Origin of the sequence: Marivita lacus (genome assembly GCF_014637725.1) — a bacterium.
Taxonomy (GTDB): domain Bacteria; phylum Pseudomonadota; class Alphaproteobacteria; order Rhodobacterales; family Rhodobacteraceae; genus Marivita; species Marivita lacus.
Genome location: NZ_BMFC01000001.1, coordinates 55,464 through 111,668, shown reverse-complemented (window position 1 = coordinate 111,668; position 56,205 = coordinate 55,464). Strand labels below are relative to the sequence as shown.

Below are 56,205 nucleotides of genomic sequence, written 5' to 3'. Positions count from 1 at the left end.
TGACATCATCCGGGACCTCGTACTGCGCCCCGCAACTTGGACATTTCAGCCGCATTTGCCCGTTGCCCCCAACTCAGCTGGCCGCGATTTTGCGCCCAACCCCCGTGTACCTTGTTGAAAAGGCACAATAGGCGCGCCTAACCGCATGTAAATGCCTATTGTGGCCACACCGGCGCATTGAAACCCGCACGATGCTCAGGCACAACAACGCCTAACAAGGGGCAGGGACAAGACCGCCGTGATCGAGTTGGAAAATGTGGCCTACAGTTACGGCGGCGGAGAACTGTTGACGGACATGACCCTGAACGTCGCGCCGGGGTCGTTTCACTTCCTCACCGGACCGTCCGGGTCGGGCAAGACCACCTTTCTCAAACTGTGCTACGGCGCGCTTCAGGCCACTGCCGGCCACGTCCGCCTGTTCGACCGTGACGTGCGCGGGCTGAGCCGGGATGACGTCGCGATCCTGCGCCGCAAGATCGGTGTCGTGCATCAGGACTGCCAGTTTCTCGACCATCTGCCGGTGACCGAAAACGTGGCCCTGCCGCTGGCGGTGTCGGGGCAGGAGCCGGATGCGGCGGATGCCAATCTCAGGGAATTGCTGGCCTGGGTCGGGCTGTCCGCGCGCGCCAATGCGCTGCCTCCCGAGTTGTCGGGCGGGGAACGCCAGCGCGCCGCGCTGGCCCGTGCGGTGATCATGTCGCCGGATGTGATCCTCGCCGATGAGCCCACGGGCAATATCGACTGGGAGATGTCGCAACGCCTTCTGACGCTGCTCGTGGAACTGAACCGCATGGGCAAGACCATCCTGATCGCCACCCATGATCTGGGCCTGATCCGCGCCGCCAAGGCGCAGGTTCAGACGCGCGTGCTGCGGATCTCGAACCGGCGGCTTCAGATGGCGGGGGCGGACCTGTGAAGTTCGATCTGCGGGCCGCAGCACGGATGCTGCAATTCGACGAACGCGCGGATCGCGTCGTTCCTCCCACCGGCTTTACCGCGCGTCTGACGCTGTTCAGCGCCTTCGCGATGTCCTTCCTCGCGGTCTTTGCGCTGGCGCTGTCGCTGGCTGCGGGACGCGTGGCGGATCGCTGGGGCAACGAGCTGGCGCAAGCCTCGACCCTGCGCATCTCGGCCCCGGCAGGAGAGGTCGCCACCCAGACCGAAGCGGCGCTGCGCGTGCTGCGCACCACGCCCGGGATTGTCGATGCCCGCGCGCTCACGCCCGAAGAACAGCGTGACCTGCTGATCCCGTGGCTGGGCGCGGACCTGCCCATCGACGATCTGCCGCTGCCGCAACTCATCGACATCCTGGAGACCGACACGGGCTATGATGCCGCCGGGCTGCGCCTGCGGCTTGCCGCCGAGGCGCCTGCCGCCGTGCTGGACGATCATGCCCGCTGGCGGCGTCCGCTGATCGACGCGGCATCGCGCCTGCGTTTGTTGGGCTGGGCGTCGATCCTGCTCATCGCGACGGCCACAGCCGCTATGGTCACGCTGGCCGCCAATGCCGCCCTTGCCGCCAATGCGCAGGTGATCGCCGTGCTGCGGCTGGTCGGGGCCAAGGACACCTATATCGCCAGCGCCTTTGTCCGGCGCTTTGCCCTGCGCGCCCTGACCGGGGCGGCCTTTGGCACGCTGACCGGCATCATCGCGCTGGTTCTTGTGCCCTCGGGCAATGACACCGCAGGGGTGCTGACCGATCTGAGCATCCAGGGCATCGGCTGGGTCTGGGTCATCCTGATCCCGCCGCTGTCAGGGCTGGTCGCGTTTGTCGCCACGCGCTATGCGGCGCGGCGCGTTTTGGAGGAACTGGCCTGATGGCATATGCAATCCAGTGGGTGCGGTCGCTGCTGTTCATCATCGCGGTCTACCTGTCCATCGCGGTGATCGGCCTCGGGTTGTTTCCATGGGCCCTGGTGTCGCGCCGGGGGGCGCGGGCGGGCTGCATGAACGTGTCGCGCTTCGTGCGTTGGGCCGCGCCGTGGATGATCGGTCTCAAGACCGAGATCCGGGGCACGCCGCCCGATTACGAATGTATCGTCGCCGCAAAGCACCAGAGCTTTCTGGACGTGTTCATGGTGTTCTCGGCGCTGCCGGCGGGCAAGTTCATCATGAAACGCCTTCTGATGTACGCGCCCATCGTCGGGCAATACGGGCTGAGGATCGGATGCATTCCGGTCGACCGGGGCAAGCGCGGTGCCGCGATCAAGCAGATGGTCGAAGCGGTGCATGAGGGCAAAGCCACGGCGGGGCAGTTGATCATCTATCCGCAGGGCACGCGGATCGCGCCGGGCGTCAAGGTGCCCTACAAGGTTGGCACTGCGGTTCTGTACGAACAGCTTGGCCAGCCCTGCGTGCCGGTGGCGGCCAATGTCGGGCTGTTCTGGCCCAAGCGCGGCATCTACCGCAAACCGGGCACGGCGGTTGTCGAATTCCTCGAACCGATCCCGCCGGGACTGCCGCGACACGAGTTCCTGAAACTGCTGGAAACGCGGATCGAAACCGCGTCTGACCGGCTGAACGCGGAGGCGGGATTCCATGCGCCGAATTGAGACCATCACGGATCTGGAGGCGCTCTATGGCGCACCGGTGCCCGCATCGCTGACCAAGGTCGCGGACCATCTGACCCCCAGCTATCGCCGCTGGGTCGAGGCGGCGCGGTTCTGCGTGATCTCGACGGCCGGACCCCACGGCACCCATGGCACGCCGCGCGGGGACATCGAGCCGGTGGTTCGGGTGTCGGACCCGCGCACGATCCTGATGCCGGACTGGCAGGGCAACAACCGGCTCGATGCGCTGCGTGACCTGATCGAGGACCCGCGCATCGCGTTCCTGTTCATGATCCCCGGCACAAAGACCACCGTGCGGGTCAATGGCCGGGCGTGGATCACCGACGATGCCGATCTGCGTGAGACGTTCCGCAAAAAGACCATGCTGCCCGCGACCGTGATCGTGACCGAGGTGGCCGAGGTCTATACCCAATGCGCCAAGGCGCTGATGCGGTCGGGGCTATGGGACGGCGCGCCTCTGCCCGAAGGATTGCCGACTGTGGGCGAGATCATGGCCGATGTAAGTGACGGGGCGCTGGGCGGTCCGGAGTATGACGCGAATTACGAGGCGAACGCGATCCCGCGCATGTGGTGAGGTGACCGCACGGTTGATTGGCAAAACCTTAACGCGTGGACGGCAATTTGCGCCCACGTTGCGCAACGAGCGGAGAGGGTCACTCCCACACCGCGATCTGAAGATGGTTTTTTCGTTCAGGTGGTGACACACCGACCTTGAGAAACCGGTTTCACAGGCCCCGAACGGGGTACAGGTCCGGGGAGACTTCCCCGATAAAGAAAAAACCGTCGGCCCAAGGGGGCGGCGCCGCTTCTTTCAGAGATCATAGGGTTCTTCGAAGAGCCGGGATACCGCGGTTTGCAGACCGCAGGGACAGGCGCGTTGAACCGCGCTTGGGGGAAGCCTTATGAAAAAGGCGTCCCCCGTGCCATGCGTTTACATGTGGATGGCACCGTCGCCACAGGCAAGTGCCGCCTCGCGCACCGCCTCGGAATAGGTCGGGTGCGCGTGGCAGGTGAGAGCCAGATCCTCGGCCGACGCACCGAACTCCATCGCGACACAAATCTCATGGATCAGATCGCCCGCCATCGGGCCGATGATATGCGCGCCCAGGATGCGGTCGGTGTCCTTGTCGGCGAGGATCTTCACGAACCCGTCGGCGGCAAAGTTGGCCTTGGCCCGGCCATTGCCCATGAAGCTGAACTTGCCGACCTTGTAATTGCGGCCCGCTTCCTTGAGCTGTTCCTCGGTCATGCCGACATTGGCGACCTCGGGGTGGGTATAGATCACGCCGGGAATGACGCCGTAATTCACATGACCCGCCTTGCCCGCGATCACCTCGGCGCAGGCCATGCCTTCGTCCTCGGCCTTGTGGGCCAGCATCGGGCCGTCGATGCAATCGCCGATGGCGTAGATGCCTTTGACATTGGTCTGCCAATGCGCGTCGGTCTTGATCTGGCCGCGCGGCGACATCTCGATCCCCAGCGCATCGAGGCCCAGACCGTCGGTGAAGGGGCGACGCCCTGTGGAGACGAGCACCACATCTGCGTCCATCTCGTGCTCGCTGTCATCCTTGCGCAGTTTGTAGGTGACCTTGGCCTTGCTCTTGCCAGCGTCGACCGATTGCACGGCGGCACCCATCGTGAAGGTCAGACCCTGTTTCTGCAGCAGTTTCTGGAAGGCCTTTTGCACCTCGGCATCCATGCCGGGCGTAATGGCGTCGAGATATTCGATCACATGCACCTCTGTGCCAAGGCGGCAATAGACCGACCCCAGTTCGAGCCCGATCACCCCCGCGCCGATGACGATCATCTTTTTCGGGATCTTCGGCAATTCGAGCGCGCCGGTCGATGTGACAACCACCTTCTCGTCGATCTCGACACCCGGCAGGCTGCTGGCCTCGGAGCCGGAGGCCACGATGATGTTCTTGGCTTCGTGCACGTCGTCACCGACCTTGACCTTGCCCGCCTCGGGGATGGAGCCCCAGCCCTTGAGCCAGTCGATCTTGTTCTTCTTGAACAGGAATTCGATGCCCTTGGTGTTCTGGCCGATCACGTCATCCTTGTAGGCCATCATCTGTTTCCAGTCGACGGATGGCGATTTGCCCTTGAGGCCCATCTTGGCAAAGTTGTGCTCGGCCTCGTGCAGCTGGTGGGTGGCGTGCAGCAGCGCCTTGGAGGGAATGCAGCCCACGTTGAGGCAGGTGCCGCCCAATGTCTCGCGGCCCTCGACGCAGGCGGTCTTCAGGCCGAGCTGAGCGCAGCGGATCGCGGCCACGTAGCCGCCGGGGCCGGAGCCGATGATGATGACGTCGTATTGTGCCATGAGCGTGGTCCTTTGTGGTTTCTGGGGAGGGGGGCGCTGCCCCCCGGCCTGCGGCCTCCCCCCGGAGGTATTTTCGACAAGAAGAAGTTACATCAGTGCCGCCAATAACAGGTAGAGCGTGGCGGCGAAACCAATCGCCCAGATGAGGGAGCGCCAGGGCACCCAGCCGAAGACATAGGCGGGCACGTAAAGCACCCGCGCCACGAGGTAGATCCCGCAGGCAAGGGCCGTCTCTTCGGTGTTCTGCCCGGAATAGGTGATCACCATGACGGCGATGCCGAACAGGATCAACCCTTCGAAATGGTTGTTCATCGCACGCTGAAGCCGGCCTGCCTTGCCGGTGAGTTGCACAGGCGTGTCGCGCGGGCCAAGCGCCTTCTTGGTGCCGACCTGCATCTGCGCCACGACGGAATAGGCTGCGAATTGCAAGACTTGCAGCAGGGCGGCGAGGGTGAGGGCGGTAAGTTCGGGGGTCATGATCACTCCGAATGGTGCGTGAGATCACGCACCCTACAACGCGGTAGGGTGCGTGCTGGCGCGCACCAGGCTTACAGATCCATCAGCAACCGGCGCGGGTCTTCGAGCGCGTCCTTGACGCGGACGAGGAAGGTCACGGCGCCTTTGCCGTCGACGATGCGGTGGTCGTAGCTGAGGGCGAGATACATCATCGGGCGGATCACGATCTCGCCGCCCACGACCATCGGGCGGTCCTGGATCTTGTGCATGCCGAGGATGCCCGATTGCGGCGGGTTCAGGATCGGCGAGGACATGAGCGAGCCGTAGACACCGCCGTTCGAGATGGTGAAGGTGCCGCCCTGCATTTCCGCCATCGACAGCTTGCCGTCACGGGCGCGGCGGCCCTTTTCGGCGATGGCTTTCTCGATCTCCGCAAAGCTCATCTGGTCGGCATCGCGGATGACCGGCACCACGAGGCCTTGCGGCGTGCCTGCGGCGACGCCCATGTGGACGAAGTTCTTGTAGACGATGTCGGTGCCGTCGATCTCGGCATTGACCTCGGGCACTTCGCGCAGCGCGTGGCAGCAGGCCTTGGTGAAGAAGGACATGAAGCCGAGGCGGACGCCGTGTTTCTTCTCAAAGAGGTCCTTGTACTCGTTGCGCAGCGCCATGACCTCGGTCATGTCGACCTCGTTGTAGGTGGTCAGGATCGCAGCGGCGTTCTGCGCGTCCTTGAGGCGGCGGGCGATGGTCTGGCGCAGGCGGGTCATCTTGACCCGTTCCTCGCGCGCGGCATCATCGGCGCTGACGGGTGCGCGCGGCGTGGAGACCGGGGCCGATGTCTGTGCGGCGGGAGCGCTGGCTGCGGCGGCGACGGCCTTGGCCACGTCTTCCTTCATCACGCGGCCATCGCGGCCCGAGCCCTGGACCTGATCGCGGCTGACGCCCGCTTCGGCCATCGCCTTCTTCGCCGAGGGCGCGTCTTCGACATCCCCGGCGCCGGTCGAGGCAGGCTGGACTGCCGGGGCGGGGGCGGTTTCCTGCGCGCTGGCGGAGGCTGATGCACCCGCCTTGCCACCGATCACACCCAGCTTGCCACCGGCCGAAACGGTCGTGCCTTCGGCGGCGGTGATCTCGGACAGGACACCTGCGGCAGGAGCGGGCACTTCGACTGACACCTTGTCGGTTTCCAGCTCGCAGAGCATTTCGTCCTGCGCAACAGTGTCACCGACCTTCTTGAACCAGGTCGAAACGGTCGCTTCTGAGACCGACTCGCCCAGCGTGGGGACCATGACATCGACGGTCTTGGCATCGTCCGACACGGCTTCGGCAGCAGCGGCGGCCTTGGCCGAGGGGCGTTCCTCGGGGGTGGCCGATCCGGCTTCGCCCGCTTCGGCGATATTGGCCAGCAGCGCATCGACGCCGACCGTGTCGCCTTCATTGGCGACGATGTCGGCAAGAACACCCGCGGTGGGCGAGGGCACTTCGACCGTCACCTTGTCGGTTTCCAGTTCGCACAGCATTTCGTCCACGGCAACGCTGTCGCCCGGCTTCTTGAACCATGTGGCGACCGTGGCTTCTGTCACGGATTCACCCAGCGTGGGCACACGCACTTCGGTTGTCATGTCTTAGTTCCCTTCGATCGTCAGCGCTTCGTCAACGAGTGCTGCTTGCTGTGCTTTGTGTTGGCTGGCCAGACCCGTCGCGGGCGAGGCCGATGTGGCGCGGCCCACGTAGCGGGGGCGCGGATGCGTGGCATTGATGCGGCCCAGAACCCATTCGAGGTTCGGTTCCATGAAGGTCCAGGCGCCCTGGTTCTTGGGTTCTTCCTGGCACCAGATCATCTCGGCCTTGGGGAAGCGTTCAAGCTCCTTGACCGCAGAGATCGCCGGGAACGGGTAGAACTGCTCAAAACGCAGGATGTAGATGTCGTCGATGCCACGGGCGTCGCGTTCCTCGAGCAGGTCGTAATAGACCTTGCCCGAGCACATCACGACGCGTTCGATCTTGTCGTCGCTGACCAGTTTGGTCTCCGAGTTGCCATATTGCGCATCGTCCCAGAGCACGCGGTGGAAGCTGGACCCGGTGGTGAATTCCTCGGTCTTGGACACGGCCAGCTTGTGACGCAGCAGCGATTTCGGCGTCATCAGGATGAGCGGCTTGCGGAAGGACCGGTGCAGCTGGCGGCGCAGGATGTGGAAGTAGTTGGCCGGGGTCGAGCAATTGGCGACGATCCAGTTGTCCTGACCGCATTGCTGCAGGAACCGTTCGAGGCGGGCGGACGAGTGTTCAGGCCCCTGTCCCTCATAGCCATGCGGCAAGAGGCACACGAGACCCGACATGCGCAGCCACTTGCTTTCGCCGGAGCTGATGAACTGGTCGAACATGATCTGCGCACCGTTGGCGAAATCGCCGAACTGGGCTTCCCAGAGGGTCAGCGCGTTGGGTTCGGCCAGCGAGTAGCCATATTCGAAACCCAGCACCGCGTATTCCGACAGGGCCGAGTCGATCACTTCGAAACGCGACTGTCCTTCACGGATATGGTTGAGCGGGTAGTACCGTTCCTCGGTTTCCTGGTTCACCAACGCCGAGTGACGCTGGCTGAACGTGCCGCGTGTGCTGTCCTGACCGGCCAGACGGACCGGGTAGCCTTCGGTCAGGAGCGATCCGAAGGCCAGTGCTTCGGCGGTGGCCCAATCGAAGTTCACGCCGGTCTCGAGCATCTCCTTGCGGGACTCGAGCAGGCGCGCGACGGTCTTGTGCACCGGGAAGCCATCGGGCAAGCGGGTGATCGCCTCACCGACCTGCTGCATCGTGTCGGGGCTGATCGCGGTCTGGCCGCGCTGGTAATCGTCCTTGTCCTGACGGTCGAGATGGCTCCAGCGCCCGTCGAGCCAGTCGGCCTTGTTGGGCTTGTAGTTCTTGCCGGCCTCGAATTCCTCGTTGAGGTGCGACTGGAACGCCGCCTTCATGTCCTCGATTTCGCCCTCGGGGATCAGGCCGTCCTTGACCAGACGTTCGGTATAAAGCGACAGCGTGGTCTTCTGCTGCTTGATCTTCTTGTACATCAACGGGTTGGTGAACATCGGCTCATCCCCCTCGTTGTGACCGAAGCGGCGGTAGCAGAAGATGTCGATGACCACGTCCTTGCCGAATTTCTGACGGAACTCGGTCGCGACCTTGGCGGCGTGCACAACCGCTTCGGGGTCGTCGCCGTTGACGTGGAAAATCGGCGCCTCGACCACCAGCGCGTTGTCGGTCGGGTAGGGCGAGGAGCGCGAGAAATGCGGGGCGGTGGTGAAACCGATCTGGTTGTTCACCACGATATGCATGGTGCCGCCGGTGCGGTGCCCGCGCAGACCGGACAGGGCGAAACATTCCGCCACGACGCCCTGACCGGCAAAGGCCGCATCGCCGTGCAGCAGGATGGGCATGACCTGACGGCGTTCGCTGTCGCTGATCTGGTCCTGCTTGGCGCGCACCTTGCCCAGAACGACCGGGTTGACCGCTTCGAGGTGCGAGGGGTTCGCGGTCAGCGACAGGTGGACGGTGTTGCCGTCGAACTCGCGGTCGGAACTGGCGCCGAGGTGGTATTTCACGTCGCCTGAGCCGTCGACCTCTTCGGGCTTGAAGCTGCCGCCCTGGAATTCGTTGAAGATCGCGCGGTAGGGCTTTTGCATCACGTTGGCCAGAACCGACAGGCGGCCCCGGTGCGGCATGCCGATGACGATGTCCCTGACGCCGAGGTTGCCGCCGCGCTTGATGATCTGCTCCATCGCGGGGATCAGGCTTTCGCCGCCATCGAGGCCAAAGCGCTTGGTGCCCATGTACTTGACATGGAGGAACTTTTCGAAGCCTTCGGCCTCGACCATCTTGTTCAGGATCGCCTTGCGGCCTTCGCGGGTGAACGCGACTTCCTTGCCGTAGCCTTCGATCCGTTCCTTCAGCCATGCGGATTGTTCGGGATCGGAGATGTGCATGTATTGCAGCGCAAAGGTGCCGCAATAGGTGCGACGCACGATGTCGAGGATCTCGCGCATCGAGGCGATCTGGAGGCCCAGAACGTTGTCGATGAAGATCGGGCGGTCCATGTCCGCCTCGGTAAAGCCGTAGGATTTCGGCTCAAGTTCCGGGTGCGCGGTCTGTTCGCGCATGCCCAGCGGATCGAGATCGGCGGCAAGGTGGCCCCGGATGCGGTAGGCGCGGATGATCATGAGCGCGCGGATGCTGTCCAGAACGGCGCGCTGGATGGCGTCATCGGTGACCTGAACGCCCTTTTCCTCGGCCTTGGCCTTGATCTTGTCACCGGCGCTTTTCGCCTCGGCGGGGGCGACGGGCCATTGACCGTCCAGCGCCGCCGTCAGGTCGTCATTGGGCAGCGGCGGCCAGTCGGTGCGCGCCCAGCTTGGGCCTGTCGCCTCTTTCTTGACGCTGACTTCGTCATCGCCCAGCTGCCGGAAGAACGCCTGCCACGCCTCGTCGACCGCGCTGGGATCGCTCGCGTAGCGCGCGTACATCTGTTCAAGATAGGCCGCGTTGTGCCCCTGCATGAAGCTGGAAGCGTGGAAGAGGTCGTTGGGGCTTTGGTCTGTCATGACGGTACCTTGGGGTTCTGGGGGCGGGCAGGATCAGGAATGTTGAGCGGGCGGAGGCCCGTAGGCATTGATTTCTGGTTGCGACGGGCGCGTCAGCCACCACAGGAACAGCAGGCTGACGATCAGTTGCACGAAGCCAAGCGCCGAGAAGAGCGCCATGTTTCCCATGTTGGGCATCTGTCCGGCCGCCATTGCATCGGGGTCGGGCATGTCTGGCGCGAGCAGCGTGGTCACAAGGCCAAGGCCGAAGGGAATGACGATGTACCAGCCCGGACGGCCGGTGTCCTGCAAGCGCCGGTAGCCTGCGCCCAGCAGCGGGCTGAGCAGGGCGAGGGCATAGACGATGTAGAGCCCCCACCAGATCATCTGGGTGATGACGGCGCCGATCAGGAAGGCCAGAAAGAACCACCAATATTCAGAGCGCGACGCGCGGCCCTGGAAGCTGGCGTATTTTTCGACAAGGCAGGTGCGGATGGCAGTCTGAAAGTTCATCGTCATCTCTGGTCTCCTTGTGGAGTGAGGCAAGCCGGGCAAATGCCCGGCCTACCCGATTTGCGTCGGCCGGGGCCTCTGACCCGGCACCCGTGTCAGCCCTTGATCGCGGCAAGCACCGCTTCGCCAAGCTGTGCGGGGCTTTCGGCCACGACGATGCCTGCGGCTTTCATCGCTTCGATCTTGTCCTCGGCACCACCTTTGCCGCCCGCGACGATCGCGCCGGCATGGCCCATGCGGCGTCCCGGAGGGGCGGTGCGGCCCGCGATGAAACCGGCGGTGGGCTTCCAGCGACCGCGCTTCTTTTCATCGGCCAGGAACTGCGCCGCTTCTTCCTCGGCAGAGCCGCCGATCTCACCGATCATGATGATGCTCTCGGTCTCGTCATCTGCGAGGAACCATTCCAGCACGTCGATATGCTCGGTGCCCTTGATGGGGTCGCCGCCGATGCCGACGCAGGTGGACTGGCCCAGGCCCACATCGGTGGTCTGCTTGACCGCCTCGTAGGTGAGCGTGCCGGAGCGCGACACAACGCCGACGCTGCCGCGACGGTGGATGTGGCCGGGCATGATGCCGATCTTGCAGGCATTGGGCGTGATGACACCGGGGCAGTTCGGGCCGATCAGACGCGACTTGGAGGTCTCCAGCGCGCGCTTGACGCGCATCATGTCCATGACCGGGATGCCTTCGGTGATGCAGACGATCACTTCCATCTCGGCGTCGATCGCCTCGAGGATCGAGTCGGCGGCAAAGGGCGGCGGCACGTAGATCACGGTCGCGTTCGCGTGGGTCGCGTGCTTGGCCTCGTGGACCGAGTTGAACACGGGCAGGTCGAGATGGGTCATCCCGCCTTTGCCCGGTGTCACGCCGCCGACCATCTTGGTGCCATAGGCGATGGCCTGTTCGGTGTGGAATGTCCCCTGCGAGCCGGTGAGGCCCTGGCAGATGACTTTGGTGTTTTCGTCGATAAGTACGGCCATCTGCTTAGCCCTTTACTGCTTTTACGATTTTCTGGGCGCCGTCCTTGAGGTCGTCGGCGGCGATCACGTCGAGGCCGGAGTTCTGGATGATCTCCTTGCCCTTTTCGACGTTCGTGCCTTCGAGACGCACAACCAGCGGCACCTTGAGGCCCACCTCTTTCACCGCGGCGATCACGCCTTCCGCGATGACGTCGCAGCGCATGATGCCGCCGAAGATGTTGACCAGAATGCCCTTGACCTGCGGGTCCGAGGTGATGATCTTGAACGCCTCGGTGACCTTTTCACGTGTCGCACCGCCGCCCACATCGAGGAAGTTGGCCGGTTCGGCACCGTAGAGTTTGATGATGTCCATCGTCGCCATGGCAAGGCCCGCACCGTTCACCATGCAGCCGATCTCACCGTCCAGAGCGATGTAGTTGAGGTCGTACTTGGAGGCCTCAAGCTCTTTGGGGTCTTCTTCGGTGGTGTCGCGCAGTTCTGCGATATCCGGGTGGCGGTACATGGCGTTGCCGTCAAAGCTCATCTTGGCGTCGAGGCATTTCAGATCGCCTTCGTCGGTGACGATAAGCGGGTTGATTTCCAGCATCTCCATGTCTTTTTCGACGAAGAGCTTGTAGAGAATGCCCATCAGCTGGACGCACTGCTTGATCTGCTTGCCTTCGAGACCGAGGTTGAAGGCGATGCGACGGCCGTGGAACGGCTGGTAGCCAGTGGCGGGATCGACCGAGAAGCTGAGGATTTTCTCGGGCGTATGTTCCGCGACTTCCTCGATATCCATGCCGCCTTCGGTGGAGGCCACGAAGGACACGCGGGAGGTCTGGCGGTCGACCAGCAGGGCGAGATACATCTCTGTCTGAATGCCCGAGCCATCTTCGATATAGATGCGGTTGACCTGTTTGCCGGCGTCGCCGGTCTGCTTGGTCACAAGGGTGCGGCCCAGCATCTTCTTTGCTTCTTCGGCGGCTTCTTCCACCGATTTGGTCAGGCGCACACCACCGGCTTCGCCAGCGCTGTCTTCCTTGAACTTGCCCTTGCCGCGGCCACCCGCGTGGATCTGGGCCTTGACCACCCAGAGTGGGCCGTCCATCTCGCCTGCCTTGGTCTTGGCCTCTTCGGCCTTGAGGACCACGCGGCCATCCGACACCGGAGCGCCGTAGCTGCGTAGCAGGGCTTTCGCCTGATACTCGTGGATGTTCATCGGTCAACTGTCCCGTTTATTGCTTCGATTTTCGCCGATATAAGAGACAGACGAGGAAACATTTAACGTCTTTTTTGCCGCAGGCCGGGCAAATCGGCAAAAAACCGACATTTGTGATCACAGCTAAAAATCGTGTGATCACAAAAATAATGTTTCGGTTAAGAATCACATCTCCGTCTCGGCTAGGCTGCAGTTCTCGCGAGCGACGGCATGGCAGCCAAAGTTGCTTTCACCGATGCTTCATGCGCTCGTTTTATGTTGGAAACGCTGAGGATGCGCGCGTGTTCATCGACCAGCAAATCGTGATATCGCAGGATGTCATGGGATTGGGCGACGTTCTGATTGAAGCGGTCGAAGAACGTGTCCGAATAGCGGGCGAGATGAGCGCCATTGCCACCAAAGAAACCCAATCCTCGGGCTTGTTTCAGTGCATAAAGCATGCGCGTGCGGACACAGTAGTGATTGATGCGTCCGAAACGAGAGAACCCGTTTCGGGGAGCGACCCCACCTTTCGGTGATCCGTCGCGGAAGCGTTCGGTAAAATACTCGTGTCCGAGTTTCGCCCCGCATCCGTCAAGCATCGTCACGCTGTCTTCTGCTCCCTGTATCCAGATCGGACGGTGCAGATGGAGTTGTTCGACGGCGTCGCTGTAGCGGAACAGGGTTTTGACCGGGGACGATAGCCGGAAAAACCTCTTCGAGGTTCCTGTGAATTTGTCGAGGACAAAACCGTTCGGCAAGCCGGCAAAGCCACTGTCACCCATGATGCGCCAGTTGATCGAGATCGACGTTCCGCCCCTGGCATGCAAGGCGCGGACAAGGTCGCTTACAGATGGCATGCGCTCTGGGGGCACGAGGAACTCGTCAAGATCCAGCCACATGACGTAGTCGCCGTTTCGGAACACGCCATCGCGCCGCGCCTTTGCCTCGGCTTGCATTTGCGGTGAGAGTTTGCCGTACAGGATATTCGGTCGGTGTTCGATTAGTCCTTCCCGGTCCAGAGCGGCAAGAACACCGTCCGAGCGGTCTTGGCAATCGTTGGACGCGATCACGATGCGATCAAAGCCGATCACGCGATGATATGCGACCCATTCCACAATGAATGGACCCTCGTTCTTAAGGCTCGAAAACAGGGTAAAGGACATAATGCTGCTCTTTTTTGAGAGCAGGCTACATCATGTCGGCCATATTGCTACCGCGAAGAACGAGGCGCATGCAGTGTTTGCGTTGAACAGTGATACTGGGCCCACAAAAGAAGGCCGCCCGATGCCGGGCGGCCCGTGAACGCGAAATCGAAAGGGCGCGTTACGCGAGGCTCTCGTCGATTCCTTTGCACGCTTCGACAAGGCCTTTGACGGCGTTGACGGAGTTGTCGAACATCACCTGTTCATCCTTCGACAGCTTGATGTCCACGACCTTCTCGATGCCGCCGGCACCGATGATCGTGGGTACGCCGACATAGAAGCCGTTGAGGCCGAATTCGCCGTCGCAATAGGCCGCGCAGGGCAGCAGGCGGCGTTGATCCTTGAGATAGGATTCGGCCATTTCGATGGCGGATGTTGCGGGCGCATAGAAGGCGGAGCCGGTCTTGAGCAGGCCGACGATTTCCGCGCCGCCGTCACGAGTGCGCTGCACGATCGCGTCGAGCTTGTCCTGTGTCGTCCAACCCATCTTGACCAGATCGGGCAGAGGGATGCCTGCGACTGTGGAGTAACGTGTCAGCGGAACCATCGTGTCGCCGTGGCCACCCAGAACGAAGGCGGTGACGTCTTTCATCGACACGTCGAATTCGAGGCTCAGGAAGTGACGGAAGCGCGCAGAGTCCAGAACGCCTGCCATGCCGCAGACCTTGTGGGTCGGCAGGCCAGAGAATTGCTGCAGCGCCCAGACCATCGCGTCGAGCGGGTTGGTGATGCAGATCACGAAGGCGTCGGGTGCGTTGGCGGCGATGCCTTCGCCCACGGATTTCATGACCTTGAGGTTGATGCCCAAAAGGTCATCGCGGCTCATGCCCGGCTTGCGGGGCACACCGGCGGTGACGATGCAGACATCCGCGTCTGCGATGTCGGCGTAGTCCTGCGTGCCCTTGAGGCGTGCGTCGAACCCTTCGGAAGGGCCGGATTCTGCGATGTCGAGCGCCTTGCCCTCGGGGGTGCCTTCGGCGATGTCGAAAAGCACAACGTCACCCAGTTCTTTGAGTGCCACGAGGTGGGCAAGGGTGCCCCCGATCTGTCCCGCGCCGATAAGGGCAATCTTGGGTCTGGCCATGGAATTTGTCTCCGGTCCGTATTGAATTTGCGCCGTGCTAGTCCGACTTGGACCGTTTCGCAAGTGTGGCGAAAGCACATGTCTTTTCTGGTGGTTCGCGCAGGGGCCGGATATGTCAATGATATCCCGTAGGAAAGTGGGGCAGGAATGGACGTTCTGAGCTGGACAGTTTTTGCCATTGGCGTGCCCGCAGTGCTGTTTGCGGGGGTGTCCAAAGGCGGGTTCGGGTCCGGTGCTGCCTTTGCCAGCGCGTCGATTCTGGCGCTGGTGGTAGAGCCTGCGATTGCGCTGGGCATCATGTTGCCGCTGCTCATGCTCATCGATGTGGCGAGCCTGCCGGCCTACTGGAAGAAATGGAGCTGGCCGGAAACGCGGCTTCTGCTGTGGGGCGGCGTGCCGGGCACGTTTCTGGGCGCGCTGTTCTTTGGCTGGGCGAATGACGACGTGATCCGGCTCTTGATCGGTGGGATCTCGGTCGCCTTCGTGGCCTGGCAATTGGTGCAGGCGGCGGAATGGGTGGTGATCGGAGAGCGGCCGATGTCACCGACGGCGGGCGTGACAGCAGGCGTCGCGCTGGGCTTTACCAGCTTCGTCAGCCATGCGGGCGGGCCAGTGGCGGCGGTGTATCTGCTGGGTCGGAAGCTGAGCAAGACCGCGTTTCAGGCGACGACCGTGATCGTGTTCTGGGCGATGAACGTGCTCAAGGCGGCGATCTATGCCGCGATGGGCTTTTTCACGCTGGAGACGCTGACGCTGAATCTGGCGCTTGCGCCTGTGGCGGTTCTTGGCACCTATCTGGGTGTCCGGGCACATCATGTCGTGCCCGAACGGGTGTTTTTCGGTCTGACCTATGTGCTGCTCATGGTCACGGGATCAAAGCTGATCTGGGACGCGCTGACCTAGGCATCCTCGGCCGGGGTCGGCAGGGTTTCGGCCAGCCGTTCGAACGCCTCACCGCTGGCGACAAGGCAGGTCAGACCGGCGGCATTGGTCACGGTGATTGTCCAGCTTCCGGTCGTGGTGGAAGCGAAGACCTCGACCATGGTGTTGTTCTGCGCAAGGCCGATGGATTGGCGGGTTTCACCATAGGTGCTGGCGAGCCGTTCGATCACCAAAGCGCGGTCGGCGCAGTTCTGTTGTGCTTGGGTCAGTGTCGTCGACGCGATCAATGCGCCTGTTGCGAGGACCGTCATGGTCCAGAAGTTCTGTGTCATCGCCTTGCCCCTGTTCAGCTGTGATGGGCTGAGCGTCGGGCGCAGCGGTTGTGATCTGGTTAACGCGGCGTTCGGAATGCGGGTGCAGCACTTTTTTCTGCGGCGCGGCACATCGGACCTTGCAGTTTTTGCAAAAGAATGTAGCTCTCTGGCGCAACATTATTACGCAGACACGTCAAGGAGACCGCCATGGACATGCGCAGCCGCCCCTATCGCTCGGTTCTATACATTCCGGGATCGAAGGACCGGGCGCTGGACAAGGCGCGCGGGTTGCCTGTGGACGCGATCATCTTCGATCTGGAAGACGCGGTGGCGGTGGAGGAAAAACCCGCCGCACGCGAGACGTTGAAGGCGGCTCTGGCCACCGGCGGATACGGCGCGCGGGTGCGGATCGTTCGGATCAACGGTCTGGAGTCCGACTGGGGCCGGGCTGATGCCGAGGTGGTGGCGCAGATGGATTGTGACGCAGTGCTGTTGCCCAAGGTGGAATCCACCGCGCAGCTTGACGCGCTGGCCGAGATCACCGGCGATCTGCCGATCTGGGCGATGATGGAAACGCCGCGTGGCATGCTGAACGCGGCGGAGATTGCGGCGCACCCGAAGATGGCAGGCATGGTGATGGGCACCAATGATCTGGCCAAGGAATTGCAGACCCGGTTCCGTGCGGATCGGTTGCCGCTGATCACGTCTTTGTCGATGTGCCTGCTGGCGGCCAAGGCCGAGGGGCTGGTGATTGTGGACGGTGTGTATAACGCGTTCAAGGATGATGAGGGACTGAAGGCCGAGTGCATCCAAGGCCGCGACATGGGCTTTGACGGCAAGACGCTGATCCACCCAGCGCAGGTGGACATCGCCAACACCGCCTTTGCCCCCGCGCCCGAAGAGATTGACCTTGCACGGCGTCAGATCGCGGCGTTCGAGACGGCTGAGGCCGAAGGGCAGGGTGTCGCGGTGGTCGATGGAAAGATCGTCGAAAACCTTCACGTTGCCACTGCCCGTGAAATACTGGCAAAAGCAGAGGCAATCGAAACCATCCAAGCGGGGTAAGCCAGATGGCTCTTCTAGTTCTCGGACTGCTGATTTGGGTCGGGGCCCATATCTTCAAACGTGTCGCGCCAGAGCAGCGCGCCGCGATGGGCGACACCGGCAAGCTGATTGTCACCGTAGCCCTGGTGATCAGCATCGGCCTGATGATCTGGGGCTATCGCGGGGCCGCGTTCATCCACGTCTGGTCTCCGCCCAGTTTCATGGTGCATATCAACAACCTGCTGATGCTGGTCGCTCTTTTCGTCTTCGGCATGAGTGCCACGACTGGCCGTCTTCGCGGCAAGATGCGGCATCCGCAGCTTGTTTCGGTCAAGATCTGGGCCGTGGCGCACCTGTTGGTGAATGGCGATCTGGCGTCGATCATCCTGTTCGGCGGTTTGCTGGCCTGGGCGGTGCTGGAGGTGATCATCATCAACCGCGCCGAGCCGGTCTGGAATCGTCCGCAGCCCGGCGAGGCCAAGAAGGACGTGCTTCTTGTTGTCATCACGCTGGTGTCCTTTGTCGTGATTGCTGCCATTCACGCATGGCTCGGCGTCTGGCCGTTTCCGGGGTAAGGTATGAAAATCTATCGACTTTTGACCGAAGACGACACATCGGCCTTTTGCCATAAAGTGTCGCTGGCCCTGAGCAAGGGGTGGGAGCTTTACGGCGATCCGACCTATGCCTTCGACCATGCCAACGGCGTCATGCGCTGTGGGCAGGCGGTGACCAAGGAGATCGACACACCCTACGATCCGGAGATGAAACTTGGCGAACAGTGACACACTCGACCGACCCGCGACCAAGTCCAAGGGGGGCGCGATGACCAAGACGAACGAAGGCCGGTTCTTCGAGGATTACACGGTCGGGCAGGTGATCCGCCACGCGGTGCCGCGCACGGTGTCGGGTGGGGAGCGGGCGCTCTATCATGCGCTGTATCCGGCGCGGCATGCGCTGTATTCGTCGGACCTGTTTGCACAAAGCTGTGGCTTGCCGTCTGCGCCGATTGACGATCTGGCTGCGTTCCATGTGGTGTTTGGCAAGACGGTTCCGGATGTGTCGCTGAACGCGGTGGCCAATCTGGGCTATGCCGAGGGGCGTTGGGTGACACCTGTCTGGCCGGGCGACACGCTGCGGTCGGAATCCGAGGTGATCGGCCTCAAGCAGAATTCTAACGGCAAGACCGGCGTGGTCTGGGTGCGGACACGCGGTCTGAACCAGCATGACGAGTTGGTCATGGAGTATGTGCGCTGGGTCATGGTGCGCAAGCGCGATGCCGATGCCGCAGCGCCCGAGACAGTGGTGCCTGAGTTGAAACCGGTCCTCGCGGTTGGGGATCTGAGCATTCCGGCGGGCCTCGATTTCACAGGCTATGATTTCGAACTGGCGGGCGAGCCACATCGCTGGGGCGATTACGAGATCGGGGAAAAGATCGACCACGTGGACGGCGTGACCGTCGAGGAAGCCGAGCACATGATGGCGACGCGGCTGTGGCAGAACACGGCCAAGGTGCATTTTGATGCCACGTTCCGGCCTGACGGGCAGCGGCTGATCTATGGCGGGCATGTCATCAGCATGGCGCGCGCGCTGTCGTTCAACGGCTTGGCCAATGCGCAGATGATCGTCGGTCTGAACGCGGGCGCACATGCGAACCCGTGTTTCAGCGGCACCACCGTGCGGGCGTGGTCCGAAGTGCTGGACAAGGCGAAAACCGAAGCCCCCGGTGTGGGTGCTGTGCGCTTGCGGCTGGTGGCGACATCGGCGGGCGGGTCGATGGAGTTGAAGGGTGATGACGGGAAATACCTGCCGCATGTCCTGCTGGATCTGGATTACTGGGCCTTGATGCCGGTCTGACGTCATTGGGCAACGGTATGATCGTGCGAAAGGCGTGTTCAGGAGAGCATGTCGGTGCGGCGTGGGTGCAGATCGCGGCACCCGAAAAAACATTAGTAAAACAGTAGGTTTCTAGGAGATTGCCCCTTGTGATCACAGTTTTTGTTGCTGTGATCACAATTTTCGATTTTTCTGCCTGGTTGCGCCAAAAAACCGCGCCTCGGGGTGGTTGGTCCGCGTGACATGGCTCTCAAAAGGCATAAAAAGGCACTCAAGGAACCGGAAAGGACTCAGACCATGGCTGACGTCAATCGGGGCAATCGACCCCTGTCACCCCACCTGCAAGTATATCGTCCCCAGCTGACATCGATCACGTCGATCCTCACGCGGATCACGGGCAATGCCCTGATCGTGGCATCGCTGATGATCGTCTGGTGGCTGCTCGCGGCCTCTACGGGGCCGGAATATTTCGCTGTTGCCAACGGCTTTGTCACAAGCTGGTTCGGCGATCTGGTGATGTTCCTGTCGCTCTGGGCGCTCTGGTATCACACGCTTGCCGGCATCCGTCACCTGATCTGGGACAATGCCAAGATGCTTGAAATCGAAAACGCGGAAATGCTGGGTTGGATCGCTGTAATCGGTTCGGTTGTCCTGACCGTCCTTTCCGTCATCGTTCTTTGGTAAGGGGCGCAACATGGCTTTTCTGACAGACCGCAAACGCGCCATCGGCCTTGGTGCCGCGAAATCCGGGACCGAGCATTTCTGGGCGATGAAGAAATCGTCGGTAGCGCTTCTGGTGCTGATCCCGTTCTTCGTCTTCACCTTCGGCGGAATCCTCGGGTCGTCCTTCGAGGAGGTACAGGCTTACTACGCGCGTCCCTTCCCGGCGATCATCGCCGCCCTGACCCTGATCGTGGGCTTCAAGCACTTCAACGATGGTTTCCAAGTGCTGATCGAAGACTACGTACACGGCATCTGGGAGAAAATTCTCATCCTTGGCATGACTGGCATCAGCTACGGCGCGGCCGCCGTCGGCATCTTTGCCATCGCCAAGATGGCCCTTTGAGACATCGGAGCTAAACAGACTATGGCTGCATACGAATACGAGACGCATGAATATGACGTCGTGGTCGTCGGCGCGGGCGGCGCAGGCTTGCGCGCCACGCTTGGCATGGCCGAACAGGGGTTGCGCACAGCCTGCGTGACCAAGGTGTTCCCGACCCGGTCGCACACGGTTGCGGCACAGGGCGGCATCGCGGCATCGCTGTCGAACATGGGGCCGGATCACTGGCAGTGGCACATGTACGACACCGTCAAGGGGTCGGACTGGCTGGGTGACACGGACGCGATGGAATACCTCGCCCGTGAAGCACCCAAGGCGGTGTACGAGCTGGAACATTACGGTGTGCCGTTCTCGCGCACCGAGGAAGGCAAGATTTACCAGCGCCCGTTTGGTGGTCACACCACCGAGTTCGGTGAAGGCCCGGCGGTTCAGCGCACCTGTGCCGCTGCCGACCGGACCGGCCACGCGATCCTGCACACGCTTTATGGTCAGTCGCTCAAGAACAATGCCGAGTTCTATATCGAGTATTTCGCCATCGACCTGATGATGTCGGATGATGGCGTCTGTACTGGTGTCATCTGCTGGAAGCTTGATGACGGCACGATGCATGTCTTCAACGCCAAGATGGTCGTTCTGGCGACAGGCGGTTACGGCCGTGCCTATTTCAGCGCGACAAGCGCGCATACCTGCACTGGCGATGGTGGCGGCATGGTTGCCCGTGCGGGTCTGCCGCTTCAGGATATGGAGTTCGTGCAGTTCCACCCGACGGGCATCTACGGCTCCGGTTGTCTCATCACCGAAGGCGCGCGTGGCGAAGGTGGATATCTCACCAACTCCGAAGGCGAACGGTTCATGGAGCGCTATGCGCCCAACTACAAGGATCTGGCCCCCCGCGATTACGTGTCGCGGTCGATGACGATGGAGATCCGCGAAGGGCGTGGCGTCGGGGACGAAGGCGACCACATCCACCTCAACCTGTCGCACCTGCCGAAAGAGGCTTTGGCAGAACGTCTGCCGGGCATTTCCGAATCCGCCAAGATTTTTGCCGGTGTCGACGTGACCAAGGAGCCGATCCCGGTTTTGCCGACCGTGCATTACAACATGGGCGGTATCCCTACGAACTATTGGGGCGAGGTTCTGAACCCGACCAAGACAGACCCGAACGCCATTGTTCCCGGCCTGATGGCCGTGGGCGAGGCGGGCTGTGCGTCGGTGCATGGGGCGAACCGTCTTGGGTCAAACTCGCTCATCGACCTCGTGGTGTTCGGCCGGGCCGCGGCCATCCGTGCGGGTGATGTCGTGGACCGCAACAGCGCCGTGCCTGCGACCAACACCGCGTCGGTGGACAAGGCATTCGACCGCTTCGATGGTCTGCGCAATGCCAATGGCAACGTGCCGACGGCCGAGCTGCGGCTTGAGATGCAGAAGACGATGCAAGCTGACGCGGCCGTGTTCCGGACCTCCAAGACGATGAAGGAAGGTCTGGACAAGATGATCGCGATTGCGGGCAAGGTGGATGACCTGAAGGTCACCGACCGCAGCCTGATCTGGAACTCGGACCTGATGGAAACGCTCGAGCTGACCAACCTGATGCCCAACGCGCTGGCGACGATCGCCGGCGCCGAGGCGCGCAAGGAAAGCCGTGGCGCCCATGCGCACGAGGATTTCACCACGCGCGACGATGAAAACTGGCGTGTCCACACCATCGCGCGGATCGACGGAAACAAGACCGACCTGGCCTATCGACCAGTGGTCAAGGACCCTCTGACGACGGAAGCCGAGGGCGGGATTTCGCTTGAGAAGATCAAGCCGAAGGAACGGACGTTCTGATGCGTCTTGCGTTTGCGACGATTCTGGTTCTGGCTGGCTGCTCCGTGCAGCAGCAGGACCAGATCGCCCGCGATGCGGCACGATCGACGATCACGCCTGTGCTGATCGAACGGTTTCCCGGCGTGCCGCTTGAACCTGCTCTGAACTGCGTGATCGACAATGCCAGCGCCGTGCAGATCCGCGCGCTGGCGCTGGACGGCGTGACGGGTGCGACGGAAAGCACGGTGCAGATCGTGACCGATATCATCTCGAAACCCGAGACGATCCAGTGCCTTGCGACCAGAGGCTTGCCTGCGCTGTTGATCACGCGCTAGGAATTGACTGCCTTCACATAGGCGAGGATAGAGTCTTCATCCGCCTCGTTGCGGCGTTCCAGTTCGTCCATGCAGCGCAATGCGTAATCTGTAAATCCGTAAATCCCGTCCGCGATCAGCGCCATCTTACGCAGCTGATCGCTGGTCAAGTCATCGGGGCAGGACAGGTCGCGGAAATATAGGATGTCGCCATCCAGAAGATGGGTGCGTTTCGCGTCAGTCACATGACCCAGGTACCGAGATCGGACATGCCGCGTGACGGTATGATAGAACGAATGCGGGACGAAGCCGAGATTGCGCAAGGTCACGTCGATATTGCCAAAGCTGGGTTGATCGTCATAGAGCGGGAAAAAGTTGATTTCCGAGTGCACGGCGACGGCAGTCGCGAGCTTGTCCTTGCCGTTCTCGAACACCATCATTTCCGCGCCCTGAATGTCTATCTTGAGCAGGTCGATACGCTGAATATCGTCGAGGTCATCCAAGCGGCGCGTTTCCATTTCCGCAGTCTCTACCAATTGCGCGGCGCGCTTGAGCCCCATGAGGAAAAACAGGGTCGGCCGGCGGATGGACAGGAGCGAGGTCAGCCCGGACCCTTTGTAGATGTTGAGCATGTGGGATTTGCCGTCGCCGATTGCGTGCGGCAGGTAGCGGTCGCCTTCGCCGCGTCCTTCGGTCAGCGTCACCAGCGTTTCGGCCTGCGGATCGAAGCCGGTGACCACCACGTCGCCGTTGTCCTGAAGATCTTTGTACGGGGCTTCGAAGTTCATCGGATTTGCACCGACATCAGTAATATGCAGCTTTTCATCATAGCGCAAAGCGGCGCGAAGGGTTTTGATACGTTTTGCAAACGCGTTCGACATTGGGAAACTTTCGGTCCGGATTACTTAGTAAAAAGCCGCGCGATCTTGGTGCTGCACACATTCGGCGCACGATCCCTGGCGAAATCGAAACAGGACTTGCGGGCTTTGCGCAACTCGGTGTCCGACATTTCGATGAACTGCAGCATGCTGCGGATCAGGCCACGCGGAGAGGCCGGATCATAGAGCAGCGCATGGCAGTCTTCGGGGGTGGTTTCGCGCAATTCGCGGATATTCGGGCCGATGATCGGCAGGCCGAAGGTGAGCGCCAGCATGACCGATCCCGAGGTGAACATGGATTTATAGGGCGCCAGAAAAACATGAGATGCGCCGAAAATCTCGGGGATGTCTTCGTCGGGAATGCGGTCCGTGCGCAGGTCGACATTCGGGTTGAGCTCGAGAAGGTTCAGCATCCGCGCCTGAGACGAAAACGCCTTGCCATACATGCGCAGGTGATAGGGTACCTCGCGTTTGGTCAGCTTTCCTGCGACGTCAGCAATGCCATTGACCCCCTTGGGCCCTCGAAACATGCCGAAAAACAGGAATTGCCGCGTGTCCGCCTTGGCCAGCTTGCGGGCGGTGGTTTTTTTCGCAGGTTCATAGGCGCCGAGATAGCTGGGATGCGGGATCACATGCAGCTTGCTGCGGGGCGCGTCGTAGGTGGACACCATGTGATCGGCGGCATGGTCGGCATGGACGTGGATCGCATGCGCGAGTTTGCAAAGTTCACGGCGTCCGCGCTGAAAGGTTTCGAGGTCGCGTGCCTTGTGGGGCGCGTCGTTGTGGATGGTCCAGACGATCCGCCCGCCACGCGCCTTGAACCGGCGCAACGTGGCCAAGGCCGCGTCCAGCTCGGCCTCGTTGGCTTGGCTGTCGTCGCTGCGCCCGAACATGCGGTCGTCCCAATGGATATGAACGAGGTTGAAATCTTCGGTGTTCAGCCGATCAAGGGCACCGGGTCCGGCAAATGTGCGGTCAAAATTTCCGGGGAGTTCCGAATAGAGCAACGACTGATAGGGGTTGCCTGCCGTGGATGGCAGACACAGCATTTTCCTGTTCTCTGTCAGCGGCTTCGCGACTGCGGCATTTTGCATCTTCGGACTCTTTTTACCTGTGTTTACCTGTTATTTTTGGCCGTTGCCCCATAGACACGACACGTTGAAGATATACTATTTGCTTCAGGAGTGACGCGCATTTTTGCAGCGTCCTTGATATGATGGCAGGAAGGCAACAGAGTTACCATGGTTCAACTGACCCTCCCCAAGAATTCGACCATCCGCACGGGCAAGACCTGGCCCAAGCCGGATGGAGCCAAGAACGTGCGCAAGTTCAGCATCTATCGCTGGAACCCGGACGATGGCGAAAACCCCCGCGTGGACACGTATTTCGTCGATTTGGACAAGTGCGGGCCGATGGTTCTGGACGCGCTGATCAAGATCAAGACCGAGATCGATCCAACCCTGACCTTCCGCCGGTCCTGCCGCGAAGGCATCTGTGGTTCTTGCGCCATGAATATCGACGGGATCAACACGCTGGCGTGTATCTACGGTCTCGACGAGATCAAGGGTGATGTGAAGATCTATCCGCTGCCGCATATGCCGGTGGTCAAGGATCTGATCCCGGACCTGACCCATTTCTACGCGCAGCACGCGTCGATCATGCCGTGGCTCGAGACCAAGACGAACCGCCCTGCGAAAGAGTGGAAGCAGTCCATCGAGGATCGCAAGAAGCTCGACGGTCTTTATGAATGCGTGATGTGCGGGTCCTGTTCGGCGGCCTGCCCGTCCTACTGGTGGAATGGCGATCGGTACCTTGGACCGGCAGCGCTTTTGCATGCGTACCGCTGGATCATCGACAGCCGCGATGAAGCCACTGGTGAACGGCTGGACGATCTGGAAGATCCGTTCAAGTTGTATCGCTGCCACACGATCATGAACTGCGCCAAGACCTGCCCCAAGGGTCTGAACCCGGCCAAGGCGATCGCCGAGATCAAGAAGCTGATGGTCGAGCGTCACGTGTGATTTGGCAGCCAATTTTACTGGTTGGTTAAATTTCGACATGAAGGAAAGGCGGGCAGGACTGTTCGCCTTTTCCATTTCGGGGTGACCCGTCCGGGTTGCAGGTGGGGACGTTAGCCCGTTAAACCAAGCTATGCCCATCTTTCTCATCCTTCTCTTGCTTGGCGTGCTGGCCTATCTCTACTGGCAGCACAAGACGACGACCCTGACCCGCGAATGCCGTTGGCGGCGCACAGCGCCGGGTCTTTGGCGCTGTGCAGCCTGCGGGGCAGAGATGGAGTCGGAATCGAGTCCGACGCTGTGTCTGAAGCTTGAAAAGGGACCGCCGGGAAAAATGTGAACGGGCTGGAGAGTGCCTGTGCTTCAACGGCTTCCCGCCGCGCGCCCTGTGGTGCGCGCGGGTTTTTTTCGTATTTGTGAGAAAGAGAAGAGGCGACGGGCTTGCGCCTGTCCCCGCTCTGCGGTCCTTTGATCCGACGGTGAAAGGATCTTGCCCATGGTACATGCCCCCGAGGATGCCGACGCGCGCCGCGCGATTGCGCCGGTGATCTGTTATCCAAACGAAACGCTGCCGGTGCCTGATCTTGCGCTTTATGCGCAGGCATTGGCCGGGGCAGAAGTTGTGGATGTTGCGATTGCGGCGCCGCGCGAGGCCTGCACCTTCCGCGTGCCTGCCGGATCGTTCTTTCGCATCGCCAGTGTCGAGGGCCCGCAGGTTGGAGATCTCAACCTGTGGAACGCGCATGACCTGTCCGAGCGGTTCTATTCCGGCAAGACCCGCGCGTTGCACGGCGCGCATGTCACGACAGGAGAGCGGCTCTGGTCCTCTTTCCCGGCGCTGCGCCCGATGGCGACGATCGTGGAGGATACCCTGGGCTGGTACGGGATCGACGCCTATGGCGGGTCGGTGCATGACGTGATCGGGACGCGCTGCGATCCCTACACCGGCAATCTGTTGTCGGGGGTGCAGTACCACCATTGCTGTCATTCGAACCTGACGCGGGCGCTGGCGGATGCCACGGGCCTGCCGCTGGTCGAGGCCGAACCGCATGTGCATGATGTGCTCAACGTGTTCATGTGCACCGGCTTCACGCGCGATACGGGGCAGTATTTCATGAAGGCCAGCCCGGTGCGGCCGGGGGACCATCTGACCTTCTTTGCCGAGATCGACCTTCTGGGGGGGCTGTCGGCCTGTCCGGGTGGGGATTGTTCGGCCGAGCATACCAGCGATGCGGCGGCCTGTTATCCGTTGCGTGTGGAGGTGTTGCAGCCTGCCGCGGGCGCGTTGGAGCGTTGGGTGCCGCCGCAGGTCAATGCGTATGACCGCAGCCACGGGCGCTAGTCCGAGCGCGTGGTCCTGTCGTGGGGATGTGTGGCGACGATCGTCCAGTGCATCAGGTAATGCAGCGCGATCGGGCCAAGCGTGATTGCCATGATCCAGTCAAAGGCGGTGCCATATTGTGCGGCAAGCTCGTTCAGCAGGATCAACGCGACAAGCCGAACGATATGCCAGTTCGCTGCGTTGCGCTGGCCTTCGTCCCAGTCGCGGGCGAACCAGCCGACCTTGTCACCATCGCCGAACATAAAGACGGTGACAACAAACAGGGACAGATAGACCGTGATGGCGAGGCTGAACGCGGCCTGTGCCACGGCGAGTGACGGCAGCGCCATGATCCCGGCATAGGCTGCGAGCCAGATCAGGATCAGTTGGCCCCCGGCATTGGGAATGCCGATGCGGTCGTAGGTCTGGAGCGAGTCCGGCATCTTGACCGCGATGACCGCGACATGTCCGAACAGCGCACACATCACCGGCAGCACGAGGCCGATTTCCGTCAGGGACGCGTGGTGATGCGCTGTCAGGGTGAAGAGCGACAGGGTGATGGCGCTGAACAGGAACAGCATGCGCGGGATCGGCACGCGGCTTGTCAGCAAGACATATAAATCAATGATCCAGTTCGGCATGGGATCGGTGTCGCAGCCGAATGTGGCAGGAATAGGAAAATACCGGGACAGGGATGTCCCGGTATTTTCGATGTTCAGCTGAAGGCCGCTGTGAGCGCGATGTCCACCATGTCGCCAAAGCTGCGTTCGCGGTCTTTGGCGGGCAGTGCTTCTCCGGTCTGCAAGTGGTCAGAGACCGTCAGAACTGCCAATGCCCGGACCGAATGGCGAGCCGCGAGATTGTAGAGTTCCGCCGCTTCCATTTCGACACCAAGAATGCCGTGCCGGGTCATCTGTTCGTTGAGATCGGGGCGTTCGTCGTAGAACACATCCGAGGAATAGATGCCGCCGACATGGGTTTTGGTACCCTTGCCCTCGGCTGCGATGAACGCGGCGTGCAACAGCCCCCAATCGGCACAGGGTGCGAAATTCAATTCCTTGAAAATGCCCCGTGACGGTGTGGACAATGTACTTGCGGTCATAGCCAGGATCACGTCACGGATGCCCACATGCGGCTGCATCCCGCCACAGGACCCGATGCGAATGAGGGTTTTCGCATTGTAGTCGCGGATGAGTTCATTCGCGTAGATGGACAGGGATGGCATGCCCATTCCCGATCCCTGGATGGTGACCGGATGCCCGTTCCACGTTCCCGTGAAACCAAGCATTCCGCGTACTTCGTTGACCATCCGGGGATTGTCGAGAAAGGTTTCCGCAGCCCATTTGGCGCGGTACGGATCACCGGGCAAAAGTACGGTTTCGGCGATGTCGCCTTTCTCGGCTCCGATGTGAATGGTCATGTCAGATCTTCAGATCTTCCATTGTTTTTCCGGCTTCCAAAGCGTCATTGACCCAATTCGGCTTGCGGCCTTTTCCGGTCCAGGTCTGGGACGGATCAGCGGGATTGCGGTATTTCGGTTCGCTCTTGGAGCCCTTTTTCAGGGGAGACCCCAGAAGCTCGTCCAGCGAAAATCCGTATTCCTTGGCGGCCGATTCAGCTGCTTTCTTGGCTTCGGTCAAGCGGCGTGTTTCGATTGTCTTGAGCGCTTTTTCCGCATCCTTGATGAGCTTTCTCAGCTCTTCTTTGGACATGTTGTTGAGGTCTATACTCATGAATTTCTCCGGGTGTTTTGTAATTTAGAATGAAATGGGAATACTCCTCTTTTTTTGAAAGTCAAATCGATCCCTCTCTTCGGAGGAGTTCAATCCAGATGCGCGCACTACAGGGTTGTTGGTCGTGAAAGTATCCGCAAGGAAAAGTTGTTTTGACGCGAAATAGCGTCAATTGACGCATTTCCCAGATCATTCGGATGCATGTTTCTCTTGTCAAAAGAAAACGGGCACAGAGTGACCCGTGCCCGTTGATTTGTGTGGAAAAAGAAAGGCCGATTATTCGGCGGCAACAGCCTTTGGATCGGCGAGGGTGACGATGTCCATCATGATCGCGTTGAGTTCGAAATCCTTGGGGGTATAGACTTTGGCCACACCCATGGCACGCAACCGCTTGGCGTCTTCATCGGGGATGATTCCGCCGACGATCACCGGGATATGGCCGAGGCCCGCATCGCGCATCTTGGTCATCATGTCTTCGACCAGAGGAATATGGCTGCCCGACAGGATCGACAGGCCGACGACATGCACCTCGTTTTCCTGTGCGGCCGTGACGATCTGATCCGGGGTGAGGCGGATGCCTTCATAGTCGATCTCCATGCCGCAATCGCGGGCGCGGAAGGCGATCTGCTCGGCACCGTTGGAATGGCCATCGAGGCCCGGTTTGCCGACAAGGAACTTGAGGCGGCGGCCAAGGCGATCGCTGACGGCGTTCACCGCTTCGCGGATGTGGTCCAGCCCTTCGGTCTTGTTGGACATGGATTTCGAGACGCCAGTCGGACCCCGGTATTCGCCAAAGACGGCGCGCATTTCGCCGGCCCATTCACCGGTTGTGACACCAACACGCGCGGCGGCGATGGAGGCGGGCATGACGTTGCGTCCTTCCTTTGCAGCGGCACGCAGATCAGCCAGCGCCTGTTGCACCGCGTCAGCGTCGCGTTCCGCGCGCCATGCGTTCAGGCGGTCGATCTGTTCTTGCTCGACCGCCGGATCGACCGTCATGATGCCGCCGTCTTCGGTCTGGAGCGGGGAGGGTTCGCCTTCGACCCACTTGTTCACGCCGACGACAATTGTCTCGTTGCGTTCGATCCTGTTCAGGCGGTCGGCGTTTGAATCGACCAGACGGCCCTTCATGTAGTCGATTGCACCGATCGCGCCGCCCATGGAGTCGAGGTTCGCAAGTTCGGCGCGTGCGCCTTCCTTGAGCTGTTCGACCTTGGCATCGACGGCGGGGTTGCCCTCGAACAGGTCGTCGAATTCCAGAAGGTCGGTTTCGTAGGCGAGGATCTGCTGCATCCGCATCGACCATTGCTGGTCCCACGGGCGCGGAAGGCCAAGCGCTTCGTTCCAGGCGGGCAGTTGCACGGCGCGGGCGCGGGCCTTTTTCGACAGCGTCACGGCCAGCATTTCGATCAGGATACGGTAGACGTTGTTTTCCGGCTGCTGTTCGGTGAGGCCAAGGGAGTTGACCTGCACGCCATAGCGGAAACGGCGGAATTTGGGATCGGTGACGCCGTATCGGGTTTCGAGGATTTCATCCCAGAGATCGACAAAGGCGCGCATCTTGCACATCTCGGTGACAAAGCGGATGCCGGCGTTGACGAAGAACGAGATGCGGCCGCAGAGAGCCGGGAAATCCTCGTCGGGCACGCGCGGCTTGAGTTCATCCAGAACGGCGACAGCCGTAGCCAAGGCGAAGGACAGTTCCTGTTCGGGCGTCGCGCCCGCCTCTTGCAGGTGGTAGGAACAGACGTTCATCGGGTTCCATTTGGGGATATGGGTGTAGCAGTATTCCGCCACATCCCCGATCATCTTGAGAGACGGCTTCGGCGGGCAGATATAGGTGCCGCGCGACAGGTATTCCTTGATCAGGTCGTTCTGCACCGTGCCTTGAAGTTGGCTGACATCCGCGCCCTGTTCCTCGGCCACGGCAACATAGAGTGCCAACAGCCACGGCGCGGTCGCGTTGATCGTCATGGAGGTGTTCATCTGTTCCAGCGGGATCTGGTCGAACAGTGTGCGCATGTCGCCCAGATGGCTGACTGGAACGCCGACCTTGCCGACTTCGCCGCGCGCGAGCACATGATCGCTGTCATAGCCGGTTTGCGTGGGCAGGTCGAAGGCAACCGATAGGCCGGTCTGGCCCTTGGCGAGGTTGCCACGATAGAGCGCGTTCGAGGCCTGCGCGGTGGAGTGCCCTGCGTAGGTGCGGATGAGCCAGGGTTTGTCACGGGTCGGTGTCTGTGCGTCGGTCATGTCGGCTCCGTCAGGGCGGGATTCGCGTTTGTAATCTTGTTGCGTGATGTGATGAATACGCGTAACTTTATGTCTTTGTCAATTCGCCGCGCTGCGGCGTGACCGTGGCTGCTGCGCGACAGCATAAGTCAGGCCGCGGGGGCAAGCCAAGCCAGAGCGTTGTCGCATCTGCAGGCAGGATCCGCTTTGCCATTTACCCCGCACGGGTTCGTTGCAAGAATGCAGGCATGACCTCGCAGGTGACGCTTCCGCTTTGGGCTTTCATTCTGATCCTGCTTTTCGCAGCGGTGACGTTTGCGTCGCATTTCCTGTTCCCGTCGGTGCGGTGGTTCTTTCGCAGGCGGATGGAAAAAGCAGTCAAGCGGCTGAACGCACGGTTGGACCGACCGATCGAGCCCTTCAAGCTGTTGCGCAGGCAGGACATGATCCAGCGGCTGGTCTATGATCCCGAGGTGACGCAGGCGATTGTCGATCATGCCCAGTCCGAGGGTGTCCGCGAAGATGTGGCATTCGAGCGCGCGCGGCGCTATGCACGCGAAATTGTGCCCTCCTTTTCCGCGTCGGTCTATTTCGGTTTTGCGATCACGGCGGCGCGGTTTCTGAGCACATCGCTCTACCGGGTGCGGATGGTGCATCAGGACGCGGGTTTGGCCAATGTCGATCCAAAGGCGACGGTTGTGTTCGTGATGAACCACCGGTCCAACATGGATTACGTGCTGGTCACCTATCTTGCTGCGGATCGGTCTGCGCTGTCCTATGCGGTCGGCGAATGGGCGCGGGTCTGGCCCCTGTCGCGGCTGATCCGGGCGATGGGGGCATATTTCATCCGGCGCAAATCGCGCAACGAGCTCTATCGCAAGGTGTTGGCGAAATACGTCCAGCAGGCGACCAGCGCGGGGGTCACGCAGGCGGTGTTTCCCGAAGGCGGGCTGAGCCTTGATGGCAGTCTCGCAAGGCCGAAGGTCGGTATCCTGAAATACATCCTCGAAGGGGCGGCAGGCGCCAAGCGCGATGTGGTTTTCGTGCCGATCGCGCTGAATTACGACCGGGTGCTCGAGGATACGATCCTCTTGCAGGCGCAAGCCAAGGGAGAGCGCAAGTTCCGTGCGCGGATCAGTGTCGTGTTCATGGCGGTCCTGCGTCAGATCCGACTGAGGATCACCGGCAAGTTCCATCGCTTCGGTTACGCAGCGGTCAGTTTCGGAGAGCCCCTGACGCTGAGCCATCTGACCGAGCGAGACATTCGCCCGGAGGCGTTGTCCGCCACGATCATGGCACGCATCGCCGCTGCCGTGCCGGTGCTGCCGGTCCCGTTGACCGCGTATCTGCTGTTGAAGAACGGTCCGATGACACGCGACGCGCTCGAGATCGTCTATACTGACGCGATGAAACAACTGGAATCGGCGCAGGTACATGTTCCACGCAACAATCGCGACTACGCGGTGGAATTCGGGCTGCGCAACCTGATGGAGCGGCAGTTGGTGGTCGAGGAGGCGGGGCGGATCAGGGTGGCCGAGGGACAGGAGCCGCTGGTCGGATTCTATGCGAATTCCATCAAGCATTTGATGTAAGAGATTTCTGCAGCCGCGAGATTTTTTCTGCAGTTGCTCGGTCATAAAATTACAAAAATGGCGCAATTATGGTTGCATAATTTCAAGGACGATCATATTTCAGGGTCAGACGCTGCGATTCTGCATTGCGGCACGACGTGAACATGACTTTTGGAGGCTCCGATGGCACTCGACCAGCAGACCGGCATCGCGGCGTATGATGCGCCCGAAAAAGACTTGTACGAGATCGGCGAGATGCCTCCTCTCGGTTATGTCCCCAAGCAGATGTACTCTTGGGCAATTCGCCGCGAACGGCATGGTGAGCCGGAGCAGTCCTTTGCGGTCGAAGTGGTCGACACCTGGGAGATCGACAGCCAGGAAGTCTTGGTTCTCGTGATGGCGGCCGGTGTGAATTACAATGGTGTCTGGGCGGGCCTTGGCCAGCCGATCAGCCCCTTTGACGGTCACAAGCTGCCCTATCACATCGCTGGGTCCGACGCGGCCGGCATCGTCTGGAAAGTCGGTGACAAGGTCACGCGCTGGAAGGTTGGCGACGAGGTTGTCGTGCATTGCAACCAGGATGATGGCGACGACGAGGAGTGTAACGGCGGCGATCCGATGATGTCTCCGACCCAGCGGATCTGGGGCTACGAGACACCGGATGGTGCGTTTTCGCAATTCACCCGCGTGCAGGCCCAGCAGTTGATGCCGAGGCCCAAGCACCTGACATGGGAAGAAAGCGCCTGTTACACGCTGACGCTGGCCACAGCCTACCGGATGCTGTTCGGCCACGCGCCGCATGAATTGAAGCCCGGTCAGAACGTGCTGGTGTGGGGCGCGTCGGGCGGGCTGGGGTCTTATGCCATCCAGCTGGCCAACACGGCGGGTGCCAATGCGATCGGTGTGATCTCGGACGAGGACAAGCGTGATTTCGTCATGTCCATGGGGGCCAAGGGCGTCATCAACCGCAAGGATTTCAACTGCTGGGGCCAGATGCCCACGGTGGGCACCACGGAATACAACGACTGGCTCAAGGAAGCACGCAAGTTCGGCAAGGCGATCTGGGACATCACGGGCAAGGGCAAGAACGTCGACATGGTGTTCGAACATCCGGGCGAGTCGACCTTCCCGGTCTCCACGCTGGTCTGCAAGAAGGGCGGCATGGTCGTGATCTGCGCCGGCACCACCGGATTCAACTGTACCTTTGACGTGCGCTACATGTGGATGCATCAGAAGCGTCTTCAGGGATCGCATTTTGCCCATCTCAAGCAGGCCGCGTCGGCGAACCAGTTAATGGTGGAGCGTCGTCTGGACCCGTGCATGTCCGAAGTGTTCCCGTGGAATGAAATTCCGCAGGCCCACACCAAGATGCTGCGCAATGAGCACAAGCCCGGCAATATGGCGGTGCTGGTGCAAGCCCCAAAGACCGGGTTGCGCACGTTCGAAGACGCGCTTGCGGCCAGATCGTAACGCTCTGCTTACGTCTTGATGCTATCACGAACCCGCGGGCCTTTCGGTGCGCGGGTTTTTTTATGCTGTAGCGGCACGCAAGGGGGGCTGTCCCATCGGATTTCTCATCCTCGCCATAATTGGGGAGTTGAAATCAGGGAGTTTGCCAAGATTTTTTCACATGCTATAGTTGTGTTAACCTTTCGTTAACTATCTCAGGGTGACGGTGTCATGGGACATGACTGGATCATTGATGTGTTGACCGACCTCAGGACGTTCGCCGCGGCGAACGATCTGAATGCGCTGGCAGCCAAATTGGACGATACGCAATTGGTTGCACAGGCAGAGATCGGCGCGCGCGGTAAAGGGATAAGCCGTGGGCTTCTTGGAGAAAGTACCTCAACTGGACGATGTGATCGCACGACTGGAGTGCGCCGAACATCTTGAGGAATTGCAGACCATCATCGAATGGTTGCGCGATCACTACGCCGTCGACGACATGGTGTACCACTGGGTGTCCAGCAATGGCACTCAATACGGCTGCGGCACCTATGATCCGAAATGGGTCGCCCGTTACCTCGAGAAGGGCTATTTGCGCATCGATCCGGTCGTGATCGGCTGCTACCAGCGGTTCCACCCGGTGGATTGGAAGCGGCTTGATTGGTCCGGCAAGGCGGCGCGGGCCTTCATGAAAGATGCGATGGCGCACGGGGTTGGTCATCAGGGCTATTCCATCCCGATCCGCGGTCCGAACGGTCAATTCGCCCTGTTTACGATGAGCCATAGCTGTGACGACGATCAATGGAACAGCTTTACCGAACTCAACCGCCGCGACCTCATCCTTCTGGCGCATTACTTCAACCAGACCGCGCTGATGCTGGAACCGGGGCGCAAGCCTGAACCGACGCAGCCCCTGTCGCCGCGCGAGGTTGAAACCATGACGCTGCTTGCGGTGGGCTACAGTCGGGCGCAGGTGGCTGAAACACTGGCGATCTCGGAACACACCCTGCGCGTCTATATCGAAAGCGCCCGGTTCAAGCTGGGTGCGATGAACACCACTCATGCCGTCGCACGCGCGATGGCGCGCGGACAGATCGTTGTCTGAGACTGCCTGATTGGTTCCAAAGTGGAAACGATTCCGCCGAGCCCATGCAACGTACGGTGACAAAAGAAACGATTCATCCCTGAAGACGAGCGTGTCCTCCAGCAACGGAGGACACGCTCATGATTCGATACCTGTACGGCGATCAACTGGCCAAGTACCCGCGTCTGGCCCGCACCATGTTCGAAGACCGCGCGGACCAGTTCAAGACCCGGTTGGAGTGGGAGGTGACGGTCGATGCCCAAGGACAGGAGCGCGATGCCTATGACGACCTGAACCCGCTTTACGCGATCTGGGAAACGGCGGCAGGCGCGCATGGCGGGTCGATGCGGTTTCTGCCGACAACAGGGCGCACCATGGTGAACGAGCATTTTCTTGATCTGACCGGTGGTGTGGCGTTTCAAAGCCCCTTGATCTGGGAATGCACGCGGTTCTGCCTGTCGCGTCATTCGGAGCCCGGCATGGCGGCGGCGTTGATGCTGGCAGGCGGAGAGATCATGCAGGGCTTTGGGGTCAAGCATTTTGTCGGTGTGTTCGATGCGCGCATGGTGCGGATCTACAATCGGATCGGCGCGGCTCCCGAGGTGTTGGGTACAAAAGGGGAGGGGCGGCAATCCATCAGCGTCGGCTTGTGGGAGTTCAGCGAAGCGGCGCAAAAACGGGTATCACGCGTTGCGGGCATCCCGTTGCAGGTCTCGCGCGGCTGGTTCGCGGCCAGTTTCGGTGACGTGGTGCCGCAACAGGGTGTGAACGCTGCCTGACGCTGGTGCCTGCTGCGTGGGCGCGATAGGGTTCGCGCATGACCTTGCCCGCGCTCACATATTCCGAAGATCAGGCTGCCGCGCATGATGCGGTGGCCGACATGCTGCGCGAGGCAGGCATCGATCTGGACCAAGGTCTTTTGCTGCCGCCGCGCGAGGGTCAGGCCAGGATCATGGCGATCACCGGCAAGGCCGGATCGGGAAAGACGCTGCTCTTGGCCGAGCTCTGCAAGGCGCTGCATAGCGCGGGTGTAGAGGTGGTGTCCGGCGACTACGAAGGCCGTCGCCGCAAGGACCGCCGGACATTGGCGGTGCTGGCTCCGACCAACAAGGCGGCGTTCGTGCTGCGGATGCGCGGAGTTCCGGCGACGACCATTCACCGTATCCTCTACACGCCGGTCTATGATCCCGAATATGAGCGCATCGCGGAATGGCTGATGGGCAATGGCGACAAGCCCGAGATCGAGGGGCTGACCGAAGAAGCGCTTGCCCGCGCGCAGGTGTCCTTCGAATTGCACAAGTCGATCCCTGCGGCGCTGGCGACTGCGGGCTTGCGCGGATCGGATTTCATCACCGGCTGGAAACGGCGCGAAGACCCGCTGGATATCGGGTTCGTCGACGAGGCGTCGATGCTGGATGAACGGCAGGTCGAGGACCTGCGCGAGATTTTCCCGAACCTGCTGTTGTTCGGCGACCCGGCACAGTTGGCACCGGTGAACCAGTCCGGCAAGATGGTGTTCGAAACGTTGGCCCCGTCACAGGTGCTGAACCTGAACCGCATTCACAGGCAGGACGCGGACAATCCCATTCTCGATCTGGCCCATGCGCTTGCTGATCCGCAGCTTGATTTCTACGGCTTCGAAAGGATGGTCGAAGACATTTCCCGCACCGATGACCGTGTTGTTCTGGGTCAGCGGGTCGAAGTGGACCTGATGGCGCGGTCTCCGGTTCTGGTCTGGCGGAATGCGACACGTATCCGGCTGATCAACGCCTTCCGCGCGGTGCATGGCGCACCCGAGGACTCGCTTCTGGAGGGCGAGCCGCTGATCTGTGACGGGCTGGAACTGCCGCTCAAGCATCGCAAGAAACGGCTGGACCTTGAGGCGCGGGGCCTGATCAAGGGCGCGCAGGTGATCTATCTGGGGCCGGGGCGCAAGCCGGGGTTTTCGCGCCTGCATGTGATCGGGGCGGAAGACCCGCAAGTGTCGGCTGCCTCTATCGTCAAGATCGAGAAACCGGACGAGGAAGAGCCGTTCATCCCCTTTGCCGCGCGCATGGGGGCCACGTTTCTGCATGGCGCTGCTGTGACAATCCACAAGGCGCAGGGCTCACAATGGGACACGGTTCAGGTGTTCGCACCTGACCTCGAAGTCGCCGCCCGCATGGGGCGCAGCGAGGCGGGGCAGCCCTTGTGGAAACGGCTGGCCTACGTGGCGATCACGCGGGCCTCGACGCGGTTGCACTGGGTGGTGCGCAACCGCTTGTCGAAACCGTCCGGGCCTTTGCAGGTCGATGATCTGAGGGCCGCGCCTGCGGCCCCCCTTGCGCTTGAGGTTGAGACCGAAATCTAGAGCTTGACGATCTGCTTGCCGGTATTGCCGCCCTTGAGCATAGCGATGAACGCGTTGGGCGCGTTTTCAAGACCTTCGGCCACGTCTTCGAGATAGGCAATCTCGCCCTTGGCCACCTTTGGCGCGACATCGGCAAGGAAGGCCGGGAACTCGTCCCAATGGTCGAAGATGATGAAGCCCGAGACATGCAACCGCTTGACCAGAATGCTGCGCCACATGCCTGGCAACTGGTTGGTCTCTGCGATGTTCGACCCGCCATACCACGCGATCATGCCGCAGACCGGGATGCGCCCGTGGACGTTCATCAGGGGCATTACTGCCTCCAGGACCTGCCCGGCGACGTTTTCCCAGTAGATGTCGACGCCACCGGGGGCGGCTTCGGCAATCGCGGCGCGCAGGGACGCGGCGTCGTCATGGGCACGGTGGTCGATGGCGGCATCAAAGCCGAAGGTTTCCGTGGCGAGGCGGCATTTCTCGGCACCACCGGCGATGGCGATGGTGCGCAGGCCAAGCTCCTTGGCAAGCTGACCCACCATCGAGCCGACCGGGCCTGTGGCAGCCCCGACGACCAGCGTTTCGCCTGCCTTGGGTTTGCCAAAGTTGTGCAGACCGACCCAGCCAGTCAGGCCCGGCATCCCCAGAACGCCCAGTGCCGTGGAGGGTGGCAGGGACGGATCCAGTTTGCGCAGCTCCGATCCCGGCAGGCAGGCGTGGCTGGCCCATCCGGTCATGCCGGTGACGGTGTCGCCTTTGGCAAAGCCCTCGGCCTTGCTTTCGAGCACCAGGCCCACGCCTTGGCCCGTCATGGTGCCGCCCAGATCCACCGAGGGCGCATAGCTTTTGACGTCATCCATGCGGCCGCGCATGTAGGGATCGAGCGACAGGTGGGTCACTTCGATGAGGACTTCGTCTGTCGCCGGGGTGGGCAGTGTTCCGGTTTCCAGCTTGAAGTCTTCAGGCACCGGGGCGCCCTTGGGCCGGCGGGCGAGGGTGACGCGGGACATCGTATCGGACATGGATTTGCTTCCTTGCGGTTAGGGGTTGCGCGGCGTCTGTCGGATGCTCAGTGTATCTGGAACCACAGGGCAGAAGGCAAGGGAGGGCTTGATGCACGGATTGATGATGAACCGGCCATTGTCGGTGATCGAGTTGCTGCGCTACGCCGCCGAAATTCACGGTGCCGGGGAAATCGTTTCGGTGCGCACCGAAGGCGATCTGCACCGCCAAACCTATGCCCGGACCTTTCAACGCACCGCGCAACTGGCGCATGGTCTGGCGGCCTTGGGTGTGACGCAGGGTGACCGCGTGGCGACGCTCGCGTGGAACGGCCATCGCCATTTCGAGCTCTACTACGCGATTTCGGGCATGGGGGCGGTCTGCCACACGATCAATCCGCGCCTGTCTGCCGAGCAGATGCTGTATATCATCGGCCATGCAGAAGACACGGTGCTGTTTGTCGATCTGACCTTCGTGCCGATCCTTGAGGCGCTGAAGGATCATCTGCCCGCCGGTTTGAAGATCGTGGTCATGACAGATGCTTCGCATATGCCGACCTCTGCGCTGGACTTGCATTGCTACGAAGACCTGATCGCGTCGCACCCGACGGATTATGACTGGCCCGACCTGCCCGAAGAGACTGCGGCCAGTCTGTGCTACACATCTGGGACAACGGGTAACCCCAAAGGGTCGCTTTATTCCCATCGGTCGACCGTGCTGCACGCGCTCTTCATTGCGGTGACGCTGCCGCGTTCCTTGCATGAAGGCGCGCGGCTCTTGCCGGTGGTGCCGATGTTCCACGTCAATTCCTGGGGCATGCCCTATGCCGCGCCCATCGTCGGCGCGTCGCTCATCATGCCGGGGGGCAAGCTGGATGGTCCGTCGCTGTATGGCCTGATGGAGAGCGAGAAGGTCACGGCAAGCTGGGGGGTGCCGACGGTCTGGCTGGGCCTGCGAGCCGAGATCGAGGCGCGCGGCAAACCGCCGTCTTCGTTGGATCAAGTGGTGATCGGCGGCTCTGCCGCGCCGCGCAGCATGATCGAATTCTTTGAGGCACGGGACATCGACGTCTGCCATGCCTGGGGCATGACCGAGATGAGCCCGGTCGGCACAACAGGCCAGTTGCCGAACACGATGAACGACGCACCGTTCGCCGACCGCATGGCACGCAAGTCCCTGCAGGGGCGGCGCATCTTCGGTGTTGACCTCAAGATCGTTGGTGAAGACGGTCAGCGCCTGCCGCATGACGGTAAAGCGGTAGGTGAGTTGTACGTGCGCGGCAATGCCGTCATTTCTGGCTATTTCAACAACGAAGACGCGACGAAGGCCGCCATCGACGCCGAAGGTTGGTTCGGCACGGGCGATGTGGCCAGCATATCCCCTGACGGGTATCTGAGCATTCAGGACCGGTCGAAAGACCTGATCAAGTCGGGTGGGGAATGGATCAGTTCGATTGACCTTGAGAATATCGCCATGTCGCATCCCGAGGTGGCCAATTGTGCGGTGATCGCGATTGCGCATCCGAAATGGGATGAACGCCCGGTGCTGGTGGTTGTCCCGAAAGACGGCTGCCAACCCAAGCTGGCGGACATTCACGCGTTGATGGATCCGCATTTCGCCAAGTGGCAGTTGCCGGACGATCTGGTGTTCGTGGATGCCTTGCCGCTGACCGCGACGGGAAAGGTGTCGAAACTCACGTTGCGCCAGCAATTTGCCGATTACGTGTTGCCGGATGTCCGCTGACGCCTTGCGGGCCATGCCACCCAGCCTGTCACGGTGGTACGAGATCAGTCAGGAGCGGATCACCGCCTTTGCCGATGTGACCGAGGACTGGCAGTTCATCCATCTGGACACAGAGCGGATGCAGCCGCAGGGCGGGACGATGGCGCACGGGTTCCTGACACTGGCGATGCTGTCGGCCATGTCCTATGACGTGCAGCCCGAGATACCGGGCATGGTTCAGGGGTTGAACTATGGCTTTGACCGCATCCGCTTTGTCAGCCCGGTTCGGGCGGGGCAGCAGATACGGGGGCGGTTCAGCGTGGCCGAGGTGATCGAAAAGCCCGGTCGCTACAATGTCCGCTGGGACGTTGCCGTGCAGATCGACGGTACCGACCGACCTGCGCTTGTGGCGCAATGGATCAACGTGTTTGAGGTTGCAGCCTAGACCACAGCCCGGATCGCGCGGATGTTTTCGCCGTAGGGGACGGGGTTGTCCACCGATCCCCCCTTGAACACGGCAGAGCCTGCGACCAGCACATCGGCGCCGGCGGCCACGACCAAAGGCGCTGTTGTGGGATCGACGCCCCCGTCGATCTCGATATGCACCTCGCGGTCGCCGATCATCTCGCGCAGTTGGGCGACTTTCTGCACGCAGGAATGGATGAATTTCTGCCCGCCGAAACCGGGGTTCACCGTCATCACGCAGATCAGGTCGACCATGTCCAAAAGCGGGGCTGCGGCCTCGGCCGGGGTGCCGGGATTGAGCGCGAGACCTGCCTTTGCACCCGTGGCGCGGATCGCCTGAAGCGTGCGGTGAATATGCGGTCCGGCCTCGATATGGGCGGTGATCACATCGGCTCCGGCATTGGCGAAGGCGTCGATATAGGGATCGACTGGTGCGATCATCAGGTGGACGTCCATCACTGTCTTGATGTGCGGACGGATCGCGGCACAGGTGGCGGGGCCGAAGGTGATGTTGGGCACGAAATGGCCGTCCATGACATCGACGTGAATCCAGTCGGCGCCTTGTGCTTCAACCGCCTGAATCTCGGCTCCGAAATTGGCGAAATCTGAGGCAAGGATGGACGGGGCGATTTTTACCGAACGGTCAAATGTCATGGCGGGCTCCTTTTGATGCGGGCTTAGTACCCGGCGTCCCGGTCCACAAGATACAAGAACGGCTCACCTGACTCGCCGCGCCGGATATTCTCGGCAATGGCGCGCGATGCGCTGGGGGCACGGGTCTCAGACGCGATGTGGGGCGTGACGGTCACGCGGGGATGCGCCCAGAACGGGTGATCCTGCGGTAGCGGTTCGACGCGGAAGACATCCAGCGTGGCGTGGGCGACATGACCCCTGTCGAGGGCGGCCAGCAGCGCGTCATCGTCGATGAGCGGTCCACGACCGGGATTGATGATGAACGCGCCTTTGGGCAGCAGCGCCAGCGTTTCGGCGTTCAGGGTATTTTCAGTGGCGGGTGTGCTGGGCAGCAACAGGATCAGGATCTGCGACTGCCTTAGCAAATCGTGCAGCCCTTCGGTGCCTGTGTGACAGGTGATGCCGTCGATCTTTTTGGAGGTGCGGGCCCAGCCGCTGACCGGGAATCCAAGACGTGCAAGAGCCAGACCGCAGGCGCTGCCCAATTCGCCCAGCCCAAGGATCCCGACAGGGCGATCCGCTGCCACGGGGGGCGCATCCGGCACCCATGCGTGATCCGGGTTCACGATATGGGCGTCCATGCCAAGATGATGGCGCAGGGTGTGGCCTATGACCCATTCCACCATGCCCTGCGTCAGCCCTTCGTCATCGACCATGCGCGCATAGGGCACGTTGAGGGTCGGGTTGCCGACCGCATCCTCGACCCCGGCCCAGAGATTCAGAACCGCCTTCAGCCGGGTGTAGGGCGTGAAATCCTGCACCGGGGAGCTGGGCGCGTAGACGATGTAATCCACCTCGGATGGGGGCATGTCGGTGCCCAGCGAATATTCCACGCCGATCTCGTCCAGCGCGGTGCGCAACGGAGCTTCGTATTGCGCCCAGCGTTTTTCATGGGCGGCGAACAGGACGTTGATCGGCATGGCTTACCTCGGTCTGTGAATATGGGCGCTCTGTACCAAGCCGAACGCGATCATCAAGACCAACATCGCAGATCCGCCATAACTGACCAACGGCAGCGGAACGCCGACGACCGGGGCAAGGCCCATGACCATCGACATGTTGACCGCAAAGTACAGGAAGAAGGTGACGCCGATGCCGAGGATCAGAAGCGAGGAATACCGATCCCGGTTCTGAAGCGCCGACACCACGCAAAAGACGAGGATCAGCACATAGAGGATCAGCAGGGAAATGCCGCCGATAAAGCCGAATTCCTCTGCCAGGGTGTTGAAGATGAAATCGGTGTGTTTTTCGGGCAGGAAGTTCAGCCGGGATTGCGTGCCCTGCATGAAACCGCGCCCGGTCCAGCCGCCCGACCCCATCGCGATCTTGGCCTGCGTGATGTGATAGCCCGCGCCCAGCGGGTCCGAGGACGGGTCGAGGAACGTGTCGATGCGGCGGAACTGGTAGTCCTTGAGCAATTGCCACTCTGTGCCGCGGCTGAGGAATACGGCGTAGATGCCCGCGACACCAGCGGTGATCACAGTTGCGAAATAGGCCCAGTGGATACCTGCGAGGAACATCATCAGCCCGCCACCCGCCACCAGCAAAAGCGCCGTGCCAAGGTCGGGTTGGGTCAGCACGAGGAAGGTAGGCAGCAGAATGAGGAAGACCGGCACCAGAACCCAGACTGGATGGGAGGTTTTTCGGATCGGCAGCCAGTCGTAATAGGCAGCCAGCACCATCACCATGGAGACCTTCATCAACTCGGAAGGTTGCAGGCGCATGAAGCCGAGATTGATCCAGCGCTGCGCACCCATGCCCACCGTGCCGAAGAATTCGACCGCCACCAGAAGCGCGAGCGCGACAAGGTAGGCCATCACCGACATGTTGCGCCAGAACCAGATCGGGACCATGGCCACAACGAACATGAGCGTCAGCCCGAGGGCAAAGCGCTTCATCTGCGGATCTGCCCAGGGGCGCATGGAGCCGCCGGCCACGGAATAGAGCATCAGCAGCCCGACACCTGCAACTGCCGTCAGCAGCAGGACCAGTGGCCAGTTGATGAAGAGCATCTTGCGCCAGCCCGTTGGGACCGTCTTGACCGTATATTCAAGATAACTCATGCGCGGCTCCGGCCATCCGGATCATTGTCGCGCAGCACCTGTTGCAGGCGCTCCTGCTGCGACCGGATGTGTTCGCGATCCTTGGAGGGGTAGACGTCAAGCGGCGGGTCTTCCCCGTAAAGCGCCTGCAGGGTCACGTCGCGGGCGATCGGAGCGGCGGCCGCCGACCCGCCACCACCGTGCTCGACGATGACGGACACGGCGATCCTCGGGGCCTCAAAGGGTGCGTAGTTCACGAAGAGCGCATGGTCGCGCCGGTTCCAGGGCAGGTCTTCGTTTCTGGTCACGCCGCGCGCCCGTTCGGCGGCGGTGATGTTTCTTACCTGGCTGGTGCCCGTCTTGCCTGCCATGCGAACGGTTTCGTCGATGATGCGCGACCCGTAGGCTGTTCCGCGCCGGTCGTTGGTGACGGCGTACATGGCGCGCCGGATCTGGCGCAGGTGGTTTTCGTTGAACCCCATACCCTCGCCCTCCGCGAGTTCGGGCTCCGCGCCGCTGACCCGTCGCACGAGGCGCGGTGTGACATTCTTGCCGGTCGCCAGACGCGCGGTCATCACGGCAAGCTGAAGCGGCGAGCCGAGGACGAAGCCCTGACCGATCGACGCGTTCACCGTATCACCGATGACCCAGCCCGCGCCGCGTTCGCGCTTTTTCCATTCCTTGTTGGGAACCAGGCCTTCGGTGACGGCCGACATGCCGATGCTGAACGCTTCGCCAAATCCGAGCCGCCGCGCGGTTTCGGCAATCCGTTCGATTCCGACCTTGAGCGCAAGGTCGTAGTAATAGACGTCGCAGCTTTCGCGGAGCGCCTGTTCGAGGTTCATGTGGCCGTGGCCCGCCCGTTTCCAGCAATGGAACCGGCGGCCCGCGACTTCCATGTGGCCGGGGCACCACACTGTTTCCTCGGGCGCCACGACACCGGCATCGAGCGCCGCAAGAACCGTGACCATCTTGAAGGTCGATCCCGGAGGATAGGCATCCTGCACGGTTTTCGAGGCCAGCGGGCGATGGTCATTGTCGCGCAATTCGCCGAAATCCGCGACCGAGATGCCGCGCACGAACTTGTTGGGATCGTAGGATGGCGACGACACGATGCCCAGAAGATCGCCGTTGTTCACGTCCATCACGACGACCGACGCGCTTTCTTCGCCAAGCCGGGCCTGGATGTAGCTTTGCAACCTGCTGTCCACGGTCAGCTGCATGTCGGCACCTGGCGTGCCTTCGCGGCGGTCCAGTTCGCGCATCACGCGGCCGACGGCGTTCACCTCGACGCGTTTGGCCCCGGCACGTCCGCGCAGGGTGTCTTCGTGCCGGGCTTCGATCCCGACCTTGCCGATCTGGAACCGGGGGATGCGCAGCACCGGATCGGGGGTTTCGTAACGCGCAAGATCGCGTTCGCTGACCGGGCCGACATAGCCGACCACATGCGCGAAATCACCCCGGCGGGGGTAGATGCGCGACAGACCGACCTCGGGGGTGACACCGGGCAAGGCAGGGGCGTTCACGGCGACGCGGCTGATGTCGTCCCATGTCACGCGTTCGGCGACGGTGACGGGCAGGAACGGCGCGCTGCGTTGCATTTCCGTCAGTGCGCGGTTCAACTCGTCCTCGTCCAGTTCGACCAGCGAGGACAGGCGCGCGATCACGTCATCGACATCGCCCGCGTCTTCCTTAACCATGGTGATGCGGTACGAGGGTTCATTGCCGGCAATGATGACCCCGTTGCGATCAAAGATCTGGCCCCGCGTGGGCGGAATGAGGCGGATGTTGATGCGGTTCTCTTCGGCCAGAAGGCGGAATTCATCGGCCTGATCGACCTGCAGATGTTGCATCCGCAATCCCAGTGCCCCCGCGAAGGCAAGCTGCACGCCACCAAGAAACACCCCGCGACGCGAGATCTTGCGGAAGCTTTCCGCGGTATCCTTTGGCGCTCGTCTCATAGGGTCCGCCCCAACCGATCCATGTCACCGGGTGCGGATCTGCGCACCCCGAACAGAAAATATGACACGCCCACAACCACCGGGTAGAAAGCGATCGTCATCAGCACCTGAACAAGGCTCAGCGTGAGCGTGCCGGGTGCAAGGATAAGGATCATCATCACCGCGCGATAGAGGATCGTGATCACGATCAGGGTACCTGCGAAGGTGAGCCATTCAAGAACAAATGTGGTCTCGCGCTGCCGTCGCTCGCGGGATTTGAGCCATTCGACGGCACAGACCACGAGAACCGACCAAAGACCGGGCGGGCGTTGCAGCATCATGTCCGCCAAGAGCATGACACCCGCGACGAGCAGGACCGGAACGTATTCCGGACGGCGCACGGACCAGGCGAAGACCAGCGCCACCAGAATATCCGGGCCAGCCCAGTTGCTTGGGGCCGGGTCGAGCGGCAGCAGGTGGAAGAACAGGATCAGCAGCGCCAGAAAAACAAGCAGCAGCCGCATCCCCCAAAGCTGGAAGAGGCCTGTGTCCATCATTGGCCCGGCTCCACTGCGGCGGCATCGGTGGCGCCGGGGGGTGTTTCAGGCAAGATCAGCGCCGAGGGGTTGGACACCCGACGCGCACCGTGGTCGCGTAGGACGCGCAGAAATTCGAGCCGTTCATAATCGGCTGCAAGGCGTGTACGCAGCCGCCCACCGGGGTCTTGTGCCACCTGACCGATCAGCAGACCGGGCGGGAACACGTCGCCGTCGCCCGAGGTGACGATGCGGTCGCCGGGCCGCACCTGGTCGGGGTTTTCCAGAAAGTCGATGGGGGGCGCGGACGTGTTGTCACCGACGATCAGGGCGCGCTGGCCCGAGGGCTGAATCGTCGCCGGGATGCGGCTGGTCGCGTCGGTGAGCATGATCACGCGGCTGGTGTTCGGCCCGACGCCGGAGATGCGTCCGACAAGGCCGGTGCCATCCATTGTTGCCCATCCGTCAACAATCCCGTCGCGCGAGCCGACATTGATCAGAACGGATTGGCGGAAGGGCGAGCCTGAATCAGCCAGCACAACGCCGGTGATGTAGGTCAGGCGCGGATCGAGCCGCACATTGTTGAGGTCGCGCAGCTTCGCGTTTTCCTGTTCGAGCTGCAGCGCCGCCTCTTTCCAGGCGGTCATCTGGCGCAGCTCGCGACGGAGTTCCTGATTCTGTTCGTAGATGCGTTGATAGCTTCGGAAATCGCGGGCGATGTTCACGGTGGCGGTGACGGGGGCCATCGCCCAGTCGAAGCTCGGCATCACCGTGTCGATGACCGCCGCGCGGAACCGTTCGACCCGAGGACTGTCGATCCGCCAGACAAAGAAAAGACCCAAAAGACACAGGATGACCACAGCCAGCAGCAAGCGCCGCAGCGGCGTGGTGTAGTCTTCGCTGTTGGTGCCGTTCTTTGCCAAGACTTCCCTTTCCAAGCGCCTCCCGAAAAAAGCGAACCTGTTTGCGGATCAGGTTGCGCGTACTCTTACCATAAACTTGGGCACATGGGTGGTCGGATCAGCTGTCGTAATCAATCGCGTGGCGCAGTTGTTTTTCGTATTCCAGCGCCTTTCCGGTCCCGAGCGCGACGCAGTTCAGGCTTTCATCCGCAATCGACACGGCAAGCCCTGTCTGTTCACGCAGCGCCAGATCCAGGTCCGCCAGAAGCGCACCGCCTCCGGTGAGCATGACGCCCCGGTCAACGATGTCGGCGGCAAGGTCCGGCGGGGTGGCTTCGAGAGCGGTCATCACCGCTTCGCAGATCGCCTGCACAGGTTCGGACAGCGCCTCGGCGATCTGAGCCTGGCTGATCTCGGTTTCCTTGGGAACGCCGTTCAAAAGATCGCGGCCCCGGATCATCATGGATGAGCCACGCCCGTCATCGGGCATCCGCGCGGTGCCGATGGACGTCTTGATGCGTTCGGCGGTCGATTCGCCAACCAGAAGGTTCTGCTGACGACGCAGGTAGTTGATGATCGCCTCGTCCATGCGGTCGCCCCCGACGCGGACCGAGCGCGCATAGACGATGTCGCCCAGCGACAGGACCGCGACTTCGGTCGTCCCACCGCCGATATCGACGACCATGTTTCCGGTGGGATCGGTGATCGGCATGCCCGCACCGATGGCGGCTGCGATAGGTTCGGCGATCAGCCCCGCTTTACGCGCGCCAGCCGACAGAACCGACTGACGGATCGCGCGCTTTTCGACCGGGGTCGCGCCATGCGGGACGCAGACGATGATCTTGGGCTTGGAGAAGGTCGAGCGCTTGTGAACCTTGCGGATGAAGTGCTTGATCATCTCTTCAGCCACATCGAAATCCGCGATCACGCCTTCGCGCATCGGGCGAATGGCCTCGATGCTGCCGGGGGTGCGGCCCAGCATCAGCTTGGCGTCTTCGCCCACGGCCAGCACTCTCTTCTGACCGTCCTTGATGTGGTAGGCCACCACCGAGGGTTCAGACAGAACGATGCCGCGTCCCTTGACATAGACCAGCGTGTTCGCGGTCCCAAGGTCGATGGCCATGTCCGAAGAAAACATGCCCAACAGTTTGTCCAGTCCAAACATCTGTGATCTGCCTCACCCCAAAAACTCTTGGGCCTACGACTCTGTCAGTCGAAAGCCGAGGCTCTTATAGGTCTGGTTTCACTGCTGCGAAAGGGCCAGAACGCGCTGGGCCAGCGTGAATCTGCCAAAGCCGTGCATTAACGTCTTTGGCGTGCTTTCATCGAACTGCGCGCCTGTCTCTTTTCGCTTTGGTTCGATCTTGCTCACGAAGTTAGGGATGGCGTCGGATTGTTGCTGGATTGACACCAATGCCACGCGATCCACCGCTGAAAAGCCGTTTTTCAACCCTATTTCACACGCCTTGCTGACCCAAAATGGCCGCATGTCTGCCTGGGGTTTTTATGATTGGTAAACTTGTAAAGAGTATCTTCAAGCTTGGGTTCTACGCTGCGGGACTGTGCGGCGTGGTGGGAACCTGGGACTATACGCAGCAGGCCAAGGCTGCTGACGACGACTATTCCTTTGACGCCTACAAGCTGTCGGTCGTTGATCGCTACGGAGACGAGGCCGCCATCGCCTTTGCGGTGATCGACGCGGCGAGGACCAGCGCGGTGCGCGGCATCGCGGTCATCGACGAGGCTGGCGTGCTTGCCAAGGTGGGGCTTGCCGTGCCCGAACGGGCCTTGGCCCTGACCGAGCCTGCCGCGCCGGTGAATGCGCCCCTCATTCTGGCCTCGGTGGCAACGTCCCTTGCGCCAGAGATCTCGCTTTATCCACGGGCGCGGGTGCTGCGGTAACGACGGGAATCGACAGCGCGTCGTTTTCCTGCTGCAACGTGTCGGGACGGTTTGGTGGCGCGTTTGCACGACGGGTATGCACGGGACAAATGTCTCGGAGTGAAGACCCATGAAAACGCATGTCAAAGCTTTGGTTGTCGGTGGTGGCGCTGTCGGCACCTCGATTGCCTATCACCTCGCCCGCGCAGGGTGGGACGACGTGATGCTGCTCGAGCGGGATGAACTGACATCCGGCTCGACCTGGCATGCCGCTGGCCTGTTGCCCTATTTCAACATGTCCTATGCGACGACCCATATTCACGACTATTCGATCAAGTACTACAAGACGCTCGAGGAAGAGACCGGTCTGAACGCGGGCTTTTCCGTCGTCGGCAACCTGCGCATGGCGCAGACGCAGGCGCGCATGGACGAATACATGATCTATGCGAGCACGGCGGAAACCTGTGGCGTGCCTTATGAGTGGCTGAAGCCTGCGCAGATCAAGGAGCGGTATCCGCTTGTGAATTGCGACGATCTGGTCGGTGCGATCTTCCACCCGACCGACGGCTACATCAATCCCGCAGACGTCACCATGGCGATGGCCAAGGGCGCTCGTCAGCGCGGCGTGATGATCGAGCGAAAGTGGCAGGCGGACGCGTTCCACTGGACCGGCGATCATTGGGATGTCACCTGCACCAAGATGGTGGAAAAGGGCGGCAACCTCGTGCCGTCAGAAGAGCAGATCGTCATTCACGCGGAACATGTCGTGACAGCGACGGGCAACCACCCGCAGCGCACGGCAAAGCTGCTGGGGATCAAGATCCCCGCGATCCCGGTGGAGCACCAGTTCATCGTGACAGAGCCGGACCCCGCACTGGTCGAATGGCGCAAGGCGGGCAATCCCGAACACCCGGTGCTGCGCGATGCCGATGCCAAGTGGTATGTGCGCGAAGAGCGTGGCGGCTGGATCCTCGGCCCATACGAGCGCAATGCGCCGGCGCGGTTCGAATACGGCGTACCTGACAGTTTCCGCGCCGACCTGTTCCCGCTCGATCTGGAGCGGATCGAGGAAGAATACATGAGCATGATCCACCGGATTCCGTCGTCGGAAACCGTGGGTCTGAAGGACGATTTCAACGGTCCGATCTGCTACACGCCTGACGGAAACCCTCTGGTGGGTCCGGCTCCGGGGCTGCGCAACATGTGGCTGGCCGAAGGCTTCAGCTTTGGCATCACCGCGGCGGGCGGCACGGGGTACTACCTTGCCCAGTTGATGGTCGAGGGGGAAGCCGAGATCGACATGGCCTCGCTCGACCCCAAGCGCTACGGGTCGTGGATGACCACGGAATACGCCGCGCGCAAGAACGAAGAGGCGTATGAGCACGTCTATATCCTGCATCACCCGGACGAAGAGCGTCCTGCGTGCCGTCCGCTTCGTACGGCCCCGGCGTACGACCGGCAAAAGGCGCTGGGCGCGCAGTTCGGTCATGTGAATGGCTGGGAGCGTCCAAACTATTACGGGCCTCTGGATGCGCCGGAGACTTTCGACCACGATGCGCGGTCCTTCAAGCGCGGTGGCTGGTGGCAATATGCGGTGGACGAAGCCAAGGCCGTGCGCGAAGGCGTGGGTCTGATCGACGCGACCGCCTTTTCCAAGCACGTGCTGCACGGGCCCGGTGCCGCTGCGTTCCTTGACTGGTTCACCACCAACAAGCTGCCCAAGGTCGGGCGGATCAACCTGACCTATGCGCTGACCGCGAAGGGCACCACGCGCACCGAATACACGATCATGCGTGAGGAAGAGGATCGCTTTGTCCTTATTTCGGCGGGCGCGTGGTCGGCCTATGACGCGGACTTCCTGCGCAAGGCCATCGAAGACAAGGAGGCGGAGTTCGGTCGCATCAATCTTGAAGATTGGACTACACGCATGGGCGTCTTTGCGATTGCCGGACCAAAATCCCGTGATGTGTTAAAGGCCCTGATCCGGGATGCTGAGCCGGAAACGGCGCTGTCCAACAAGCGTTTCCCATGGCTTGGCCTGCGCAAGATCGAACTGGGCATGGTTCCCGTCGTTGCTGTGCGCGTCGCCTATACCGGCGAGCTGGGTTGGGAATTACATCACCCGATCGAGATGCAGAACCATCTCTGGGATCGGCTCATGGAGGCGGGTGCGCCACATGGGTTGAAGCTGGTGGGGGCACGGGCGCAGAACTGGTTGCGTCAGGAAAAATCCTATCGCGCCTTCGGCAACGAACTGGGCCGCGATGCGACCCCGCTCGAAGCCGACCTGCCGCGCTTTGTCGATCTTGACAAGGACTTCCACGGGAAAGACGCCTTGATCGCGACGGGTGTACGGTCCAAATGCTGCACGCTGCTGATCGACGGGCCCGACGATGCCGATCCGTGGGGCCGCGAAGTGCTGTATCACGGCGAGACCCGTGTCGGGCGTCTGACCTCGGGCGGCTATTCGGTGGCCTTCGGGAAATCCATCGGGATGGGCTATGTCAAGCCCGAACTGGCGGTGCCGGGGACCAAACTGCAGGTCAAGATGTTCGACCAGCTTTGGGATGCGGAGGTTGTCGAGGACAGCCCTTATGATCCAAAAAACGAGGTCATCCGCAAGGACGGCTGATACGTCCGGCATTTTCCGTCAACGGAAAATGATCCGCCGGGGGCGGATGCGAGGGCTCTGCCCTCGCGCTCCCGAGGTATTTTGAAACCGAAGAAGATCAGGCCGGGGTTTCAGGTGCTGAGGTCGTTGTAAATCTCGACCGCCTTGATTACGTCCATCAGCCCGGTCTGCCGCCGATCTGGATGCAGATCAGACACATGTGTTGCCGGCAAAAAAAAAGAAGGCCGGGCACGTTGCCCGACCTTCCAAGGACCTTTGCATCCGGGAGCGCAGTTCACCCCAGCAGGCGTCGCGCGATGACCTGCGCCTGAATTTCGGCGGCACCTTCAAAGATGTTGAGGATGCGCGCGTCACAGAGGATGCGGCTGATCTTGTATTCCAGCGCGAAGCCGTTGCCGCCGTGGATTTGCAGCGCGTTGTCGGCGGCAGCCCAAGCCACCCGTGCGCCCAGCAGTTTCGCCATCCCGGCCTCGAGGTCGCAGCGGCGGCCTTCGTCCTTTTCGCGGGCGGAGAAATAGGTCAGCTGACGCGCGACCATGATTTCGACGGCCATCATCGCCAGTTTCGACGCAACGCGCGGGAAATGGATCAGCGCCTTGCCGAACTGCTTGCGATCCTGAGCGTATTTCATGCCTTCATCGAGCGCCGATTGCGCCACGCCGATGGCGCGGGCGGCGGTCTGGATGCGGGCGGATTCGAACGTTTCCATCAGCTGCTTGAAGCCCTTGCCCTCTTCCATGCCCAGCAGGTTCTCGCCCTTGACCTTGAAGTCATCGAAATTGAGCGTGTATTCCTTCATGCCGCGATAGCCGAGGACTTCGATCTCGCCACCGGAGATGCCCGCATCCTGCCAAGGGGCTTGATCGGTGCCCGGGGTCTTTTCGGCCATGAACATCGACAGGCCTTTGTAATTGTCTGTGTCGGGCACCGTGCGGGCCAGCACCGTCATCACATGGGTGCGGGCGGCATGGGTGATCCATGTCTTGTTGCCGTTGAGGATCCAGTCGCCGTTCTCGTCCTTCACGGCCTTGGTGCGCAGGCTGCCGAGGTCGGATCCGGTGTTGGGTTCGGTGAACACGGCCGTGGGGAGGATTTCCCCAGAGGCGAGGCCAGGCAGCCATTTGGCCTTCTGCGCGTCGGTGCCGCCCGCGATCACAAGTTCGGCCGCGATCTCGGACCGGGTGCCGAGGGAGCCAACGCCGATATAGCCGCGCGAGAGTTCCTCGGACACGACACACATGGCGTTCTTGGACAGGCCGAAACCGCCATGTTCCTCGGGGATGGTCAGGCCGAACACGCCCATTTCGGCCAGTTCGTCGATGATCTCCATCGGGATCAGCTCGTCCTTGAGATGCCATTCCTGTGCATAGGGTTCGACCTTGTCGAGCGAGAAGCGGCGGAACTGTTCGCGGATCATCTCAAGCTCGTCATCGAGACCACAGACGCCGACGGTCAGTTCGGCGCTGCGTTCCTGCATCAGTTCGACAAGCCGAATACGGGCGGCCTGCGTGTTGCCGCCTTGGGTCAGCTGCATCACTTCGGGGGACATCAGGACGCGCATGTCGTCCTGCGACAGGCCGATGTCCTGAAGTCGGACCATTTCGCCCTGGTTCATCTGGATGCCACCGTAGATTTGCCAGAGGTATTCGCCAAAGGCGATCTGGTGGATCAGCTGTTCGACCTCGCTGAATCTGCCATCGGCGGTCAGACGTTCGGCCCAGCCCTGCATCTGGCGGAGCGATTCCACGTAGGTGGCAAGCCATGCCAGCCCGTGTGCCGCGGTCTGGTTTTCCTCGATCAGGGTGCCCGAGATGCGACCGTCCGCTTCGACCATGTCGCGCACGCGGGCGTTGGCCAGATCGAGGATGGCGTTTGCGGGTTCGAGCGCCGCAGCGGTCAATATGATCAGGTCGGGCAGGATCGTTTCGGTGGTCAGGGTCAGGTCTTGTCCGTCATGGGCCATGAATCGTGTCCTTTTCAGCTTTGCCGCTGGATATCCATTTTGCAGGTGCAGCGCAACAAAAATACCAAATCCGCCTAATATTTGTTTCAATCTTTCGCATTGAATTGCTGCCCTGCGGCGCTAATCCGATGCAGGTGCAGAAAACAACAAGGGCGGGCCCCCACGAATATGGTGTGCCCGCCCTTGTCTTTCCAAGCGCCTTTCGACGCAGGCCGCCTTAGCCGATGGCAGCGGCTTTCACGTCGTCGTCGATATAGGGCACGTATTGCGCGAAATTGTCGGCGAACATCTGGACCAGCTTGGTTGCCTGCGCGTCATAGGCGTCCTTGTCGTTCCATGTGCGGCGCGGATCGAGGAGCATGTCCGGCACGCCCTCGACCTTGACCGGGACTTCGAAGCCGAAGTTCGGGTCCTTGCGGAACTCGGCCTCGGCGAGACTGCCGTCAAGGGCCGCGGTCAGCAGCGCGCGGGTCGCCTTGATCGGCATGCGTTGGCCGGAGCCGTAAGCGCCCCCCGTCCAGCCGGTGTTGACGAGCCAGCAGGTCGCGCCATGCGACGCGATCTTTTCACGCAGCAGGTTGCCGTAGACTTCGGGACGGCGCGGCATGAAGGGCGCGCCGAAGCAGGTCGAGAACGTGGGTTCCGGTTCGGTCACGCCGCGTTCCGTGCCTGCGACCTTGGAGGTGAAGCCCGACAGGAAGTGGTACATTGCCTGCGCCGGTGTCAGCCGCGAGATGGGGGGCAGGACGCCGAAGGCATCGCAGGTCAGCATGATGATGTTCTTTGGGTGCCCGCCAAGCGCCGTGGTGGACGCGTTCGAGATATAGTCGAGCGGATAGGCGCAGCGCATGTTCGCGGTCAGGCTGTCATCCTTGAAATCAAGCTCGAAGGTTTCGGGGTCGAAGACCATGTTCTCGATCACGGTGCCGAATTTCTCGGTCGTGGCGTAAATCTCGGGCTCGGCCTCGGCCGACAGGTTGATCGTCTTGGCGTAGCAGCCGCCTTCGAAGTTGAAGGTGCCACGATCCGACCAGCCATGTTCGTCGTCGCCGATCAGCACGCGGTTCGGGTCAGCCGAGAGCGTGGTCTTGCCGGTGCCAGACAGGCCGAAGAAGATCGCGGTGTCGACCGGGTTGCCGACGGCGTGGTTGGCCGAGCAATGCATCGGCATGATTCCCTTTTCCGGCAGCAAATAGTTCAGCAGCGAGAAGATGGATTTCTTGTTCTCACCCGCGTATTCGGTGCCGCCGATCAGGATCAGCTTGCGGTCGAAGTTCATCGCGATGACCGTTTCGGACCGGCAATTGTGTTTCTTGGGGTCTGCCTTGAACGAGGGGCAGTTGATGACGGTGAAATCGGCAATGAACGTTTCGAGGTCTTCGCGCTCGGGGCGGCGCATCATGTGGCGGATGAAGAGGTTGTGCCAGGCGAGTTCCTGCACGAAGCGCACGTCGATCGAATGCTTGGGGTCCGCACCGCCGGTCAGGTCCTGCACGAAATATTCGCGGCCCTTCATGTGCTCGAGCATGTCGGCATAAAGCGCGTCAAACCCTTCGGGCGTCATCGGAGCGTTGTTGTCCCACCAGATCGTGTCGGCCACGCTGTCGGTCTTGACGACGTGCTTGTCCTTGGGGGACCGGCCCGTGAACTTGCCAGTGGTGACAAGGAAAGCCCCGCCATTGCCCAGCGTGCCCTCGCCGCGTTTCAGCGCAGCTTCGATCAGCGCAGGCTCTGTGAGGTTGTAATAGACATTGCCAAGCCCGTTGATCTGTTGATCTTCCAGCCGGAATCCCGGGTTCACCCGTCCAAATGTCATTTGCCAAGCTCCTGTAGCCGCGCTTCTGCGGCGGTATTGCGGAGGGACGGAAACGACGCGTCCCGCCCGTGACGTTACGCCAAGGGTGTTCGCCTCTTAGCATGTCGTTTCCAAATCTGAACAGGACGCAATCACGCAGTTAGCGCAACCAAAACGGGTTTAGCGCAACCATCTCCTCCCTGCGTCGGGCCGTGTGATGCAAATTAGCCATCCGTAAGGACATTTCGGTCTCAATAAGGGTGCGGCTGCAGAGTGATTCGCAAAATTAAGTTGGCGCAAACGGAAAAAAGACACATAATGGCAAGAAAAACATAATCGAGAGCAGAACAAGGAATACAATCCATGTCGAAAATCGCCCTTGTGGACGATGACAGGAATATCCTGACATCGGTCGCGATCACCCTTGAGGCAGAGGGTTTCGAGGTTGAGACCTATAATGACGGACAGGCCGCGCTTGACGCGTTCAACAAGAAAATGCCCGATATGGCCGTCTTTGATATCAAGATGCCCCGTATGGACGGGATGGATCTGTTGCAGCGCGTGCGCCAGAAATCCAAGATGCCGGTGATCTTCCTCACCTCCAAGGATGACGAGATTGACGAGGTTCTGGGCCTGCGCATGGGCGCGGATGACTACGTCAAGAAGCCGTTTTCCCAGCGTCTGCTGGTCGAGCGGATTCGCGCATTGCTGCGCCGTCAGGATGCAATTGCCGGTGATGCGAACGGAACCGAGGTCGAAGAGACCAAGCTTATGGTTCGGGGCAATCTGAGCATGGACCCTCTGCGGCATTCGGTGTCGTGGAAAGGGCTGGACGTGTCGCTGACCGTCACGGAATTCCTGTTGCTTCAGGCACTTGCACAGCGTCCGGGCTTCGTGAAGTCACGCGATCAGTTGATGGATGTGGCCTATGACGATCAGGTCTATGTCGACGACCGCACAATCGACAGCCACATCAAGCGCCTGCGCAAGAAGATGCGCACGGTCGACAATGATTTCTCTGCTATCGAAACGCTTTACGGGATCGGTTACCGTTACAACGAAGAGTGACCATGGCACTGGTTGAGGGTGTGACCCACAGCAAGGACGGCGGGCGCAAGGATGCGGATGTGGTGCTCGGGGATGACTGGGTCGCTCCCGACAGAAATGTCGAATCCGAAGTGCGCAGCAGCCGCGAAAAGCGGGGTCTGTTCGCTCTCAACCGGTCACCGCTGACCCGCAAGATCATCACTTTCAACCTTGTTGCCCTCAACTTTCTCGTTGCGGGCATCCTTTTCCTGAACTCGTCGCGTGACACCTTGGCCGAACAAAAGGCCGAGGCGGTGCGCGTCGAGGCGGAACTGATTGCCGATGTGTTCGAAGCGCAGGCGATGCGGGACCAGACGGTGAACCTCGCCTTGGGCGAAGGCATCGACGTGGCCGAGACACTGGAAAACCTCGAGATGCGGCCTGGTCTGCAGGTTTTCGTCTTTGACGCAGCGCGCTTTCTGGTCGGCAATGTCGATGGGCCGATGGCAGGCGCGAACGGGCTTTCGATTTCTGAAAAACCGACCGTGATCTCGGACTTCCTGCTGACCGTCTGGAGCAGCGTTTCCTCGGTATTCCAGACGGATACCGGGATGGAGCCGGTGACGCTCGAAGACATCCTGCGCCGCCAGATCGAAGAGACCGACCCGACGCAGACTCGGATCGAACGGTCTGAAGGGCCGGGCGGCGAGACGATCTTTACAGCGCTCAGCCCCATCGAAGTTGCCAGCGGTGTCGCCGGCACCATCGCGCTGGTCAGCTTTGCGCCGGAAATCGACGCCGCGGTGCGGCTCGAGCGCGAGAATGTCCTTCAGATGTT

The 56,205-nt window shown here is 61.3% G+C and carries 55 protein-coding genes (2 of these 55 running past the window's edge); 27 read left to right on the top strand and 28 right to left on the bottom strand.

What is annotated here, in order from left to right:
• On the bottom strand, positions 1-55 hold the 5' portion of the coding sequence (locus IEV82_RS00575) for a zinc-ribbon domain-containing protein (RefSeq protein ID WP_188480004.1). The gene continues 830 nt to the left of window position 1, outside the view; 55 of the gene's 885 nt are visible here — the first part of the coding sequence; its start codon is at positions 53-55; its stop codon lies off the left edge, out of view.
• A gap of 183 nt (positions 56-238) precedes the next feature.
• Here IEV82_RS00575 and IEV82_RS00570 point away from each other — a divergent pair, with 183 nt between their 5' ends.
• Genes IEV82_RS00570 through IEV82_RS00555 form a run of 4 tightly spaced genes read left to right on the top strand, consistent with a single transcriptional unit; the run spans position 239 to position 3,144 of the window.
• Positions 239-916 (top strand): cell division ATP-binding protein FtsE, encoded by a 678-nt coding sequence (locus IEV82_RS00570; protein WP_188480003.1) that lies wholly within the window; start codon positions 239-241, stop codon positions 914-916.
• Positions 917-942: 26 nt separating this feature from the next.
• Entirely contained in the window at positions 943-1,818 is an 876-nt protein-coding gene (locus IEV82_RS00565) for a cell division protein FtsX (RefSeq protein WP_188480769.1), read from the top strand.
• Positions 1,818-2,552: a lysophospholipid acyltransferase family protein gene (locus IEV82_RS00560; RefSeq protein WP_188480002.1), complete on the top strand. Its 735-nt coding sequence runs from the start codon at positions 1,818-1,820 to the stop codon at positions 2,550-2,552. The genes IEV82_RS00565 and IEV82_RS00560 overlap by 1 nt, the downstream gene beginning before the upstream one ends.
• The gene (locus IEV82_RS00555; protein ID WP_188480001.1) at positions 2,539-3,144 is read left to right on the top strand and encodes an MSMEG_1061 family FMN-dependent PPOX-type flavoprotein; all 606 of its coding nucleotides are present in this window, start codon (positions 2,539-2,541) and stop codon (positions 3,142-3,144) included. Before IEV82_RS00560 ends, IEV82_RS00555 begins: the two co-directional genes overlap by 14 nt.
• Before the next feature lie 357 nt (positions 3,145-3,501).
• Here IEV82_RS00555 and lpdA read toward each other — a convergent pair whose 3' ends face one another.
• The 9 genes from lpdA to mdh form a co-directional block, all read right to left on the bottom strand.
• Positions 3,502-4,890: a dihydrolipoyl dehydrogenase gene (gene lpdA, locus IEV82_RS00550; protein WP_188480000.1), complete on the bottom strand. Its 1,389-nt coding sequence runs from the start codon at positions 4,888-4,890 to the stop codon at positions 3,502-3,504.
• 87 nt (positions 4,891-4,977) lie between these two features.
• Positions 4,978-5,367: an MAPEG family protein gene (locus IEV82_RS00545; RefSeq protein ID WP_188479999.1), complete on the bottom strand. Its 390-nt coding sequence runs from the start codon at positions 5,365-5,367 to the stop codon at positions 4,978-4,980.
• A gap of 71 nt (positions 5,368-5,438) precedes the next feature.
• Positions 5,439-6,971 (bottom strand): 2-oxoglutarate dehydrogenase complex dihydrolipoyllysine-residue succinyltransferase, encoded by a 1,533-nt coding sequence (gene odhB, locus IEV82_RS00540; RefSeq protein WP_188479998.1) that lies wholly within the window; start codon positions 6,969-6,971, stop codon positions 5,439-5,441.
• 3 nt (positions 6,972-6,974) lie between these two features.
• Positions 6,975-9,941 carry a 2-oxoglutarate dehydrogenase E1 component gene (locus IEV82_RS00535; protein ID WP_188479997.1) on the bottom strand — a complete coding sequence of 989 codons (2,967 nt, stop codon included), beginning with the start codon at positions 9,939-9,941 and terminating at the stop codon, positions 6,975-6,977.
• Positions 9,942-9,974: 33 nt separating this feature from the next.
• Entirely contained in the window at positions 9,975-10,439 is a 465-nt protein-coding gene (locus IEV82_RS00530; protein ID WP_188479996.1) for a DUF805 domain-containing protein, read from the bottom strand.
• 89 nt (positions 10,440-10,528) lie between these two features.
• Positions 10,529-11,413, bottom strand: a complete 885-nt coding sequence (sucD, locus tag IEV82_RS00525) for a succinate--CoA ligase subunit alpha (protein ID WP_188479995.1) — start codon at positions 11,411-11,413, stop codon at positions 10,529-10,531.
• A gap of 4 nt (positions 11,414-11,417) precedes the next feature.
• Entirely contained in the window at positions 11,418-12,611 is a 1,194-nt protein-coding gene (gene sucC, locus IEV82_RS00520) for an ADP-forming succinate--CoA ligase subunit beta (protein WP_188479994.1), read from the bottom strand.
• Between the two features lie 182 nt (positions 12,612-12,793).
• Entirely contained in the window at positions 12,794-13,756 is a 963-nt protein-coding gene (locus IEV82_RS00515; protein ID WP_188479993.1) for a glycosyltransferase family 2 protein, read from the bottom strand.
• Between the two features lie 160 nt (positions 13,757-13,916).
• On the bottom strand, positions 13,917-14,879 hold the full coding sequence (gene mdh, locus IEV82_RS00510; protein ID WP_188479992.1) for a malate dehydrogenase: 963 nt from the start codon (positions 14,877-14,879) through the stop codon (positions 13,917-13,919).
• Between the two features lie 147 nt (positions 14,880-15,026).
• Here mdh and IEV82_RS00505 point away from each other — a divergent pair, with 147 nt between their 5' ends.
• Positions 15,027-15,782, top strand: coding sequence for a sulfite exporter TauE/SafE family protein (locus IEV82_RS00505; RefSeq protein ID WP_188479991.1), 756 nt, complete (start codon positions 15,027-15,029; stop codon positions 15,780-15,782).
• On the opposite strand, the gene IEV82_RS00500 is transcribed toward IEV82_RS00505, so the two are convergent.
• The gene (locus IEV82_RS00500; protein WP_229747624.1) at positions 15,779-16,093 is read right to left on the bottom strand and encodes a hypothetical protein; all 315 of its coding nucleotides are present in this window, start codon (positions 16,091-16,093) and stop codon (positions 15,779-15,781) included. The two genes, IEV82_RS00505 and IEV82_RS00500, sit on opposite strands and share 4 nt — an antisense overlap.
• A gap of 189 nt (positions 16,094-16,282) precedes the next feature.
• Between IEV82_RS00500 and IEV82_RS00495 the strand changes: the two genes are divergently transcribed.
• From IEV82_RS00495 to IEV82_RS00460, 8 genes are all read left to right on the top strand, one after another.
• Positions 16,283-17,140 (top strand): HpcH/HpaI aldolase/citrate lyase family protein, encoded by an 858-nt coding sequence (locus IEV82_RS00495; RefSeq protein ID WP_188479990.1) that lies wholly within the window; start codon positions 16,283-16,285, stop codon positions 17,138-17,140.
• Positions 17,141-17,145: 5 nt separating this feature from the next.
• Entirely contained in the window at positions 17,146-17,694 is a 549-nt protein-coding gene (locus IEV82_RS00490; RefSeq protein WP_188479989.1) for an NnrU family protein, read from the top strand.
• A 3-nt stretch (positions 17,695-17,697) separates the two neighbouring features.
• Positions 17,698-17,901, top strand: a complete 204-nt coding sequence (locus IEV82_RS00485; RefSeq protein WP_188479988.1) for a DUF1737 domain-containing protein — start codon at positions 17,698-17,700, stop codon at positions 17,899-17,901.
• 40 nt (positions 17,902-17,941) lie between these two features.
• A complete protein-coding gene (locus IEV82_RS00480; RefSeq protein ID WP_188480767.1) occupies positions 17,942-18,973 on the top strand; it encodes a MaoC family dehydratase in 1,032 nt (343 codons plus the stop codon).
• Between the two features lie 276 nt (positions 18,974-19,249).
• Positions 19,250-19,636 carry a succinate dehydrogenase, cytochrome b556 subunit gene (gene sdhC, locus IEV82_RS00475; protein WP_188479987.1) on the top strand — a complete coding sequence of 129 codons (387 nt, stop codon included), beginning with the start codon at positions 19,250-19,252 and terminating at the stop codon, positions 19,634-19,636.
• A 10-nt stretch (positions 19,637-19,646) separates the two neighbouring features.
• Positions 19,647-20,018: a succinate dehydrogenase, hydrophobic membrane anchor protein gene (gene sdhD / locus IEV82_RS00470; RefSeq protein WP_188479986.1), complete on the top strand. Its 372-nt coding sequence runs from the start codon at positions 19,647-19,649 to the stop codon at positions 20,016-20,018.
• A 21-nt stretch (positions 20,019-20,039) separates the two neighbouring features.
• On the top strand, positions 20,040-21,845 hold the full coding sequence (gene sdhA, locus IEV82_RS00465) for a succinate dehydrogenase flavoprotein subunit (RefSeq protein ID WP_188479985.1): 1,806 nt from the start codon (positions 20,040-20,042) through the stop codon (positions 21,843-21,845).
• Positions 21,845-22,159, top strand: a complete 315-nt coding sequence (locus IEV82_RS00460) for a hypothetical protein (RefSeq protein WP_188479984.1) — start codon at positions 21,845-21,847, stop codon at positions 22,157-22,159. The genes sdhA and IEV82_RS00460 overlap by 1 nt, the downstream gene beginning before the upstream one ends.
• Here IEV82_RS00460 and IEV82_RS00455 read toward each other — a convergent pair.
• Together IEV82_RS00455 and IEV82_RS00450 are read right to left on the bottom strand one after the other, a co-directional pair.
• On the bottom strand, positions 22,156-23,019 hold the full coding sequence (locus tag IEV82_RS00455; protein ID WP_268236070.1) for an FkbM family methyltransferase: 864 nt from the start codon (positions 23,017-23,019) through the stop codon (positions 22,156-22,158). The genes IEV82_RS00460 and IEV82_RS00455 overlap by 4 nt on opposite strands.
• Positions 23,020-23,039: 20 nt before the next feature.
• Positions 23,040-24,110 (bottom strand): glycosyltransferase family 4 protein, encoded by a 1,071-nt coding sequence (locus IEV82_RS00450; protein ID WP_188479982.1) that lies wholly within the window; start codon positions 24,108-24,110, stop codon positions 23,040-23,042.
• A gap of 147 nt (positions 24,111-24,257) precedes the next feature.
• Between IEV82_RS00450 and IEV82_RS00445 the strand changes: the two genes are divergently transcribed.
• From IEV82_RS00445 to IEV82_RS00435, 3 genes are all read left to right on the top strand, one after another.
• A complete protein-coding gene (locus tag IEV82_RS00445) occupies positions 24,258-25,037 on the top strand; it encodes a succinate dehydrogenase iron-sulfur subunit (protein ID WP_188479981.1) in 780 nt (259 codons plus the stop codon).
• A 130-nt stretch (positions 25,038-25,167) separates the two neighbouring features.
• The gene (locus tag IEV82_RS00440; RefSeq protein WP_188479980.1) at positions 25,168-25,374 is read left to right on the top strand and encodes a hypothetical protein; all 207 of its coding nucleotides are present in this window, start codon (positions 25,168-25,170) and stop codon (positions 25,372-25,374) included.
• Between the two features lie 156 nt (positions 25,375-25,530).
• On the top strand, positions 25,531-26,376 hold the full coding sequence (locus IEV82_RS00435; protein WP_188479979.1) for an urea carboxylase-associated family protein: 846 nt from the start codon (positions 25,531-25,533) through the stop codon (positions 26,374-26,376).
• Here IEV82_RS00435 and IEV82_RS00430 read toward each other — a convergent pair.
• The 4 genes from IEV82_RS00430 to IEV82_RS00415 form a co-directional block, all read right to left on the bottom strand.
• Positions 26,373-26,996 (bottom strand): hypothetical protein, encoded by a 624-nt coding sequence (locus IEV82_RS00430; RefSeq protein WP_188479978.1) that lies wholly within the window; start codon positions 26,994-26,996, stop codon positions 26,373-26,375. The genes IEV82_RS00435 and IEV82_RS00430 overlap by 4 nt on opposite strands.
• A 74-nt stretch (positions 26,997-27,070) precedes the next feature.
• Positions 27,071-27,775: a purine-nucleoside phosphorylase gene (deoD, locus tag IEV82_RS00425; protein ID WP_188479977.1), complete on the bottom strand. Its 705-nt coding sequence runs from the start codon at positions 27,773-27,775 to the stop codon at positions 27,071-27,073.
• 1 nt (position 27,776) lies between these two features.
• A complete protein-coding gene (locus IEV82_RS00420; RefSeq protein WP_188479976.1) occupies positions 27,777-28,088 on the bottom strand; it encodes an H-NS histone family protein in 312 nt (103 codons plus the stop codon).
• Between the two features lie 276 nt (positions 28,089-28,364).
• Complete coding sequence (locus IEV82_RS00415; protein WP_188479975.1) at positions 28,365-30,341, bottom strand: ethylmalonyl-CoA mutase; 1,977 nt, start codon at positions 30,339-30,341, stop codon at positions 28,365-28,367.
• 227 nt (positions 30,342-30,568) lie between these two features.
• Between IEV82_RS00415 and IEV82_RS00410 the strand changes: the two genes are divergently transcribed.
• The 5 genes from IEV82_RS00410 to IEV82_RS00390 all read left to right on the top strand — a co-directional run bounded on the left by IEV82_RS00410 (position 30,569) and on the right by IEV82_RS00390 (position 36,774).
• Positions 30,569-31,912: a 1-acyl-sn-glycerol-3-phosphate acyltransferase gene (locus IEV82_RS00410; protein WP_188479974.1), complete on the top strand. Its 1,344-nt coding sequence runs from the start codon at positions 30,569-30,571 to the stop codon at positions 31,910-31,912.
• 162 nt (positions 31,913-32,074) lie between these two features.
• Positions 32,075-33,361, top strand: a complete 1,287-nt coding sequence (gene ccrA, locus IEV82_RS00405; RefSeq protein WP_188479973.1) for a crotonyl-CoA carboxylase/reductase — start codon at positions 32,075-32,077, stop codon at positions 33,359-33,361.
• Positions 33,362-33,725: 364 nt separating this feature from the next.
• Entirely contained in the window at positions 33,726-34,445 is a 720-nt protein-coding gene (locus IEV82_RS00400; RefSeq protein ID WP_229747623.1) for a helix-turn-helix transcriptional regulator, read from the top strand.
• 119 nt (positions 34,446-34,564) lie between these two features.
• Positions 34,565-35,203, top strand: coding sequence for an acyl-homoserine-lactone synthase (locus tag IEV82_RS00395; RefSeq protein WP_188479972.1), 639 nt, complete (start codon positions 34,565-34,567; stop codon positions 35,201-35,203).
• Between the two features lie 38 nt (positions 35,204-35,241).
• Positions 35,242-36,774: an ATP-dependent DNA helicase gene (locus IEV82_RS00390; RefSeq protein ID WP_188479971.1), complete on the top strand. Its 1,533-nt coding sequence runs from the start codon at positions 35,242-35,244 to the stop codon at positions 36,772-36,774.
• Here the strand turns inward: IEV82_RS00390 and IEV82_RS00385 are convergent.
• Complete coding sequence (locus IEV82_RS00385) at positions 36,771-37,790, bottom strand: NADP-dependent oxidoreductase (protein WP_188479970.1); 1,020 nt, start codon at positions 37,788-37,790, stop codon at positions 36,771-36,773. The two genes, IEV82_RS00390 and IEV82_RS00385, sit on opposite strands and share 4 nt — an antisense overlap.
• Positions 37,791-37,881: 91 nt before the next feature.
• Between IEV82_RS00385 and IEV82_RS00380 the strand changes: the two genes are divergently transcribed.
• A complete protein-coding gene (locus IEV82_RS00380; RefSeq protein WP_188479969.1) occupies positions 37,882-39,513 on the top strand; it encodes a long-chain fatty acid--CoA ligase in 1,632 nt (543 codons plus the stop codon).
• The gene (locus tag IEV82_RS00375; RefSeq protein WP_188479968.1) at positions 39,503-39,937 is read left to right on the top strand and encodes a MaoC family dehydratase; all 435 of its coding nucleotides are present in this window, start codon (positions 39,503-39,505) and stop codon (positions 39,935-39,937) included. The genes IEV82_RS00380 and IEV82_RS00375 overlap by 11 nt, the downstream gene beginning before the upstream one ends.
• On the opposite strand, the gene rpe is transcribed toward IEV82_RS00375, so the two are convergent.
• The 8 genes from rpe to IEV82_RS00335 form a co-directional block, all read right to left on the bottom strand.
• The gene (gene rpe, locus IEV82_RS00370; RefSeq protein WP_188479967.1) at positions 39,934-40,611 is read right to left on the bottom strand and encodes a ribulose-phosphate 3-epimerase; all 678 of its coding nucleotides are present in this window, start codon (positions 40,609-40,611) and stop codon (positions 39,934-39,936) included. The two genes, IEV82_RS00375 and rpe, sit on opposite strands and share 4 nt — an antisense overlap.
• A 23-nt stretch (positions 40,612-40,634) precedes the next feature.
• Positions 40,635-41,570, bottom strand: a complete 936-nt coding sequence (locus tag IEV82_RS00365) for a 2-hydroxyacid dehydrogenase (protein ID WP_188479966.1) — start codon at positions 41,568-41,570, stop codon at positions 40,635-40,637.
• Between the two features lie 3 nt (positions 41,571-41,573).
• Positions 41,574-42,713 (bottom strand): rod shape-determining protein RodA, encoded by a 1,140-nt coding sequence (gene rodA / locus IEV82_RS00360; RefSeq protein WP_188479965.1) that lies wholly within the window; start codon positions 42,711-42,713, stop codon positions 41,574-41,576.
• The gene (mrdA, locus tag IEV82_RS00355; protein ID WP_188479964.1) at positions 42,710-44,653 is read right to left on the bottom strand and encodes a penicillin-binding protein 2; all 1,944 of its coding nucleotides are present in this window, start codon (positions 44,651-44,653) and stop codon (positions 42,710-42,712) included. The genes rodA and mrdA overlap by 4 nt, the downstream gene beginning before the upstream one ends.
• Positions 44,650-45,189, bottom strand: a complete 540-nt coding sequence (locus tag IEV82_RS00350) for a rod shape-determining protein MreD (protein ID WP_188479963.1) — start codon at positions 45,187-45,189, stop codon at positions 44,650-44,652. The genes mrdA and IEV82_RS00350 overlap by 4 nt, the downstream gene beginning before the upstream one ends.
• Entirely contained in the window at positions 45,186-46,091 is a 906-nt protein-coding gene (gene mreC, locus IEV82_RS00345; protein WP_188479962.1) for a rod shape-determining protein MreC, read from the bottom strand. Before mreC ends, IEV82_RS00350 begins: the two co-directional genes overlap by 4 nt.
• Positions 46,092-46,188: 97 nt before the next feature.
• Positions 46,189-47,235 carry a rod shape-determining protein gene (locus tag IEV82_RS00340; RefSeq protein WP_188479961.1) on the bottom strand — a complete coding sequence of 349 codons (1,047 nt, stop codon included), beginning with the start codon at positions 47,233-47,235 and terminating at the stop codon, positions 46,189-46,191.
• A gap of 78 nt (positions 47,236-47,313) precedes the next feature.
• Entirely contained in the window at positions 47,314-47,559 is a 246-nt protein-coding gene (locus tag IEV82_RS00335; RefSeq protein ID WP_188479960.1) for a hypothetical protein, read from the bottom strand.
• A gap of 17 nt (positions 47,560-47,576) precedes the next feature.
• On the opposite strand from IEV82_RS00335, the gene IEV82_RS00330 reads away from it, so the two are divergent.
• The gene (locus IEV82_RS00330; protein WP_188479959.1) at positions 47,577-47,972 is read left to right on the top strand and encodes a hypothetical protein; all 396 of its coding nucleotides are present in this window, start codon (positions 47,577-47,579) and stop codon (positions 47,970-47,972) included.
• Positions 47,973-48,081: 109 nt separating this feature from the next.
• Complete coding sequence (locus tag IEV82_RS00325; protein WP_188479958.1) at positions 48,082-50,583, top strand: GcvT family protein; 2,502 nt, start codon at positions 48,082-48,084, stop codon at positions 50,581-50,583.
• 274 nt (positions 50,584-50,857) lie between these two features.
• Here the strand turns inward: IEV82_RS00325 and IEV82_RS00320 are convergent, their stop codons facing one another.
• Complete coding sequence (locus IEV82_RS00320) at positions 50,858-52,546, bottom strand: acyl-CoA dehydrogenase family protein (RefSeq protein ID WP_188479957.1); 1,689 nt, start codon at positions 52,544-52,546, stop codon at positions 50,858-50,860.
• Positions 52,547-52,763: 217 nt separating this feature from the next.
• Positions 52,764-54,362 (bottom strand): phosphoenolpyruvate carboxykinase, encoded by a 1,599-nt coding sequence (locus IEV82_RS00315; RefSeq protein ID WP_188479956.1) that lies wholly within the window; start codon positions 54,360-54,362, stop codon positions 52,764-52,766.
• A gap of 342 nt (positions 54,363-54,704) precedes the next feature.
• Between IEV82_RS00315 and IEV82_RS00310 the strand changes: the two genes are divergently transcribed.
• Together IEV82_RS00310 and IEV82_RS00305 are read left to right on the top strand one after the other, a co-directional pair.
• Positions 54,705-55,409 carry a response regulator transcription factor gene (locus IEV82_RS00310; protein WP_188479955.1) on the top strand — a complete coding sequence of 235 codons (705 nt, stop codon included), beginning with the start codon at positions 54,705-54,707 and terminating at the stop codon, positions 55,407-55,409.
• A 2-nt stretch (positions 55,410-55,411) separates the two neighbouring features.
• Positions 55,412-56,205, top strand: the 5' portion of a protein-coding gene (locus tag IEV82_RS00305; protein ID WP_188479954.1) for a sensor histidine kinase. The gene runs 922 nt beyond the window's last position; the window shows 794 of its 1,716 coding nt (coding positions 1-794); the start codon lies at positions 55,412-55,414; the stop codon falls past the right edge of the window.

Coding starts and splice junctions, on each gene's coding strand:
- IEV82_RS00565 (WP_188480769.1), top strand. CDS start 943: ATGCTGCAATTCGACGAACGCGCGGATCGCGTCGTTCCTCCCACCGGC.
- IEV82_RS00560 (WP_188480002.1), top strand. CDS start 1,818: ATGGCATATGCAATCCAGTGGGTGCGGTCGCTGCTGTTCATCATCGCG.
- IEV82_RS00555 (WP_188480001.1), top strand. CDS start 2,539: ATGCGCCGAATTGAGACCATCACGGATCTGGAGGCGCTCTATGGCGCA.
- lpdA (WP_188480000.1), bottom strand. CDS start 4,890: ATGGCACAATACGACGTCATCATCATCGGCTCCGGCCCCGGCGGCTAC.
- IEV82_RS00545 (WP_188479999.1), bottom strand. CDS start 5,367: ATGACCCCCGAACTTACCGCCCTCACCCTCGCCGCCCTGCTGCAAGTC.
- odhB (WP_188479998.1), bottom strand. CDS start 6,971: ATGACAACCGAAGTGCGTGTGCCCACGCTGGGTGAATCCGTGACAGAA.
- IEV82_RS00535 (WP_188479997.1), bottom strand. CDS start 9,941: ATGACAGACCAAAGCCCCAACGACCTCTTCCACGCTTCCAGCTTCATG.
- IEV82_RS00530 (WP_188479996.1), bottom strand. CDS start 10,439: ATGACGATGAACTTTCAGACTGCCATCCGCACCTGCCTTGTCGAAAAA.
- sucD (WP_188479995.1), bottom strand. CDS start 11,413: ATGGCCGTACTTATCGACGAAAACACCAAAGTCATCTGCCAGGGCCTC.
- sucC (WP_188479994.1), bottom strand. CDS start 12,611: ATGAACATCCACGAGTATCAGGCGAAAGCCCTGCTACGCAGCTACGGC.
- IEV82_RS00515 (WP_188479993.1), bottom strand. CDS start 13,756: ATGTCCTTTACCCTGTTTTCGAGCCTTAAGAACGAGGGTCCATTCATT.
- mdh (WP_188479992.1), bottom strand. CDS start 14,879: ATGGCCAGACCCAAGATTGCCCTTATCGGCGCGGGACAGATCGGGGGC.
- IEV82_RS00505 (WP_188479991.1), top strand. CDS start 15,027: ATGGACGTTCTGAGCTGGACAGTTTTTGCCATTGGCGTGCCCGCAGTG.
- IEV82_RS00500 (WP_229747624.1), bottom strand. CDS start 16,093: ATGACACAGAACTTCTGGACCATGACGGTCCTCGCAACAGGCGCATTG.
- IEV82_RS00495 (WP_188479990.1), top strand. CDS start 16,283: ATGGACATGCGCAGCCGCCCCTATCGCTCGGTTCTATACATTCCGGGA.
- IEV82_RS00490 (WP_188479989.1), top strand. CDS start 17,146: ATGGCTCTTCTAGTTCTCGGACTGCTGATTTGGGTCGGGGCCCATATC.
- IEV82_RS00485 (WP_188479988.1), top strand. CDS start 17,698: ATGAAAATCTATCGACTTTTGACCGAAGACGACACATCGGCCTTTTGC.
- IEV82_RS00480 (WP_188480767.1), top strand. CDS start 17,942: ATGACCAAGACGAACGAAGGCCGGTTCTTCGAGGATTACACGGTCGGG.
- sdhC (WP_188479987.1), top strand. CDS start 19,250: ATGGCTGACGTCAATCGGGGCAATCGACCCCTGTCACCCCACCTGCAA.
- sdhD (WP_188479986.1), top strand. CDS start 19,647: ATGGCTTTTCTGACAGACCGCAAACGCGCCATCGGCCTTGGTGCCGCG.
- sdhA (WP_188479985.1), top strand. CDS start 20,040: ATGGCTGCATACGAATACGAGACGCATGAATATGACGTCGTGGTCGTC.
- IEV82_RS00460 (WP_188479984.1), top strand. CDS start 21,845: ATGCGTCTTGCGTTTGCGACGATTCTGGTTCTGGCTGGCTGCTCCGTG.
- IEV82_RS00455 (WP_268236070.1), bottom strand. CDS start 23,019: ATGTCGAACGCGTTTGCAAAACGTATCAAAACCCTTCGCGCCGCTTTG.
- IEV82_RS00450 (WP_188479982.1), bottom strand. CDS start 24,110: ATGCAAAATGCCGCAGTCGCGAAGCCGCTGACAGAGAACAGGAAAATG.
- IEV82_RS00445 (WP_188479981.1), top strand. CDS start 24,258: ATGGTTCAACTGACCCTCCCCAAGAATTCGACCATCCGCACGGGCAAG.
- IEV82_RS00440 (WP_188479980.1), top strand. CDS start 25,168: ATGCCCATCTTTCTCATCCTTCTCTTGCTTGGCGTGCTGGCCTATCTC.
- IEV82_RS00435 (WP_188479979.1), top strand. CDS start 25,531: ATGGTACATGCCCCCGAGGATGCCGACGCGCGCCGCGCGATTGCGCCG.
- IEV82_RS00430 (WP_188479978.1), bottom strand. CDS start 26,996: ATGCCGAACTGGATCATTGATTTATATGTCTTGCTGACAAGCCGCGTG.
- deoD (WP_188479977.1), bottom strand. CDS start 27,775: ATGACCATTCACATCGGAGCCGAGAAAGGCGACATCGCCGAAACCGTA.
- IEV82_RS00420 (WP_188479976.1), bottom strand. CDS start 28,088: ATGAGTATAGACCTCAACAACATGTCCAAAGAAGAGCTGAGAAAGCTC.
- IEV82_RS00415 (WP_188479975.1), bottom strand. CDS start 30,341: ATGACCGACGCACAGACACCGACCCGTGACAAACCCTGGCTCATCCGC.
- IEV82_RS00410 (WP_188479974.1), top strand. CDS start 30,569: ATGACCTCGCAGGTGACGCTTCCGCTTTGGGCTTTCATTCTGATCCTG.
- ccrA (WP_188479973.1), top strand. CDS start 32,075: ATGGCACTCGACCAGCAGACCGGCATCGCGGCGTATGATGCGCCCGAA.
- IEV82_RS00395 (WP_188479972.1), top strand. CDS start 34,565: ATGATTCGATACCTGTACGGCGATCAACTGGCCAAGTACCCGCGTCTG.
- IEV82_RS00390 (WP_188479971.1), top strand. CDS start 35,242: ATGACCTTGCCCGCGCTCACATATTCCGAAGATCAGGCTGCCGCGCAT.
- IEV82_RS00385 (WP_188479970.1), bottom strand. CDS start 37,790: ATGTCCGATACGATGTCCCGCGTCACCCTCGCCCGCCGGCCCAAGGGC.
- IEV82_RS00380 (WP_188479969.1), top strand. CDS start 37,882: ATGCACGGATTGATGATGAACCGGCCATTGTCGGTGATCGAGTTGCTG.
- IEV82_RS00375 (WP_188479968.1), top strand. CDS start 39,503: ATGTCCGCTGACGCCTTGCGGGCCATGCCACCCAGCCTGTCACGGTGG.
- rpe (WP_188479967.1), bottom strand. CDS start 40,611: ATGACATTTGACCGTTCGGTAAAAATCGCCCCGTCCATCCTTGCCTCA.
- IEV82_RS00365 (WP_188479966.1), bottom strand. CDS start 41,570: ATGCCGATCAACGTCCTGTTCGCCGCCCATGAAAAACGCTGGGCGCAA.
- rodA (WP_188479965.1), bottom strand. CDS start 42,713: ATGAGTTATCTTGAATATACGGTCAAGACGGTCCCAACGGGCTGGCGC.
- mrdA (WP_188479964.1), bottom strand. CDS start 44,653: ATGAGACGAGCGCCAAAGGATACCGCGGAAAGCTTCCGCAAGATCTCG.
- IEV82_RS00350 (WP_188479963.1), bottom strand. CDS start 45,189: ATGATGGACACAGGCCTCTTCCAGCTTTGGGGGATGCGGCTGCTGCTT.
- IEV82_RS00340 (WP_188479961.1), bottom strand. CDS start 47,235: ATGTTTGGACTGGACAAACTGTTGGGCATGTTTTCTTCGGACATGGCC.
- IEV82_RS00335 (WP_188479960.1), bottom strand. CDS start 47,559: ATGCGGCCATTTTGGGTCAGCAAGGCGTGTGAAATAGGGTTGAAAAAC.
- IEV82_RS00330 (WP_188479959.1), top strand. CDS start 47,577: ATGATTGGTAAACTTGTAAAGAGTATCTTCAAGCTTGGGTTCTACGCT.
- IEV82_RS00325 (WP_188479958.1), top strand. CDS start 48,082: ATGAAAACGCATGTCAAAGCTTTGGTTGTCGGTGGTGGCGCTGTCGGC.
- IEV82_RS00320 (WP_188479957.1), bottom strand. CDS start 52,546: ATGGCCCATGACGGACAAGACCTGACCCTGACCACCGAAACGATCCTG.
- IEV82_RS00315 (WP_188479956.1), bottom strand. CDS start 54,362: ATGACATTTGGACGGGTGAACCCGGGATTCCGGCTGGAAGATCAACAG.
- IEV82_RS00310 (WP_188479955.1), top strand. CDS start 54,705: ATGTCGAAAATCGCCCTTGTGGACGATGACAGGAATATCCTGACATCG.